We start from the raw sequence: 55,378 nt of genomic DNA, 5'->3' as shown, positions 1-55,378 counted from the left end.
CTGGCCACCCGCCAACAGCTGGAGCTGGAAAACCGCGCTCTGCGGCAGGAACTGCTGCTGAAAAACAGCGATATTCTTCTTCTTGGCCAATTCAAGCAGGAAAACGCCCGCTTGCGCGAGCTGCTGGGTTCTCCGCTGCGCCAGGACGAACACAAGATGGTCACCCAGGTGATCTCCACCGGTTCCGATCCTTACAGCGATCAGGTGGTGATCGACAAAGGGTCGGACAACGGCGTCTATGAAGGCCAGCCGGTGATCAGCGACAAGGGTGTGGTCGGTCAGGTGGTGGCGGTGGCGAAAGTCACCAGCCGCGTGCTGCTGATCTGCGACGCCTCGCATGCGCTGCCGATCCAAGTGCTGCGCAACGATATTCGGGTGATCGCCGCGGGCAGCGGCTGCGCCGACGATCTGCAACTGGAGCATCTGCCGAACAACACCGACATCCGCGTTGGCGACGTGCTGGTCACCTCCGGCCTTGGCGGCCGCTTCCCGGAAGGGTATCCAGTGGCGGTGGTCTCCTCGGTCAAGGTCGACAACCAGCGCGCTTACACCGTGATTCAGGCGCGGCCGACCGCCGGTCTGCAGCGCTTGCGCTACCTGTTGCTGCTGTGGGGCGCCGATCGCAACGGCGACATGCCGCTGCCGCCGGACGAAGTGCACCGCGTGGCCAATGAACGCCTGATGCAGATGATGCCGCAGGTGCTGCCGCCTGCCGGCTCCGTCGGGCCGCAACTGCCGGCTCCGGCCACCGGCGTGGCGCCGCAAACCGTCGCTCCAGCGTCTGCTCAGCCCCAGGTTAAGCCTGCCGCGGCGGGAGTGGTGCAATGAACAGCTATCGCAGCCACGGGCGTTGGATAATCTGGCTGTCGTTCCTGGTGGCGTTGGTGCTGCAAATCATGCCGTGGCCGGAGCAGATCTACATGTTCCGGCCTTCCTGGCTGGTGCTAATCCTGATCTACTGGGTGATGGCCTTGCCGCATCGGGTCAACGTCGGTACCGGCTTCGTGCTGGGGCTGATCATGGATCTGATCCTCGGCTCCACGCTGGGCGTGCGCGCGCTGGCGCTGGGCATCATCGCTTATCTGGTGGCGTTCAAATTCCAACTGTTCCGCAATATGGCGCTGTGGCAACAGGCGCTGATCGTCGTGCTGCTGTCGCTGTCGATGGACGTGGTGGTGTTCTGGGCTGAGTTTTTAGTGATCAACGTCTCTTTCCGCCCAGAGGTGTTCTGGAGTAGTGTGGTAAACGGCATTTTGTGGCCGTGGTTATTCCTGTTGATGCGTAAAATCCGCCGTCAGTTCGCCGTACAGTAAGGATATATCAATGACTTCGCTTTATCTGGCCTCCGGCTCCCCACGTCGACGTGAACTGCTGACCCTGCTGGGCGTGTCGTTCGACATTCTGCTGACGCATACCGAAGAGCAGCGCCGGGAAGGCGAAGCCGCGGAAGCCTATGTGCGCCGCCTGGCTCAGGACAAAGCCAAAGCGGGCGTAGCGCTGGCGCAGGAGGATCGGCCGGTGCTGGGCGCCGACACCATCGTGGTGCTCAACGGCCGGGTGCTGGAGAAGCCGCGCGACGAAGCCCATGCGGCCGAAATGCTGGCGGCCCTGTCCGGCAAGCAGCATCAGGTGATGACGGCGGTGGCGATCGCCGATCGCCACGACGTGCGTTGCCAACTGGTGGTGACCGACGTGACGTTCCGCAGCCTGTCACAACAGGATATCCGCGACTATATTGCTACGGGCGAACCGATGGATAAGGCGGGCGCCTATGGAATTCAAGGAAAGGGTGGTTGTTTCGTCAGAACGATAACCGGGAGTTATCACGCGGTGGTCGGTCTGCCGCTGGTCGAAACACATGAGCTGCTCAGTAATTTTGTCGCATTACGTGATGTAAGAACCGGTTGATGGGCGCTGCCATTATCGACCGGCTCTGAGGAGAAGGCATGACAGCTGAGCTACTGGTTAATATCACACCGTCTGAAACGCGGGTCGCCTATATCGATGGCGGCATTCTGCAAGAGATCCATATCGAACGCGAATCCAAACGCGGCATCGTCGGCAATATCTATAAAGGACGCGTCAGCCGCGTTCTGCCGGGCATGCAGGCGGCGTTCGTCGACATCGGCCTGGACAAGGCCGCCTTCCTGCACGCCTCCGACATCATGCCGCATACCGAATGCGTCGCCGGCGACGAGCGGAAAAACTTCCACGTGCGCGACATCGCCGAGCTGGTGCGACAGGGGCAAGATCTGATGGTGCAGGTGGTGAAAGATCCGCTTGGCACCAAGGGCGCGCGCCTGACCACCGACATCACGCTGCCTTCGCGCTATCTGGTCTTCATGCCGGGCGCGGCGCACGTCGGCGTTTCGCAGCGCATTGAAAGCGAAGCCGAGCGCGAGCGCCTGAAATCCATCGTTGCGCCGCACTGCGACGAGCTGGGCGGCTTTATCATCCGCACCGCGGCGGAAGGTATCGGCGAGGAAGAGCTGGCGCAGGACGCCGCGTTCCTCAAACGCCTGTGGACGAAGGTGATGGAGCGCAAGAAGCGCAACCAGACCAAATACAAGCTGTACGGCGAGCTGGCGCTGGCGCAGCGCATCTTGCGTGATTTCGCCGGTGCGGCGCTGGATCGCATCCGCGTCGATTCGCGACTGACCCACGATCTGCTGGTGGAGTTTACCGGCGAGTACATCCCGGACATTACCAACAAGCTCGAGCTCTATACCGGTAGCCAGCCGATTTTCGATCTGTATGATGTGGAAAACGAGATCCAGCGCGCGCTGGAACGCAAGGTGGAGCTGAAGTCCGGCGGCTATCTGATCATCGATCAAACCGAGGCGATGACCACGGTCGACATCAACACCGGCGCCTTCGTCGGCCACCGCAACCTCGACGAAACCATCTTCAATACCAACATCGAGGCGACGCAGGCCATCGCGCGCCAGCTGCGGCTGCGCAACCTGGGCGGCATCATCATCATCGACTTTATCGATATGAACAACGAAGAGCATCGCCGCCGGGTGCTGCACTCGCTGGAGCAGGCGTTGAGTAAAGATCGGGTAAAAACCACGATCAACGGCTTCTCTCAGCTAGGCTTAGTTGAAATGACGCGTAAACGAACGCGTGAAAGCATTGAACATGTGCTCTGCCACGATTGTCCTACTTGCAATGGGCGCGGCACCGTGAAAACGGTGGAAACCGTGTGCTACGAGATCTTGCGCGAGATTGTGCGCGTGCACCATGCTTACGATTCCGATCGCTTCCTGGTGTACGCTTCGGCGGCGGTCGGCGAAGCGCTGAAGAGCGAAGAGTCGCATGCGCTGGCCGAAGTGGAGATCTTCGTCGGCAAACAGGTGAAGGTGCAGATCGAACCGTTGTACAGCCAGGAGCAGTTCGACGTCGTCATGATGTAGCCCGCCCGACATCGGTAAGGGCCCGGCACGCCGGGCCCGTCAGTGCATAGATATTCCCGTTGCCAGGCAGCGGAGCAAGGAGAACTGCGTGAGGCGACTGCCTGGGATTCTGTTAGCAACAGGCGCCACCCTAATTGTGATTGTGGCGCTGCTGATCAGCGGGCTGCGCCTGATGCTGCCGAAGCTGAACGACTACCGTCCCCAACTGCTGGCGCAGGTGGAGAAGCTGTCCGGCGTGCCCGTGCGAATGGACTTCGTGCAGGGCAGTTGGGAAACGTTTGGCCCACAGCTTGAAATGCGCAACCTGAGCGCCACGCTGCCCAAAAGCGATGTGCATATCGAACGCGTGACGCTGGCGCTGGACGTGTGGCAATCGCTGCTGCACTGGCGCTGGCAGTTCCGCGATCTGACCTTCTATCAATTCCGCCTCGATCTGAACGCCACGCTGGGCGGAGACCGGCAGGGCGACGGCCTTGAGCCGGGTAAAATCAGCGATCTGATGCTGCGCCAGCTCGACCACTTCGATTTACGCGACAGTCGTATCTCGTTCCTGACGCCCGCCGGCGCGCGCGCCGAATTCGACATTCCTCAGCTGACCTGGCTCAACGGCCGCGATCGCCACCGCGCCGAGGGGCAGATCAGCCTGTCGACGCTGAACGGCCAACACGGCGTGGTGCAGCTGCGCATGGACCTGCGCGATAATCAGGGCCTGCTGGACACCGGCACGGTCTACCTGCAGGCCGATAACATCGACATGAAGCCCTGGTTTACCCGCTGGCTGCGCGCCAACACCGGGCTGGAAAGCGCCGACTTCAGCCTGGCGGCCTGGCTGCAGGTGCAAAACGGCGAGATTGCCGGCGGCCATGCGTTGCTCAAGCAGGGGGCGGCCAACTGGGATACTGGCACCGCGCAGCACCGGCTGGACGTGGACAATCTGGCGCTGTCGCTACGCCGCCAGGGCACCGGTTGGCAGCTCGATGTGCCGCAGCTGCGGTTGAGCACTGACGGTCAGGCCTGGCCGCAGGGCGCGCTTTCCGCGCTGTGGTTGCCGGAAAACACCAAATTCATGGGGCCGGCGCAGAATGAAGAGCTGCGGGTGCGCGCGACCCACCTTCAGCTGGAGCGTCTGTCGGCGCTGCTGCCGACCTTCTCGTTCCTCAGCCCGGACGTGCTCGATCGCTGGAACGATCTGCAGCCGCAGGGGACGATGGAAGCCTTGGCGCTGGACATTCCGCTGAAGCAGCCGGAAAAGAGCCGTTTTCAGGCGCTGTGGCGTGATGTCAGCTGGCAGCATTGGGAACTGCTGCCCGGCGTCAACCACTTCTCCGGCGCGTTGAGCGGCGGGGTGGAGAACGGCCGCCTGACGCTGGGGCTGGCAGGCAGCACCTTGCCTTACGGCGATATGTTCCGTGCGCCGCTTGAAGTCAGCAGCGCGCGCGGCGCACTGACCTGGCGTTACAACGATCAAGGCTGGGAGTTGGCGAGCCAGGGGCTGGACGTCAAGGCGAAGTCGCTGTGGGTCAATGGCGATTTCCGCTATCAGCAGCCGGCCAAGGGCGATCCGTGGCTGAACATCCTGGCGGGCATCCGCCTGTATGACGGCGCCGACGCCTGGCGCTATTTCCCGGAACCGCTGATGGGCAAGCATCTGGTGGACTACCTGAGCGGCGCCATTCAGGGCGGCCAGGTGGATAACGCCACGCTGATTTATTCCGGCGATCCGCAGCACTTCCCGTACCGTAAAAACGAAGGGCAGTTCGAAGTCTTCGTACCGCTGCGTCATGCCACCTTCCAGTTCCAACCGGGCTGGCCGGCGCTGACCGATTTGGCGATCGATCTCGATTTCGCCAACGAAGGATTGTGGATGCATGCGCCGCAAACCCGGTTGGGCAAGGTGGCGGGCAAAAATATCAGCGCGGTGATACCGGATTACCTGAAAGAGCGGCTGCTGATCGACGCCGAAGTCGCGGGTGCGGGCAGCGACGTGCATGACTACTTCATGCAGACGCCGCTGCACGATTCGCTCGGGGCGGCGCTGGATCAGCTGCAGATTGGCGGTGATGTCAGTGGGCGCTTACATCTCGATATCCCGCTGGACGGCGAGCAGGTCAGAGCCACCGGCGAAGTGGCGCTGAACAACAACTCGTTGCTGATCAAGCCGCTGGACAGCGAACTGCAAAAGCTCAGCGGCAAGTTCCGCTTCGACAACGGCAACCTGCAGAGCGACCCGCTGTCGGCCACCTGGTTCGGGCAGCCGGTGGCGGTCAACTTCACCACCCAGGAAGGCGAGCGTGACTACAAGGTCAACGTCGGCCTGAAGGGCGACTGGCAGCCGGGCAAGTTCCCCGGCCTGCCGAAAGAGGCCGCCGATGCGCTCAGCGGCAGTGCGCCCTGGCAGAGCCAGGTGGCCATCACGCTGCCGCATCAGGGCTCGGCCAGCTACGATATCGGCCTTGACGCAGACTTGAAAAAAGTGAGCAGTCACTTACCTTCGCCGCTGGATAAGGCGCCGGGTGAAGCGTTGCCGGTGAACGTCAAGGTCAAAGGCGGTCTTAACGGCTTCATGTTGGCCGGCAGTGCGGGCAAGCAGAACCGCTTCAACAGCGAATGGAACTTCGACAAAAAACAGGTGAATCTGGCGCGCGCCGCCTGGCAAACCAACGGTGGCGGCACGCCGCCGCTGCCGGCCGGCAAGTCGATGACGCTGAACCTGCCGGCGCTGGACGGCGAGCAATGGCTGGCGCTGTTGGCGCCGGCGCTGAAACAGGGCGGCGGCAGCGGTCAGGTGGGCGGTTTCAGCTTCCCCACCACCGTGGCGCTGACCACGCCGCAGCTGCTGTTGGGCGGCCAGGCCTGGCATAAGCTGACGCTGTCGGCCGAAAAACAGCTGGGTGCCACCGTGGTGAGCGCCAAGAGCGATGAAGTGGACGGCAGCCTGCGGGTGGCCGATCGCGGGCCGTGGCGCGCCGATATCAACTACCTGTATTACAACCCGCAGTTCGCCGAGACGAAAAACGCGGCGGGCACGCCGACGCCGCCGGCGGAGAAAGTTTCCTTCCGCGACTGGCCTTCGCTGATGCTGCGCTGCAAGTCGTGCTGGGTGCTGGGGCAGAACCTCGGCAGGGTCGAGGCGGATTTGAGCAATCGGGGGGACACCCTGACGCTGGATCACGGCTTGATCGACACCGGCAAAGGGCGCATGAGCGCCACCGGCCTGTGGAAGCAGAACGCGCAGGAAGAACGCAGCTCGTTGAAAGGCAAGCTGCTCGGCGGCAAGATCGATGAAACCGCCGCCTTCTTCGGCATCACTATCCCGCTGAAAGGTGCGCCTTACGACGTGGACTTCGATCTGTATTGGCACGGCGCGCCGTGGCAGCCGCAGGTCAATACGCTGAGCGGCGCGCTGCAGGTCAAGATGGGCAAGGGCGAGATCGACAGCATGGGCGGCGGCCGTGCCGGTCAGCTGCTGCGGCTGGTCAGCTTCGACGCCCTGCTGCGCAAGCTGCAGTTCGATTTCAGCGATACCTTCGGCAAAGGTTTCTACTTTGATTCCATCCGCAGCACCGCCTGGCTGAAAGATGGCATAATGCATACTGATAATCTATTGATCGATGGCCTGGCGGCGGATATCGCCATGAGTGGCCAGATCGATCTGGCGCGCCGCCGCATCGATATGGAGGCGGTGGTGGCGCCGGCGATTTCGGCGACCGTCGGCGTGGCCACGGCGTTTGTCGTCAACCCGATCGTCGGCGCGGCGGTATTTGCCGCCTCGCAGGTGCTGGGGCCGCTGTGGAGCAAGATTTCGCTGATTCGTTACCATATCAGCGGCGATCTCGATCAGCCGAAGATCAATGAGGTACTTCGTAAGGCAAAGGAGGATAAGGCGTCATGAGGAATGCTAACGTTGCGTTGTTGCAGTTGTGCAGTGGCGATCAGGTGCGCGATAACCTGGCCCAGATTGAACAGCAGATCAAGCAGCTCAATGCCGGGGTAAAACTGGTCATGACGCCGGAGAACGCGCTGCTGTTCGCCAACTCTGCGGCCTACCGCCAGCAGGCGGAAAAACAGGGCGATGGCCCGCTGCAGAACGCGGTGCGCGAGCTGGCGCGCCGCTATGGCGTGTGGTTGCTGGTGGGCTCGATGCCCTTGATCAGCCGCGAAAATCCGGAGCTTATCACCACCAGCAGCCTGTTGTTCGACGAGCAGGGCGAGATCCGCGCCCGCTACGACAAGCTGCACATGTTCGATGTGGACATCAACGATGCGCACGGCCATTACCGCGAGTCGGATACCTACCAGCACGGGCAGCACCTGACGGTGGTGGATACGCCGGTCGGGCGTTTGGGCATGACCATATGCTACGATCTGCGCTTCCCCGCGCTATTCCAGGCGCTGCGGGCGCAGGGCGCCGAACTGATTTCGGTGCCGGCGGCCTTTACCCGGGTCACCGGTGAGGCACATTGGGAAATCCTGCTGCGCGCCCGGGCGATCGAAAACCAGTGCATGATCCTGGCGCCGGCGCAGGTGGGGCGCCACGGGCCGACCCGCCGCACCTGGGGCCACTCGCTGGCTGTCGACGGCTGGGGCAAGGTGTTGGCCGAGAACGCGGACGCTGTGGCGGCACTGAAGGTGCGCGTGGACACCGCAAGCCTGCAGCCCTTGCGGCAACAGATGCCGGTATTGCAGCACAACCGATTCCAGACGTCGCTGACGGCGCCGTCTGACAAGCTATCCTCCAATCAAGAGTGAAACCATTATGAGTCTGACGTTTGTCAGTGAGCAGTTACTCGCTACCAACAAGCTGAGTCATCAAGACCTGTACCAGGTACTGGGTCAACTGGCAGAACGCCGTATCGACTATGCCGATCTCTATTTCCAGTCCAGCTATCACGAAGCCTGGGTGATCGAGGACGGCATCATCAAGGATGGCTCTTACAATATCGACCAGGGCGTCGGCGTGCGCGCCGTTAGCGGCGAGAAGACCGGCTTCGCCTATGCCGATCAGATCACCCTGAATGCGCTGCAGCAGAGCGCCCAGGCGGCGCGCAGCATCGTGCGTGAGCAGGGCGACGGGCGGGCGCACACCCTGGGCGAGATCGGTTACCGGGCGCTGTATCCGCTGCTTGATCCGCTGCAAAGCCTGCCGCGCGAAGAGAAAATCGCCCTGCTGCACCGCGTCGACAAGGTGGCGCGCGCCGCCGATGCGCGAGTGCAGGAAGTGAACGCCAGCATCACCGGCGTTTACGAGCAGGTGTTAGTCGCCGCCACCGACGGTACGCTGGCGGCGGACGTTCGCCCGCTGGTGCGCCTTTCCGTCAGCGTGCTGGTGGAGCAGGACGGCAAGCGTGAGCGCGGCTCCAGCGGCGGCGGCGGCCGTTTCGGTTACGACTATTTCCTGGAAAGCGTCGACGGCGACGTGCGTGCCGATGTCTATGCCCAGGAAGCGGTGCGCATGGCGCTGGTCAATCTCGGTGCGGTAGCGGCGCCGGCCGGCAATATGCCGGTGGTGCTGGGTGCCGGCTGGCCGGGCGTACTGCTGCACGAGGCGGTGGGCCATGGCCTGGAAGGCGACTTCAACCGGCGCGGCACCTCGGTGTTCAGCGGCCATATGGGCGAGCTGGTGGCTTCCGAGCTGTGCACCGTGGTGGATGATGGCACCCTGCAAGGGCGCCGCGGCTCGCTGGCGATCGACGACGAAGGCGTGCCGGGCCAGTACAACGTGCTGATCGAAAACGGCGTGCTGAAAGGCTACATGCAGGACAAGCTCAACGCGCGGCTGATGGGCGTCGCGCCGACCGGCAACGGCCGCCGCGAGTCCTATGCACATCTGCCGATGCCGCGCATGACCAACACCTACATGCTGGCGGGCCAATCGACGCCGGAAGAGATCATCGCCAGCGTTGAGTACGGCCTATACGCGCCGAACTTTGGCGGCGGCCAGGTGGACATCACTTCCGGCAAGTTCGTGTTCTCCACCACCGAAGCCTACCTGATCGAGAAGGGCCGCATCACCAAACCGGTGAAAGGGGCGACGCTGATCGGCTCCGGCATCGAGGCGATGCAGCAGATCTCGATGGTCGGCAACGATCTGGCGCTTGATAAAGGCGTGGGCGTGTGTGGCAAGGAAGGCCAGAGCGTGCCGGTGGGCGTTGGCCAGCCGACGCTGAAACTGGATACGCTGACCGTCGGCGGCACGGCGTAATCTTTCCTCAAGGGGCCATGCACCGGCCCCTTGTTCATTCCCCATTTTGAGTTTTTTCTCGCCCGCGCAAAGAGTGCTGTGCGGCGATGATGCCGAGAAAGATGACGATGGCGTGCTTTGGTGTGTCTACCCAGCATTGGTTGCTGTTGCTGGGCGTTTTGTCCCTGACGGGCTGTGCCCGTTCCGATGCGCTGTGGGGCGTGGTCGATAAGCTCTGCATGGCCAACTATCAGCAAAAGCGCGATCCGGCTCCGTGTGAGCAGATTTATATGCCGCAGGGGAAAGCGCAGGGTTTCAGCGTGCTGCAAAACCCGCGTTATCCCTACCACTTCATTCTGGTGCCGACGGCGCCGCTTTCCGGTATTGAAAGCCCGCTGCTGCTGGCCGGGGAACGGACGGACTATTTTGGCTATGCATGGCTGATGCGTTACCGGCTGGCCGCCGAGTATGGCGGGCCGGTGCCGGACGACAGGCTGGGCATGGCGATCAACTCCGCTTATGGCCGCAGCCAGAACCAATTGCATATTCATCTGACCTGCCTGCGCGAAGATGTACGGCGCCAATTGCAGGCGGAACGCCCCTATATTCAGGAACAATGGCGGCCTTTGCCGGATAAACTGTTGCGCCACACCTACTATGCCCGCCGCGTGATGCAACCGACCGCGATGGGCATCTACCCGATTAAGGATCTTGCGGATTATTTTCATCTGTCGCCGCAGCAGCTGGCGGAGTATGGCGTGGCCATCGTTCCGACCACGTTTGCCGGCCAACGGGGGTTTATCTTGCTGGCCTCGAAGCGTGGCTGGGACGTTGGCAACCGCGCCTCGGTAGAATCGCTGCTGGATAAAACATGCGCGATTTTGCCGCGTTAATCTCAAGCATTTCTCGCTACACGATACTGATTAGCCGGCCTGTGCAGGTGTATCAGTCATTACCTCTGCAGTTCCCCCTTTCGCCAGTCATGCTTGGCAATGAGAGCCAGGGATTTGGTATAATTTAGTTACATTTTTCTTGAGTAAGGGTATTGTTTGGAGTACTTTAAATGGCCGGAACTGATGGTCATGAATAAGCATTTTGATGGTGTTAATTTAATCGATATAATCACCGATAGCTTCAATGAATATTGGATGGTTACAAATTCAATCTGTCCGATAGTTCATTGATTTACGAGTCTTTCACTGTTTTTATATTGATTTCATTCAGCCTGTGAGTGGCTGATGATTTTAATTTAAAAATACCGTAAGGTGCCGGTTAATAAATAAACTGTGGTTTCATTTGACTGTATTGTTGCAGGTATTCATTTATCCATTGATGAAAGTTATCAAAATTACTTTAATATGGAGGTTGTATGAAAAGGGTTTCCAAGTTGTTAATCGCATTTTCCGTGGCAGGGGCCTTAGTGGGATGTGCGCGCACAGCGCCGGTTGATAATGTTCATTCGACAGTTAGTGCCGGGCATAGTGAAGCTCAAGTCAGAAGCGCAATCCTTAAGGCGGGCGCCCAGCGCCAATGGATCATGAATGATGCAGGGCCGAGTGTCATCAAGGCGCGTCAGCAAAACCGCAATCACAGTGCAGAGGTGCGTATTACCTACTCGGCAACGGCTTATTCTATCGATTATGACAGCAGCCAGAATTTGCTTGCTTCTCAAGGTAAGATTCATAAAAACTATAATCGTTGGGTACGCAATCTGGATAAAGATATTCAGGTTAACCTCGCCACGAATGCAGTGCAGTAATATCTTTTTAGTCGGGCCAAGTATGGCCCGATAAATATTTTTAGCACAGGACGCTTATCATCGTTATGTATGAACAAGACACCTTTAATGCGCTTGATGCCATAACTGAAGCGCAACGCATTGCTTTTGCTCCCATGCTGTTTCAAACGGCGCTTTGTTTGCGCAATGGGGGGGTGTTGGCCTATCTGGATAAGCAAGGTGAACAAGGCGCGTTTCTGGATGAAATCGTTGCTAATAGCAGTCTGAATGATTATGCCACCAGCGTGCTGTTGGATATGGGGTTGAGTGGTCGCATCATTACCTGCCGCGACGAGCGCTACCGCCTCACAAAAGTGGGGCACTTCCTGCTGCATGACACGATGACCCGTGTGAATATGGATTTCACACAGGATGTCTGTTATCAGGGGTTGTTCTTTCTGACGCAAGCGCTAAAGGAGTCCAAACCTGCGGGTCTCCAGGTGTTCAGTGACACGGAAACTATCTATCCTGTGCTGTCCCAGTTACCATCTCCAGCTCGTGAAAGTTGGTTTGCATTCGATCATTACTACTCTGATGCGGCCTTTCATGCTGCGTTGCCGCATATTTTCGCCGGCCAACCTCTAAGCCTGTACGATGTCGGAGGAAATACGGGAAAATGGGCGCTGCGTTGCTGCCAATACGATGACGATGTCACGATTACGATACTGGATTTACCGCAACAAATTGCACTTGCCCGCCAAAATGTCGAAAATGCCGGTTTTTCTCACCGCATTGGCTTTCATGCGGTTGATATGCTCAAAGATGCCACATTGCCTGGCGAAGCGGATATCTGGTGGATGAGCCAGTTCCTCGACTGCTTCGCTCCGCAGCAGATAATTGGCATGTTGGAGCGTATCGCCAAGGTGATGAAACCTGGTGCTCGGTTGTGTGTTATGGAGCTGTTCTGGGATGCGCAAAAATTTGAGGCGGCCTCATTCAGCCTGAACGCCACGTCGCTTTATTTTACCTGCATGGCTAACGGCAATAGCCGTTTTTACAGCGTAGAGAAATTTTATCGCTACTTGGAAACGGCAGGATTTGAGGTTGAAAAGCGCGTCGATCATCTCGGTGTTGGTCATACCTTACTCATATGCAAGAAAATTTGACTTAAAAAGAGGCGTCAATTTGGCGCATTGTGCCAGAGATTACGGATACACCACGGATTTGCGTTAATGAAATTTGCCTTGAACATAGTCGACTGGCAGGCTCGAGCACCGGGTCTGAGCGCAGCGACCCAGTGGCTTGCATGGGCGCGCCAACCTGATGCCATTGATCCGAGCGCGCCTCAGGCGTTGCCTGATGAATTGCCGATGATGGTCGCCCGTCGCTTGAGCTCCGGCAGTAAGCTGGCGGTTGATTGCGGGCTCTCTTTGCTGCGTCGTCATGCCGTTGACGCCGTGCTTTATACCAGCCGTCACGGGGAACTGGAGCGTAACTACCGTATCCTTCATGCATTGGCGACCGGCCAGGCTGTTTCACCGACGGACTTTACCATGTCGGTTCATAACTCCGCGGTTGGAAATCTGACGATCGTTGCCAAGCAACCGATCGTATCCTCTTCGCTTTCCGCCGGCATGGATACGTTCCAGCAAGGGCTTTGTGAAGTGGTTTGCTTGCTGCAGGCCGGCCATCAACGTGTATTGATGGTGGATTTTGATGGTGTGATCCCAGCGTTTTACCATCCGGGGCTTCCTGCGCAAATGCCCACCTGGGCGTATGCCGTGGCGCTGTTGTTTGAGCCGGGGGATATGCTGCAATGCTCCACGGAGAGTGATTATGCAGGCAATGAAGTGTCTTTGCCGCAAAGCTTGCAGTTCTTAAGGCACTATCTCGCGCAGACGCCCCACTTTACGATTGACGGAGAACGGCTGCAGTGGCGTTGGAGTCTCATGAAATGAACGCTGTAACCGGATTAAACCGTATCTGGCGCTTGGTCATGACCGGGTTTTGCTTCGCATTATTTGGGCTCGGTGGGCTGCTGCTTTCCCTGACCTGGTTTAATTTGCTCTTGCTTGTTATACGTGATGACAATAAGCGCTGCCGCATAGCGCGGCGCAGTATTTCAGCCAGTTTTCGATTGTTCTTAACGGTAGCGAGGAGCATTGGCGTATTGGATTACCGTATCCATGGCGCCGATTGCCTGCGTAATGAACGCGGCTGTCTGGTGGTGGCGAATCATCCTACGTTGATTGATTATGTGCTGCTGGCTTCCGTGATGCCGGAAACGGATTGCCTGGTGAAAAGCGCATTACTGAGAAATCCGTTTGTCAGCGGGGTGATTCGTGCAGCGGATTATCTGGTTAACAGTCAGGCTGAGACTTTATTGCCACAGTGTCAGGAAAGATTGGGGCGCGGAGACACCATTTTAATTTTTCCTGAGGGCACGCGTACCGAGCCGGGGAAAAAGATGTCTCTGCAGCGCGGGGCGGCCAATATTGCCGTCCGCTGCCGCCGCGATCTGCGTATTGTGGCGATTTGCTGCAGTGAGCATTTATTGGATAAACAGAGCAAATGGTACGATGTCCCCCTTACAAAGCCGCTCTTTGAGATCAAAGTACGCGGTCGAGTGCCGATCGATCATTTTTATGATGGCAAAACACCAGAGCCGGCATTGGCGGCCAGGCAGCTGAACCGGCACCTTTCGCAACAATTACAATTCGTTGAAACACCTTTTTCGGGACTTAATGATGCAAGCGCTTTACCTAGAAATTAAAAATCTCATTATTGATACGTTGAATTTGGAGGAGCTGACGGCGGATGATATTGAAACGCAGGCGGCTCTGTTCGGGGAAGGATTAGGTCTGGACTCAATCGATGCGCTTGAACTCGGGCTGGCGGTAAAAAATAAGTACGGCATCGTGCTTTCCGCCGAAAGTGAAGAAATGCGCCAGCACTTTTACTCTGTAGCAACGCTGGCTTCTTTTATTCATTCGCAACGAGCCTGAGAAAGAGTCCGCCATGACAGAACAACACGCTATTTATGAAGAAGTCTCCGCGCTTCTGATCAAACTCTTTGAAATTGATCCCGCGTCGATTACGCCTGAAGCCCGCTTGTATGAAGATCTTGAGCTCGACAGCATCGATGCGGTCGACATGATTGTGCAATTGCAAAAGAAAACCGGCAGGAAGATCAAACCGGAAGAGTTTAAAGCTGTGCGAACCGTTCAAGATGTCGTCGAAGCGGTAGAACGTTTGCTGCGAGAAGTCTGATCCATCGTGCAAGGGAAAAGGTTGTCGGTACTTCAGGTCATGATGGCGCTAATCGTGTTAGCTTGGCCGTTTTTGGTTTGGTTTGGCCTGCTGCATGGAGGCCTGCATTGGCTGCTGCCATCGATGGCGCTGATGCTGTTTCTACGCTTACGTCAGCTGCGGCGAAAAGCCGGGCCGATGCATCGCATTATGCAGAGTGTGGCATTGGCGGGGATTGCGTTATGCGTTACCAGCGCGCTGTTACGCGCTCATCAGCTGCTGCTGTGGTGGCCGGTCATTGTCAATGTGGTGATGCTGTTTGGCTTTGGCGGTTCGCTGCGGAGTGATATGCCGTTGGTCGAGCGTTTGGCTCGGCTGCGCGATCCGCAGTTGCCCCCTGAAGGCGTTCGTTATACGCGTCGTGTTACCCAGGTCTGGTGCATCTTCTTCGTGTTCAACGGCTCCATGGCCTTCTTAACCGCCTTGCATGGAGATATGGCGCTTTGGACAATGTGGAACGGCATGATTGCTTATCTGCTGATAGGCGCGCTGATGGCCGGCGAATGGTTGGTGCGTCGTCGCATAATACGGCGAGATGTGCGATGACTCCCCCTCTTTCACTGTCGCAATGGTTAAGTGCATCGCGCCCCGATGAGACGCCCATTGCTTGGCTTGGCGAACAGACCTGGACACTCGGTCAATTGCGCTATGACGTATCGATATTGCTCGATCGCTTGCGTCAGCAAGAAGCCGAACGCTGGGCGCTGTGCTTTGAAAACAGCTACCTGTTAATTGTGGCGTTGTTGGCTGTCTTGTACGCCGGCAAAACACCGGTGATCCCAGGGCATCGCCGGGTCTCACTGCTTGAAGAGCAACAGTCGCTGTTTAACGGCGTGTTAAGTGATGCCGAACTGTGCTGGAGTGGGGCGCTGCTCGTTGTGGAATCAGCCCAAAAACCGGCGCCGACGAAGATCTGTCTGCCGGCGCTCACCGATGACGCCAGCATCGAACTGTTTACTTCCGGATCCACCGGGCAACCCAAAAGAGTCGTTAAGCGGATCGCGGTTCTGGATGATGAAGCCAGGCTATTAGCGACCCGCTTTTCTGGGCAGTTGGACGGTTGTCGTGTGGTGGCATCGGTGGCTCCCCTGCATCTCTATGGCCTCACGTTTAGCATTTTCTTGCCTATGTCGCAGGGATTGCCTCTGCATGCGGCAATGCTTCATTACGTCGAACAGTTGGTTGCTTTTGATCGTTCATATCGCTATCTGTTTGTCAGCAGTCCTGCTTTCCTCAAACGACTCGATCCCCGGTTGGCTGCGCCATCGGTCAGCATGATTTTCTCCGCAGGCGGCATGTTGCCATGGAAAGACGTTATGGCGACGCAAGCGTGGCTCGGCGTCTGGCCGGATGAAATTTACGGCAGTACTGAAACCGGCATTCTTGCCTGGCGCTACCGCGAACAAGATGACATTCCGTGGCAACTTTTTCCGGGGGTGACGCTCACGGCAGAGGGCGATGCCTTCCGCGCCGTATCACCGTTGATTGCGCAACCTGACGGGCAATTATTGGATGATGAGCTGCAGTTTATCCAGCATGGTCGTTTCCGTTTGCATGGGCGCCGTGGACGAGTGGTGAAAATTGAAGAGAAACGCATCTCACTGAGTGAAGTAGAACGTCGGCTGATAGCGCTGGACGGCATTCAGGATGCGGCGGCGGTGCCGATTTTTCGTCGAGGACGCCAAGGTATCGGTGCATTGCTGGTATTAGATCGTGAGCGGCAGGATGCCTGGCGAGAAAAGCATGGCAACGCGTTGGAGTTGTCGTGGCGTCGTGCACTGTTGCCGTGGCTTGAGCCGGTGGCTATTCCTCGTTATTGGCGGGTGGTTGATGAAATCCCGGTAAACAGCATGAATAAGCGCGTTGATACGCAATTACAGGAGTTTTTCAATGACGCCCCATAAAATCGAATGCTACCAGCCGCAGCCTGGTCAAGCCGAGATCACCTTTTCTCTTGAGCCGGAAATGTTCTGGTTCAAAGGGCATTTCGCCGTGCAGCCGCTGTTACCGGGCGTAGCGCAACTCGACTGGGTCATGCATTTTTCCGCGATGCTGCTCGCGCCGGGTTTTCACTTCCACAGTATTCAGAACGTCAAATTTCAGGCGCCGTTGTTGCCGAAAAATCGAGTAACGCTGAGGCTCAATTGGCATGAGGAGCGTAGCAGCCTTACTTTCGCTTACCTGCGGCATGATGGCGCAACCCTTCATACCGCCAGCAGCGGGAAAATCCGGTTATGTCGTTGAGTTATTTGCCCTGCGTCGTGATCCCCTGCTACAACCACGGCGCGATGATGGCGCGCGTACTATCGCGTCTTGAGCCCTTGGCCTTGCCCTGCATTATCGTCGATGACGGCAGCGATGCCACTACGCGGCGTGAGCTTGATGCTCTGGCTGAGCAATACGAACGTGTGATTTTGGTTCGTCAGGATGTCAACGCGGGTAAGGGCGTGGCCGTTATTCGCGGTTTGGAGGCGGCAGCATGCGCTGGTTTTACCCATGCGGTGCAGGTCGATGCCGATGGGCAACATGCGATTGAAGACATCCCTGCACTGTTAGCGCTCAGCGAACGGTATCCGGAAGCGCTGATTTCCGGGTTGCCGATATACGATGATTCCGTGCCGCGATCGCGCCTCTACGGACGTTGGGTGACGCATGTTTGGGTATGGATTGAAACGCTTTCTCTGCAGTTGAAAGACAGTATGTGCGGCTTTCGCGTTTACCCGTTAGCCCCGACTTTGCGGCTCGCCGGGCGCGTTTCACTGGGGAGGCGGATGGATTTCGATACGGAGGTGATGGTGCGCCTTTATTGGCAGGGTAACACCAGCTATTTCGTCCCGACGCGAGTGACTTATCCCCTGGACGGGGTATCGCATTTCGATACGTTGAAGGACAACGTTCGTATCTCGATAATGCACGCCCGGTTATTTTTCGGCATGTTGCCGCGTATTCCTTCTCTGCTGTGTCGCAGCACAAATGCGCATTGGGCGAAACAAGCGGAAGTGAAAGGAATGTGGGGCATGCGCTTCATGTTAGCGGTGTGGCGGTTGCTCGGTCGCCGCGCATTTTCGCTTTTGCTGTGGCCGGTAGTTGGCGTCTACTGGCTGAGCGCGGCGGCGCCGAGACGGGCATCCCGGCAGTGGATTGCGCGCGTACGTCAGCAGCTTGTTTTGCGGCGGCAGGCAATTCCCCCGCATCTGAATAGCTACCGCCACTTTTTGCGATTTGGGCACGCCATGTTGGATAAGGTCGCCGGTTGGCGGGGAGAGCTGAAATTGGGGCGAGATATCGTTTTTGCTCCGGGGGCGGAAGAGGCACTCAACAGCGGCAGTACGCAGGGCAAGCTGTTATTGGCTTCACACCTGGGGGATGTGGAGGCGTGTCGGGCGCTGGCGCAGCGGCAAGGTGGGAAAGTGGTGAACGCCCTGGTCTTCAGCGAAAACGCCCAACGCTTTAAACAGGTGATGGAAGAAATGGCACCGCAGGCGGGAATAAACCTGCTCCCGGTGAATGACATTGGCCCTGAAACGGCAATGTTGCTGAAGGATAAATTGGATCGCGGCGAGTGGGTGGCTATCGTTGGCGATCGCATTGCGGTAAATCCGCAGCGCGGTGGCGATTGGCGCGTCAGCTGGAGTTCGTTTATGGGGCAGCCGGCGCCTTTCCCGCAAGGGCCGTTTATTCTAGCCGCATTGCTGCGTTGCCCAGTGTTGTTGATTTTTGCTTTGCAACGGGAGGGAAAACTGCACATACATTGTGAGGCTTTCGCCGATCCGCTGCCATTACCGCGCGCTGAACGTCAACAGGCCCTTCAGGTGGCTATAGACCGCTATGCTGCCCGTCTTGAATATTTCGCGCTGATGTCCCCGTTGGACTGGTTTAACTTTTTCGATTTTTGGCGGCTGCCTGACACCGCCGATAAGGAGTAATGGGTGCTGAATGACCCTCGCTTTACGGCTGACGTTGAACTTACCATCCCGTTTCATGATGTCGACATGATGGGAGTGGTGTGGCACGGCAACTATTTTCGTTATTTTGAGATCGCCCGTGAGGCGCTGCTGAACCAGTTTGATTACGGTTACCGGCAAATGCAGGCGTCCGGGTATGTTTGGCCGGTTGTCGATACTCGGGTGAAATACCGCGATGTGCTGACATTTGAGCAGCGCATCCGCGTTCGCGCGCAGTTGGAAGAGTATGAAAACCGTTTGCGCATCGCTTACCAGATATTCGATGTCTTGACTGCGAAACGGACCACAACGGGTTACACCATTCAGGTTGCGGTAGAAGAGAAAAGCCGTGAAATGTGCTTCGTGAGTCCAGATATTTTGTTTGAACGCATGGGGGTGGCGCCATGAGACTTTTGTCTTTATGCCTGCTTTTGCTGGCGCCGTGGGTGCATGCCGTCACGCTGGATGAGCTTCAGCAACGTTTTACCGGGCAGCCGGTGATCCGGGCTCATTTCGCACAGACGCGTACGATTAAGGACATGCCTCAACCGCTTCGCTCACAGGGAGAAATGCTGCTTGCCCGCGATCAAGGGTTGTTGTGGGATCAAAAGAGTCCTTTCCCCATGCTGCTGATGCTAAACGATTTTCGTATGGTTCAACAGGTGAATGACCAGCCTCAACAGACGATTACCGCCGAAAATAATCCGCAGATGTTCCAGTTTAACCATCTGTTGCGCGGACTCTTTCAGGCCGATCGCAAGGCGCTGGAAAAGAATTTCCGCGTGGATTTTCAGGACAAGGGGGAGGGGCGTTGGGCTCTTCGCCTGACGCCGACAACCACGCCATTGGATAAAATTTTCTCCTCAATCGATTTGTCTGGTGAAACTTATCTGGAGTTTATTCAGCTCAATGATAAACAAGGCGATCGTACGGAAATCATACTTTCTCAACACCGACTGACCCCTGCGACGCTGACTGATGACGAACGCCAACGCTTTGCCGCCGACTAATTCCCGCCGCCACGCCCTGTTATGGGGATTGGTATGTTTGATGCTGCTTGCTGTGTTGTTGGCGCTGCTGCCGGGCGCACGTTTGAACAGCAGCGTGTTGGCGATGCTGCCCAAGCAGGCGCTGGGTTCCGCGCCGCTCGCGCTAAATGAAGGCTTTATGCAGCGCCTGGATAAACAGGTGGTGTGGTTGGTCAGCCCCGGTAAACAGCCAGATCCGCGAGTAGCAGAAACGTGGTTGGCGCAACTTCAACAGTCACCCACGTTGTCTGAAGTAAAAGGAAAGATGAACGTCGAAAGCCAGAAAGCCTGGGGAGCCTTTTTCTGGCAGCACCGTAACGGGCTTATCGATAGCGCCACCCGTATGCGTTTGCAAAATGGCGGTGAAGCGCAAGCGCAATGGGTTCTGTCACAGCTTTATTCCGCTTTTTCCGGCGTTAGCGGCAAAGAATTGCAGAACGATCCATTGATGCTGATGCGTGGCTCTCAGTTGGCGCTTGCGCAAAACGGCCAGCGACTGCGGCTGATGGATGGCTGGCTTGTCACTCAGGACGAGCAGCAAAACTACTGGTATTTGTTACATGGGGAGCTGGCGGGTGACTCCTTCGATATGCAACAGACCCATCGCTTGGTGGCGGAGCTCGCAGTACAGGAAGCGTCACTAAAGGCGCGCTATCCGCAGGCACAACTGCTTTCTCGGGGGACGGTGTTCTACAGCGATTACGCCAGCCAGCAAGCGAAGCGGGATATCTCCACCCTCGGCGTTGCCACGATCCTGGGCGTGATTTTGTTAATTATCGTGGTCTTTCGTTCATTGCGACCGTTGCTGTTGTGTCTGCTTTCTCTCAGCGTCGGGGCATTGGCGGGGACGGTGGCAACGTTGGTGCTGTATGGCGAACTGCATCTGATGACGCTGGTGATGAGCATGAGCATCATCGGGATTTCTGCCGATTATACGCTCTACTATCTGACAGAACGCATGGTGCATGGCGCAGTCATGTCGCCCTGGCAAAGCCTGACGAAGGTTGGCAAAGCGCTTTTGTTGGCATTGTTGACCACGGTGGCGGCCTATCTAATCATGATGTTGGCTCCTTTCCCTGGGATTCGCCAGATGGCCGTATTTGCCGCCACCGGACTTAGCGCATCGTGTCTGACCGTATTTTTCTGGCATCCCTGGTTGTGCCGCAGTCTGCCGGTGCGGCCGGTTCCGGCGATGGGGCTGATGTTGCGTTGGTTGGCGGCATGGAGACGCAATAAAGCGTTGCGTATAGGGTTGCCGACCGCCTTGGCATTGCTGTCATTGGCTGGGATTGCCACATTGCGCGTGAATGATGATATTTCCCAACTGCAGGCGTTGCCGTCTTCACTCCTGGCGCAGGAGAACCAGATTAGCCGATTGACCGGGCAAAGCGTCGATCAGAAATGGTTCGTGGTCTATGGCAATACCCCAGAACAGACGCTGCAGCGGTTGGAAACTTTCCTGCCTCATCTGGAGCGTGCTCAACGCGAGGGAATGATTAGCCAGTTCCGCGTGATCCCCCTTAATTCGCTGGCGCGCCAACAGCAGGATTTACATCTGCTGCGTGAAGCGGCACCAACCGTGATCCGCGCGCTAAAAAATGCGGGGCTTGATATCGCCCACCCCGATCTGAACGCGATGCCGGTTTCCGTGGCCACATGGCTTGAAAGTAGTGCCAGTGAAGGTTGGCGTTTGTTGTGGTTGACTCTGCCCAACGGCCAGAGTGGGGCGCTGGTTCCCGTCGATGGCGTAACGTCAGACAACCAATTGGGAGAGCTGGCGGACAAGCAGGCCGGTGTGGCATGGGTGGACCGCAAACAGTCGTTTGATTCGCTCTTCGCGCTCTACCGCGCCGTATTAACGGGGTTGTTAGGTATCGCGTTGGTTGTGATCGCCTGTGGCGCGATGGTTCGCCAAGGGTGGCGTAAAGGGCTTGTCAGTCTGATACCGTCCGTGTTGTCGCTGGGGTGCGGATTGGCTGTGCTCTCGTTTTGCGGGTATAGCGTGAACCTATTCTCGCTGTTGGCATTAGTGCTGGTGCTGGGCATTGGCATCAATTACACACTGTTTTTCAGTAATCCTCAGGGTACGCCGCTGACTTCGCTGCTGGCCATTACGCTGGCTATGGTGACGACCTTGCTAACGCTTGGCATGTTGTTGTTCAGTGACACGCAGGCAATCAGCTGTTTCGGCATTGTTTTGGTCAGCGGAATTTTCGTCGCCTGGCTACTTTCACCACTGGCGATGCCAAATAAGAAAAGAGAAAAAAGATGATGGTACGTAATTTCTGGCGATTCGCCGCGTTGCTTGTTGTGATGGGGATAGCCGGCTGCAGCCATTCGGTTGCTCCGGGGAATGACGCGTTTCCACAGGCCTGGTTAGAGCCGGGCACCCGTGTGGTGTTGCCCGCGCCTAGTTTGTCACCGGCAATCGACAAGCAGCAACTGTTGACCGGTACTTTCAACGGCAAAAGCCAGTCGCTGTTGGTCATGTTGCATGCTGATGCGCATAAAATCACCCTCGCCGGACTTTCCTCTGTGGGAATTCGACTGTTTAAGCTCACCTATGATGAGAATGGGTTACACGCCGAGCAATCTATCATCGTTCCTCAATTACCTCCGGCGAGCCAGGTGTTGGCTGATGTCATGCTCAGTCTTTGGCCGCTTGAGACTTGGCGAGAGCGGCTGCCGAACGGCTGGACGATCGTCGATAAGGGTAATCAGCGCGAGCTGCGTAACGCCAGCGGCAAGCTGGTGACCGAGATCGTCTATCTTCAGCGTAATGGCCTGCGAGAGCCGATTAGCATTCAACAACATGCTTTTAAATACCAAATCACCATTCAATACCTGGGTGGCTAACATGATTTACATCTCTGCCGTCGGTATGATTAATGCGCTTGGGAATACTTTGGATGAGATAGCAGCAAACCTCGCTCGCGGCTCTGCGCCGGGTATGCGTCCGAGATTGGGATGGCTACAGGGGTACCCAGAAGCCGTGCTGGGCGGCGTTGAGGGAGAGTTACCCGTTATCCCTGCGTCGTTTTCCGCTCATCGTTCCCGTAATAATCAACTGTTGCTGGCCGCTCTGGAGCAGATCCAGCCCCAGGTTGATGAAGCCGTCGCCAGGTTTGGTCGCGATCGGATCGCCGTCGTGATGGGCACCAGCACCTCCGGGTTAAACGAAGGCGATGAGCATGTACAGTTGACGCTCAACGGCGAAGTTAGCCCACGTTGGCAATATCCTCAGCAGGAGCTCGGCGATCCGTCGCGATTTCTCAGCCGCTGGTTACGGGTCGATGGCCCGGCATTTACGCTTTCGACCGCTTGTTCCTCCAGCGCCCGAGCCATTATCAGCGGGCGGCGGCTGATAGAAGCGGGACTTGCCGACGTCGCCATTGTTGGCGGTGCCGATACGTTGAGCAGAATGCCGATCAACGGTTTTCACAGCCTTGAGTCGCTGTCGCCTCAGCTTTGCCAGCCGTTCGCCCAAAACCGTTGCGGCATCACTATCGGTGAAGGCGCTGCACTCATGGTGCTGACCCGCGAGCCTCAGCCTCTGGTTCTGTTGGGGGCGGGGGAATCCAGCGACGCTTGGCATATATCAGCACCGCATCCTCAGGGCGAGGGGGCCATTCGCGCCATTGAACAAGCCTTGGCAGAAGCGGATATCGAGGCGAAACAGGTGGGTTACATTAATCTGCATGGCACCGCGACACGGCTTAACGACCAAATCGAATCCCGCGTGGTGCATTCGCTGTTTGGTGAACAGGTACCCTGCAGTTCGACCAAGCATTTAACCGGCCACACTCTGGGGGCTGCGGGGATCACGGAGGCGGTTATCAGCGCGCTGATTTTACTGCGCAATTTACCTTTGCCCGCCCAAGACTTCAGCGCTTCGCCAGCGGACCCCGCGCTCCCCGCTTGCGGCATCATGCATACCAGTCAACCGTTGGCTCGACCGATAATCCTCTCTAATTCTTTCGCCTTTGGCGGAAATAACGCCAGCATTCTATTGGGGAAAGATGTATGAACGAATATTTGCCGCCGTCGGAGTATCTGCCTCATGCTGAGCCGATGATGTTACTGGATGAGGTCGTCAACGTGACGGAAAACGATGTTCACTGCCAGGTCAGTGTGCATCTTGACGGGGTGTTGGGACCCTTTATCGATGCTCAGGGCAATCTGCCGGGATGGTTTGCGCTGGAGTTGATGGCGCAAACGGTGGGGGTTTGGTCCGGCTGGCATCGCCGTCAAACGGGGTTGCATGAAATTTCATTGGGTATGGTGCTTGGCGCCCGTGAGTTAACCTGTGCGGCCGGGCATCTACCCGGCAATGCGACGTTGAATGTTCAAGCCAGGTTGCTGATGCAGGACGAACGTTTCGGCAGCTTTGACTGCACCATTACCGTAGGGCAAGAGTGCCTGGCATCTGGCCGTGTGAATACTTTCCAACCCACGTCAGAAGAGTTGACATCGCTTTTTAATCAGGGAGAGACCGCATGAGTCGTTCAGTTCTGGTCACCGGGGCTAGTAAGGGTATTGGGGGCGCGATTGCTCGTCAGCTCGCCGCCGATGGTTTTATCGTCGGCGTCCATTATCACCGAGATCAGGCCGGCGCCCAGGAAACCCTCGCAGCCATTGAGCAGTCTGGGGGGCAAGGTCGCCTGCTGAACTTTGACGTAAGTGAACGTGACCAGTGCCGTGAGGTGTTGGAAAAGGATATGGCTGCCCACGGCGCCTGGTACGGTGTGGTCTGCAATGCAGGCATCGCCCGGGATGGTGCGTTCCCCGCGCTTAGCGAGAACGATTGGGACAGCGTGATCCACACCAATCTCGATGGTTTTTATAACGTCATTCATCCCTGCATCATGCCGATGATCGGCGCGCGCCGAGGTGGCCGAATCATTACGTTGTCGTCGGTATCGGGAATGATGGGCAATCGCGGTCAGGTCAATTATAGCGCCGCTAAAGCGGGGATCATTGGCGCCACCAAAGCATTGGCCATTGAGCTTGCGAAGCGCAAAATCACCGTGAACTGCATTGCTCCGGGCTTGATCGACACGGGGATGATCGAAATGGAAGATGCCGCATTGAAAGAAGCGATGGCGATCATTCCAATGAAGCGCATGGGCCAGACGGATGAAGTCGCAGGCCTGGCGAGCTATTTAATGTCCGATATTGCGGGCTACGTCACCCGCCAGGTCATTTCCATCAACGGAGGAATGCTATGACTTGTCGTGTCGTCATCACCGGTATGGGCGGCGTAACCGCCTTTGGGGAACGGTGGCAGGATGTTTCCTTGCGTCTGTTGGCATATGAAAATGCGGTGCGGACAATGCCCGAGTGGCAGGTTTATGATGGATTGCATACCTTACTGGGCGCTCCAATCGATGATTTCGTCCTGCCTGAGCATTACACCCGAAAGCGCATTCGCGCAATGGGGCGAGTCTCGCTCCTTTCCACTCGCGCTACAGAACTGGCATTGGAACAAGCGGGGCTGATTGGCGATCCGGTACTGACTAACGGCCAAACCGGCATCGCCTACGGCTCTTCGACGGGAAGCACAGGCCCCGTGAGCGAATTCGCCACTATGCTCACTGAAAAACATACCAACAACATCACCGGTACCACCTATGTGCAGATGATGCCACATACCACAGCGGTTAATACCGGTCTGTTTTTCGGCCTGCGCGGCCGAGTGATCCCGACCTCCAGCGCATGCACCTCCGGGAGCCAGGCGATTGGCTATGCCTGGGAGGCTATTCGTCACGGTTATCAGAGGGTTATGGTTGCGGGTGGCGCAGAAGAGCTTTGCCCTTCGGAGGCCGCGGTGTTCGATACACTATTCGCTACGAGCCAGCGTAACGATAGCCCTAAAAGCACACCGTCCCCTTTCGATCGACAGCGTGATGGCCTGGTGATTGGCGAAGGTGCCGGGACCTTGGTCCTGGAAGAGTTGGAACATGCAAAAGCGCGCGGCGCCGCTATCTACGGTGAGATTGTAGGTTTTGCCACCAATTGCGATGCGGCGCATATCACTCAACCGCAGCGTGAAACGATGCAAATATGCATGGAGCAGGCGTTGAAGATAGCTGGCTTGAATGTGCGGGACATCGGCTATATCTCCGCTCATGGCACCGCCACTGACCGAGGGGATATCGCTGAAAGCCAGGCTACGGCAGCTATTTTCGGCGGCCAAACGCCGATTTCATCGCTGAAAAGCTATTTTGGCCATACGCTGGGAGCTTGCGGTGCGCTGGAAGCCTGGATGAGTTTGCAAATGATGCGCGAAGGCTGGTTTGCGCCAACGCTTAACCTTCATCAGCCGGATGAGCAGTGTGGTGAGCTGGATTATATTATGGGGGAAAGCCGGCGCATCGATTGTGAATACTTACAGAGCAATAACTTCGCGTTTGGCGGCATCAATACATCCATCATTATCAAACGTTGGGTTTAAGTCGACACGGCGGGAGCAATAAAATTGGTTCCCGCCATTCCAACCATCATAGGTTTACCTGAACCGCGCATCCCGCGCAAACAGGAAAGCGGCCTCCCGCAGGCGAGCGTCGGCTTCCGCCTGAGCCCCCTGATAGCGCAAGATCATGATCAGCGTAGCGTAGACGTTGGCATCGATGCGGCGCTGCAGATAGGCGTTGGCCCACTGCCGATAGCCGGTCAACAGGGCATCATCACGCGTTTGGTTATAGACCAGCAGCGCGTGAGATTGCTTGTCGAAGGTTTTGCGCTCCCGGTAGATCCAGGCGGCCGGCGGCGGCATCTGCTCGATGCTGTCGATGGTGGCCAGCATGGTGCGCTCCGATTGGGTGAGCGCCATGCGCCCTTGCCAGGCGAAGACCGCCATTGCCAACACGCCGACTGCCGCCATCGCCACCGGCAGGCTCAGGGCTTTAGCGAACGGCAGCGGGCGCGGCTCGCCGGTTTGGCCGTCCAGCAGCGCCAGCAACAGCAGAAACACCAGCCAGTGCGGTGTAGACAGATAGAAAGGGTATTCCAACTGGGTGTGCATCAGCATCGGCAGCAGCACCAGGAACAGGCCGACGCGGGCACCGGCCGGTTGCTCGCGATCCCGTTGCCAGGCGCGTTTCAGCAGCAGCGCGCCGGCGACGAGGACGATAACGATACCCGCCAGCGCTGGCAGGCCGCCCTCAACCCACCACAGCAGGATTTCATTGTGCGGATGCCCGGCGACTTCCAGCACTTCTCGCCAGGGCATTGCCTGTAGGCGGAAGTGCGCGAAGCTGTATTCAAAGCCGCCGTAGCCCCAGCCCAGCAGCGGTTTGGCCAGGATCATGCTCAGGGTATCTTGCAGCATTGTCAGACGTGAATAATTGGAGCCTTCGCGTGCGATAAGACCTGAGTGGCCATCCAGGCCAAAGCCGGTGAACAGTACCATCAGGCCAAGGGCGATACCCAGCAACAGCGCGCCGACGGCCCAGCGGCTTGCGGCCGGGCGCTGGCGGGCAAAGCGCCACAGCAGCAGCGCCGCCGCCAGGGTGCCACCCAGCCAGGCGGCGCGCGACTGGATCAGCACCAGCAGAGCGGAGAAAGCGACCAGCAGCACGAGCAGCGGGAGTTGCCGCCGCTGTGTCGGCGCAGAGAGGGGGGCAAGCAGCAGCCAGAGCGCCAAAGCCAGCCCGGTGGCGATAAAGCTGCCGAGCACGTTCGGTTGCTGAAAGACGCCGTAGACCCGGCTGCCGTTAGGAGATACCCAGGCCAGAGCAGGGGCGAACAGCTGTAGCGCCGCCAACAGCGCCTGAACGCCGACGGCGAACAGCAGGCCGAACAGCAACAGGTCGCGCTGCCGGGCGGTGAGGCGCAGCTGCAGGCAAGCGACATAGAACAGCCAGCCACCGAGCAAACCGGCGCAGCGCCACAGGGCATCTTCGCGCCACTCGGGGCGGGTATACAGCAGCGGCAACGCCAGCACGGCGATGCCGAGCAGCAACAGCCGTGCGGTGGGGGTAAGTGAAAGACGGGCACGGCCAACACAAACGGTGGCGGTCACGAGCAGCGTGGTCAGCGCCATAGCGCTCCAGGCCAGAATATTTTGCGGCAGCGCCAGGCCGCCGCCGCCCATGTTGGGATGATAGACCGGCAGAATCACCGCCATCCAAATCAGCAGCAGGGGCAGCACGGCAATGGTCGCTGCGTTAGCGGGAGATTTATCGGCCATGGTTAACCTGCCAAGGCCTGATAGCGTTTATTGAAAGCATATTTTAATTATTCCCTATCCTTTACTTTGGTGTTTAAATTCGCTGAATCTTCAATGATTAAAATATTTTATGGGAATTGAAAAGGCTTCATGTTGAAGCGATAAATAATTTTTCCCTGTGAGCGTGGTGCGAATCATATAAAAAGGTAAGCCGTATTTCAGTTGCCTGCAAAGGGTGCCTTATTTGTTTGAAAAAAGCAGGGTTGTCATTTTCTCAAATTCATCTTGCTCCAGTCAATTTTTAATATTTTGTTTTATTTTTGTATTTAAATCAATTCGTTGAAGTTTTATTGTGCGTAATGAAACGCCGTGTTTGCGACAGCGAGCTTCTGGGTCGGCAGGCGATGTAGCCAATGAGGTAAGCATTTTCTTGTTAAATCGTTGTTGCCAATGGTGGTGCGGTAGGTGTGGTTTTATTTATCGCCGTTCATTATTTTATTTCATATTTTCTTTATCACGTCTTTTTTTATTTTTATTAAGACTCTTCTTGTTCTTATGATTTTTTTTAAGTTTTTTTAAAGTAAATTTTTTTAAGATTGTTCTGTGCCTATGGAAATAACGGAGCGATGGTCTGCCTATCCCTGTTGCCGTGATGCCAGACGGACTAACGCGCTTGTAAAAGCGCGTTAGTTCATGCTGCACCGCTCTCACTCCACTTCGCCAATCCGCTCCAGCGCATCTACCACCAGATCCCAGAATTTATCCTGATCCAGTTTGACCGCGACCTGGGTGTGGCAGTCCGGCGGCGGCGGCGCGCGGAAGTCCGCGACCGTCATGCCCAGCGTCAGGGTGCCGGTCAGTTCGATATCCACCGGCGCTTTGCGTACCGTCATCACGCTCGGATCGATTACGTAGGCGACGGCGCAAGGATCGTGTACCGGTGGGGCGCTGAAGCCCTGCGCCTGCTGGTACATACGGCCAAAGAATGCCAGCAGTTCGCCGACGAAGGTGGCCGGCCGGGTGCCGAGGGCGGCGATGCGCTCGCAGACTGCCGGCGTGGCCAAAGCCTGGTGAGTGAGATCCAGCCCGACCATGGTCAGCGGCCATTTTTCGTTAAACACGATGTGCGCCGCCTCGGGATCGATTTTGATATTGAACTCCGCTACCGCGCTCCAGTTGCCCACATGATAGCCGCCGCCCATCAGCACCACTTCCTTGACCCGTTCGGCAATGCGCGGCTCTTTACGCACCGCCATGGCGATATTGGTCAGGCCGCCGGTCGGCACCAGCGTCACGCTGCCGGGTGGATGGGCCATCACGGTCTCGATGATCAGATCTACCGCATGGCGCGAGTCCAGCTGCAGGTGGGGTTCCGGCAGCACCGGGCCATCGAGGCCGGAATCGCCGTGAATGTCGGGCGCCACTTCGATATTGCGCACCAGCGGACGCGGGCAGCCGGCGGCGAAGGGTACGCCGGTGATATTGGCGATGCGCGCCACCGCCAGCGCGTTGCGCGTCACTTTGTCCAACGTCTGGTTACCCACCACGGTGGTGACCGCCAGCAGGTCGATCTGCGGATTGCCCCAGGCCAGCAACAGGGCGATGGCGTCGTCATGCCCCGGGTCACAGTCCAGTATGATTTTTTTCATGGTTATTCCTGATGCAGGGAGAGGTTCCCGCAGCATAACGCAGCGCGGCGGCGTGGGATAATGCCGATGGTGCTTTTGTTAACGGCATCAAAGCCTTGCCACTTTTACGATGTAATGAAACGTAAATCCTGCTCGCCGGGCTTTACCCTGGAGTTTGCTCCAGGGTTTACAGTGAGCTTCAGCGTTAATGCACAGAGGAGAGGTGGGATGAGCTTACTGAAAAGGTTGTTGGGGCAGGGCGGTATTAACGGCGGTCATCAGCGCGCGGGTCACCGCGGCGGGCATCATGGCAACCGCTATAACCAGCATGGCGAGCCGGGGCCGCAGTGCCCGAAATGCCAGGCGGTGAATAAATCGGACGCACGTTATTGCCATCGCTGCGGCCAGCCGTTTGCCGCGCTGAGCGCCACCTGCGGCCAGTGCGCCGCGCCGCTGCCGCCGGGCAGCCGCTTTTGCTCGCAGTGTGGCGGCGGTGTGCCATGAACCGGGGCGGTTGGACACTCGCGCTGCTGCTGGGCACCATGGCGCTATGGACGCTGCTGGCCTGGGGCGTGGCCGGCGTGCTGACCTGGCTCCCGGCGCTGGCGGACGCAGCTGGCAGTGCATCGTTGCCGGTGAGCGGTGTGCTGAGTTTGGTACCGCAGACGGTGCTGGATGCCTGGCTGCCGTGGCTGAAACAGCTGGGCAGCGGTCTGGCGAGCTATTTTCCTCTGCTGCTGAACTGGGCGGGCTACGCCGTCTGGCTGCTGTGGGGCCTCGGCATGCTGGCTCTGATACTGCTGGGCGCGCTGGCGCACCGCTATTTGAGCGCCGCTCAGCGATAACCCTGATAGACCGCCGCCACGCGTTCGAAATAGTCGGTTAGGTAGTTGATGCATACCTGCACCTTAAGCGGCAGTTTGTCCTTCTCGGTATAGAGCGCATAGATCGGCCGCGGATCCGAATGATAGCTTTTGAACAGGATCTCGATCTCGCCGCGGTTGATCTCTTCGATCACCCACATCAGCGGGGCGTAGGCGATGCCGGCGCCGTTTTTCAGCCAACGGATCATGGTGGAAGAGTCGTTGGTGACGAAGCGCCCCTGCGGTGAAATGCGCGTGGTGATGCCCTCCGGCGACATCAGTTCAAATTCGCTGTCGGGCCGCACGCTGTACTCCAGCCAGGAAAAGTTGACCATGTCGCTCGGCTTCTGCGGCGTGCCGTGCTGGCTGAGGTAGCTTTTGGCGGCGCACACCACCATCGGCATCTGCCCCAGGCGGCGGGAGAACAGGCTGGAGTCCTGCAGCGCGCCGGTGCGGATCACCAGATCCAATCCGTCGGTGATCAGATCCGGCGCCGGAATGCCGGTCACCAGGTTGACCGTCAGGCCCGGGTACTCTTTCATCATCTCGGCGGTCATGTTCGCCAGCACGTTTTGCGCCATGGTGGATGAGCTGCCGATGCGCAGCGTGCCGGCGGGGGTATTGTTAAACGCATACAGTTGCTCATGCACTTCGCTGACTTCGTGCAGCATGCGCCGGCAGCCCTGATAGTAGATTTTGCCGGCCTCGGTCAGGCCGATGCTGCGCGTGCTGCGGTTCAACAGCTTGACCTGCAGCTCATTTTCCAGTTTCGAGACGGTTTGGCTGATCGATGAAACGCTCATGTCGAGTTGGCGCGCGGCCGCGGTAAACGACCCGAACTCAACCACTTTGGCGAATACCGACATCCGTTTTAATCTTTCCATTATTCACTCTGGCTTAAAAGTGATTTAGATCACAGATTGTTGATGCCTTGATAGTAAGCAGGCTAATATAACGTGGTCGGGTGAATAGACCTTACCAACGTGCGAGAGCGATCGGCGACGTAATCCTGCCGCTCCTCCGGCACCCTCGCAATCCCTGTCGTGGACGTCTGCCCCAAAGTTTAACCTTTTTTCGGGTTCGTGACCTGGACAAGCTGTCTGGTCAAGATTTGTGGCGCGCGCACGCTAAAATGTAAAGAGAATGTGAATGGCGAGATGTGTCTTTCCCCGGCGCAGTGAACAATAAGGAAAAATTGATGAGTTTGCTTCCGGTTATGGTCATCTTCGGACTGTCGTTTCCGCCGGTGTTTTTCGAGCTGCTGGTGTCGCTGGCGCTGTTTTTTCTCTTGCGCCGCCTGCTGCAGCCGACGGGGATTTACGATTTTGTCTGGCATCCGGCGCTGTTTAATACCGCGCTGTATTGCTGCTTGTTTTATCTGATTTCATGTCTTTTTGTTTGAGGTCGCTGTGAAAAATTTTTCGATAAAAATAACCCGAATCGCGATCACTTTGATTCTTGTGCTGCTGGGCATCGTTGCGGTGTTCAAGGCCTGGGTGTTCTACACCGAGTCGCCGTGGACGCGTGACGCCAAGTTCACCGCCGACGTGGTGGCGATCGCGCCGGACGTCAGTGGCCTGCTGACCGACGTGCCGGTGGTGGACAACCAACTGGTGAAGAAAGGGCAGGTGCTGTTCGTGGTCGATCGGCCGCGCTATGAGCAGGCGCTGGCGGAGGCCGGTGCCGACGTCGCCTACTATCAAACGCTGGCGGCGGAAAAACGGCGTGAGGCCGGCCGCCGCGTGAAGTTGGGCGTGCAGGCGATGTCGCAGGAAGAAATCGACCAGTCGAACAACTCGCTGCAGACCGTGCAGCACCAGCTGGCGAAGGCCGTGGCGGCGCGTGAGCTGGCGCAGCTGGATCTGGAGCGCACCACGGTGCGTGCCCCGGCCGATGGCTGGATCACCAACCTCAACGTCCACGCCGGCGAATACATCACCCGCGGCTCGGTGGCGGTGGCGCTGGTGAAGAAAGACTCCTTCTACATCCTGGCCTATCTGGAAGAAACCAAGCTGACCGGCCTGAATAAGGGCGACCGCGCGGAGATCACCCCGCTCGGCAGCAATCGCATCATGCATGGCACCGTCGACAGCGTGGCGGCGGCGGTAAACAACAGCAGCAGCACGGTTAACAACAAAGGATTGGCCTCGATCGACAGCAACCTGGAGTGGGTGCGCCTGGCGCAGCGCGTGCCGGTGAAGATCCTGCTGGACGCCAAGGACCAACAGCATCCGTACCCGGCCGGTACCACCGCCACCGTGGTGATCGTCGGCAAGAACGATCGCAATGCCGACAGCGGCTCGCCTTTTGTGCGCCTGATGCACCGGCTGCGTGAGTTCGGCTAATGAGTAGCCCAACCTTTATCCGGCTGAGATTTGCCTTCAAACTCAGCTTCGCGATTGTGTTTGCGCTGTTCGTCGGCTTCCATCTCAACCTGGAAACTCCGCGCTGGTCGGCGATGACCGCCGCCATCGTCGCCGCCGGCCCGGCTTTTGCCGCCGGCGGTGAACCCTTCTCCGGCGCCATCCGCCACCGCGGTTGGCTGCGCATCATCGGCACCTTTATCGGGTGCTTCGTCGGCCTGCTCATTATCATCACCACCGCCCGCGCGCCGGTGGTGATGCTGCTGCTGTGCTGCATCTGGGCCGGTTTCTGCACCTGGCTCTCTTCGCTGATCAAGGTGGAGAACTCCTATGCCTGGGGGCTGGCCGGGTATACCGCGCTGATCATCATCGTGACGGTTGCCACCAGCGAGTCTCATCTGCTGGAAGCGCCGCAGTTCGCCATCGAGCGTTGCAGCGAGATCGTGCTGGGCATCGTCAGCGCCGTGTTGGCGGATCTGCTGTTCTCGCCGCGTTCGATCAAGCAGGACATCGATCGGGCGGTGGATCAGTTGCTGGTGGATCAATACCGGCTGATGCAGATGTGCATCAGCAACGCCGACAAAGAGGATATTGACCGCGCCTGGAGCAATCTGGTCAAGAGCACTACGGCGCTGGATGGCATGCGCAACAACCTGATGATGGAGTCCTCGCGCTGGCAGAAGGTCAACCGCCGGGTAAAAGCGCTGCATACCCTGTCGCTGACGCTGATCACCCAGGCCTGCGAAACCTATTTGATCCTGCTGAATCACCCGGATGCGCTGCAAGCGAGCCTGCGGGAGCAACTGATGGTGCCGGCGGAAAACCCGCAGGAGATCCACAAGCGCATGAAGCTGTTGCGCCAGGTGCTGACCACGCATCGCTCCGAGGAAACGCTGCCGACCCTCACCGGCTGGGTCGGCGCGGCGACGCGCTACCTGCTGCTGTCGAAGGGCGTACACACCAACGGCAGCATCAGCGCGGTGGAAGAGGGCGTGTTGAGCACTGAAACCGTGGTCAAGCCGACCTCGGCGGAAGGGCATCACGCGATGATCAACGGCCTGCGCACCTTTGTGGCGACGGCGTTCGGCAGCCTGCTGTGGCTGTGGACCGGCTGGACGTCCGGCAGCGGTTTTATGGTGATCATCGCGGTGATCACCTCGCTGGCGATGCGCACCCCGGCGCCGCGCATGGTGGCGATGGATTTCGTGCTGGGCATGCTGGCGGCGATCCCGGTCGGTTCCCTGTTCTTCATGGTGATCCTGCCGGCGACGCAGCAGAGCATTTTGCTGCTGTGTCTCAGCCTCGGCCTGCTGGCGTTTTTCATCGGCATCGAGGTGCAGAAGCGGCGGCTCGGTTCGCTGGGGCTGTTGGCGGGGACGATCAACATTCTGGTGCTGAGCAATCCGATGGAGTTCAACGTCACCCAGTTTCTCGACGGGGCGCTCGGTCAGTTCCTCGGCAGCTGCGTCGGGCTGATGGTGCTGCTGCTGATCCGCGACAATTCGCGCGAGCGCACCGGCCGCACGTTGCTCAACCAGTTCGTCAGCAGCGCGGTGTCGGCGCTGACCACCAAGGCGGCGCGCCGTCGGCAAAACCACCTGCCTGCGCTGTATCAGCAGCTTAACCAGCTGCTGATGATGTTTCCGAACGACATCGCCAAGTATCGCCTGGCGCTGAACCTGATCATCGCCCACCAGCGCATGCAGCGGGCGGAAATTCCGGTCAGCGAAGAGCTGTCGGCCTTCCACCGCCAGATCCGCAGCACCGCCGATCGGGTGGTTTCCGCCAAGAACGACGTCAAGCGTGCCTATTACTATGATCGCTTGCTGGGTGAGATGAATGAGTACCAGCAGAAGCTGGTGGACAATCAGGCGCCGCTCAGCGTCACCGGGCCGGTGAAACGCCTGGCCGACATGCTGCATCGCTATCGCCACGCCTTGATCGATTGATGCGTTCCCGTCTGTTGCGCCGCGTTGCGCAGCGCCTTCCCCGACTATACTGAAAGCAGCGCCTGGTACGGCGGGCCGTCTCATAAGAGGCGGCCCGTTTTCAGAGAGACTCCGAGTGCCAGAACGGCTGGAAAGTGGCATCATTGTCATGAATGGATGAAACTCTCGCCGCCGCGAAAACGTGACGTGCCGGTCATATTAGTTTCATCCAGGTCGACTATATACCTAACTAGCCTGGGGGAGCTGCGGCGCCTTCGGCGGCATAATTTCAGGGAATGCCATGAACAAGCGGATTCTGTTGGCGATTGTCATCGCCGTGGTCATCGCCGTCTTCAGCGCGCTGCGCGGCAACGAGCACCGGGCGATCGGCGGCAACCCGGCGGTGGTGCAGGCGCCGGCGGGGCAGCAGCAGAGCATCGATCGGCTTACGCAGCAGCAAACGGTGGTGAGTTACCTGCAGCAGCATCAGCGGCTGCCGGACTATTACGTCACCAAGAAGCAGGCGCGCGAGCAGGGTTGGGACCCGCGTTCAGGCAACCTCTGTGCGGTATTGCCGGGCAAGGCGATTGGCGGCGATCGATTCTCTAACCGTGAAGGGCAACTGCCGAGTGCCGGCGGCCGAGTCTGGCGCGAAGCGGACATCAATTACCAGTGTGGCCGGCGCGGCGCCGATCGCCTGCTGTATTCGAGCGACGGTCTGATCTTCGTCACGCGCGACCATTACAAAAACTTCATTCGTGTGGAGTGAGTTTGATGGCAAAAGTAGAGTTTGATTTTGAACAGATCCAGGATGTGCCGACCTTCTACCGCGATTTCGCGCACAAGTTTGCGCTGGACGAGGGGTTCGGCGCCAACCTCGACGCGCTGTGGGACGTGGTGACCGGCGATATCGGCCTGCCGGTGGAAATCGAGTTCACTCACCTGAATGCCCGCAGCAAGCGTCGTTTCGGCGCGATCATTCTGCTGTTTGAAGAGGCGGAAGAAGAGCTGGAAGGCAGCCTGCGTTTCAATATCCGCGAAAGCAGCGGCGAACCGGCCCATCACCGGGGATGAAACGGCTTCATCCCGGGATGGCGGCGGCGCTTAGTCGGCCGCTTCGGCCAGCTCGCGCAGGTATTGGAAGATCTGGCGGTAAGCCTTAGGCGGCTTGTTGGCGGCCTTCTCTTTCTGCGCGTTGCGCACCAGTGAACGCAGCTGTTGGCGATCGGCGGCCGGATACAGATCCAGGATCGATGGAATCACGTCATCGCCTTCTTCGACCAGACGGTCGCGCAGCGCTTCCAGTTTATGGAACAGCGAAACCTGCTGGTTATGGCGGTTTTTCAGCTTGTCGAGCGCGGTCTGGATCGGCTCGATATCGCGGGCGCGCAGCATCTTGCCGATCAGCTGCAGCTGACGGCGACGGCCCTCTTTCTTGATCTTCTGCGCCAGCTCGATGGCGGCGCGCAGATCTTCGTCCAACGGAATGCGGTCCAGCGCGTTTTTGCCCAGATCGACCATTTCGGCCCCCAGGTCTTTCAGCGCTTCGGCATCACGTTTAATCTCACTTTTACTGACCCAGATAATCTCGTCATCGTCCTCGTTTTCATTCTCCGGGACATCGTCGAGCCAGTCTTCAGGCTGTTTGTTCATGGTAGGCTCCGTTAAAAAGAGGCTAATCCTAACAGGTTGCCGGCTTTATGCGAAATTCAACGCGGTTCCTGTTAGACTCAACGGCAGAGATCTCAGGATTTTTGCGCGCCGCCCCGCGTGCACAACTACGCCGCTCCGGCACTTTTCTCAACGATTTTCTGATTAATTATGGCAGATTGATGAAAGTAGTCACCCAAGTTGCAGAACAGCGCAAGGCGCTGGAACAGGCCGTTTCTCAGGCGCTGGAGCTGGCCCGCGCCGGTTCCGACGCGGCGGAAGTCGCGGTCACCAAATCGACCGGCATCAGCGTCAGCACCCGCTTCGGCGAGGTGGAAAACGTCGAGTTCAACAGCGATGGCGCGCTGGGCATCACCGTGTATCACCGTCAGCGCAAAGGCAGCGCCTCTTCCACCGATCTCAGCCCGGACGCCATCGCCCGCACCGTGCAGGCGGCGCTGGACATCGCGCGCTACACCTCAGAAGATCCCTGCGCCGGCCCGGCGGAGAAAGATCTGCTGGCGTTCGAGGCGCCGGATCTCGATCTGTTCCACCCGACCGAGCTGGACGCCGAGCGCGGCATCGAGCTGGCGGCGCGCGCCGAGCAGGCTTCGCTGGCGGCGGACAAGCGCATTACCAACACCGAAGGCGGCAGCTTCAACAGCCATTATGGCATCAAGGTGTTCGGCAACAGTCACGGCATGCTGCAAAGCTACTGTTCCAGCCGCCACTCGCTGTCCAGCTGCGTCATTGCGGAGCAGGACGGTGACATGGAGCGGGATTACGCTTACACCATCGGCCGTGCGATGGGCGATCTGCAAAGCCCTGAGTGGGTGGGGCAGGAGTGCGCCCGCCGCACGCTGGCGCGTCTCGCGCCGCGCAAACTGTCGACCATGAAGGCGCCGGTGCTGTTCGCCTCTGAGGTCGCCACCGGGCTGTTCGGCCATCTGGTGGGCGCCATCAGCGGCAGCAGCGTTTACCGCAAATCCACTTTCCTGCTGGACTCGCTCGGCAAGCAGATTCTGCCGGAGTGGCTGACCGTCGAAGAGCATCCGCACCTGCTGAAAGGGCTGGCATCGACGCCGTTCGACAGCGAGGGCGTGCGCACCCAGCGGCGCGATATCGTCAAGGATGGCGTGCTGCAAACCTGGCTGATGACCAGCTACTCGGCGCGCAAGCTGGGCCTGCACAGCACCGGCCATGCCGGCGGCATCCATAACTGGCGCATTGCCGGGCAGGGCGCGGACTTCGCCGGCATGTTGAAACAGCTTGGCACCGGCCTGGTGGTCACCGAGCTGATGGGCCAGGGCGTCAGCGGCGTCACCGGCGATTACTCGCGCGGCGCCGCCGGTTTCTGGGTGGAAAACGGCGAGATCCAATATCCGGTCAGCGAGATCACCATCGCCGGCAACCTGAAAGACATGCTGCGCAACATCGTCAGCGTCGGCAGCGATATCGAAACCCGCAGCAACATCCAGTGCGGGTCGGTGCTGCTGCCAGAAATGAAGATCGCCGGCCAGTGATCCCCTGCGCGGCCGGCGCCCGCCGGTCGCGCGTTATCCCGTCTTAACCTTGCTTACAAATCTCCGGTTTCGGTTTTGCCCGGCCTTGCCTATGGTAACGGTGGGTTAATTAAAACAATAACTGGAAGGTGAGCAAACATGCAGAATACCCTGAAAGCGCTGGCGGCGTTGACGCTGCTGGCAGCCAGTTCGCTGGCGGCCGCCGCCGATCTGGGCGACGATATGGACACTCTGGCGGAAAACTACAAAACGGTGCTGAATACCGATTCGGCCGCTACCCTTACACAGAGCCTGCAAAACATGCGCGCCGCCGCGCAGGATGCCAAGCAGGGCACCCCGCCGAAGCTGGAAGACAAAGCCGCCGACAGCCCGGAGATGAAAGATTTCCGCAGCGGGTTGGATACCCTGATCGGCCAGATCGATCAGGCGCTGGCGCTGGCCAACCAAGGCAAAGTCGCCGAAGCGAAGCAGCTGGCGCAGGGCTTCAAACAAACCCGCGACGCCAACCACAAGAAATTCCGCTAATCCGTCAACCGTCGCGCCCGTCTTCCGTCAGATAGGAGGAGGGCGCCTGCCCCAGCACGCGGCGAAACATGGTTGAAAACGCCGCGCTGCTGTCATATCCCATCTCCATCGCCACCTGCGTTACGCTGCGCCCTTCGGCCAGCAGCGCCAACGCCAGCACCACGCAGGCGCGCTGGCGCCATTGTGAAAACGGCAGGCCGGTCTGCGCGCGAAAGAAGCGGCTGAAGGTGCGAATACTCATGTACAGCCGAGGGGCCCATCGCTGCGCGGAGTCATGGGCGTCGGGGTGCTGCAAAAAGGCGTGGCACAGTTCGCCCAGCCGAGGATCGGCGGGCAGCGGGATGTGCAACGGCAAGGGTTGCAACCGGGCCAGCTCATGCAGCAGCAGCGTTGCCAGCGCTCCGTCGCGCCCCTCTTGTTCATACTCCAGCGGCATATCCACCGCCGCCATCAACAGCTGGCGCATCAGCGGCGTGACGCTGACCACCTGGCATACCTGCGGCCGTTCGGCGGGCAACGCGCCGGGTTCGAGGTACAGGCTGCGGGTGGTGACGCCGACCATTCTCACCGCGTGTGGCATCTGCGGCGGCAGCCAGACCGCATGCTGCGGCGGGACGACCCAATTGCCTTGCTGGGTGAAAACGTGCATGACGCCGGTGGCGCCGTACAGCAACTGCGCGCGCCGGTGGCTGTGCATCGGCAGCAGGTGGCCCGGTGGATAATCGGTGCCGATGGCGATCACCGCGCGCGTTACGTGGTCGATGTCATCAATGCGGACGTTGCGCATGTGTTCCCTTTGGCGGGCAGATTGGCCGAAACGCAATGATAGTTGGCCTTTCATATAAAGCAAGCCAACGGCCGCCGCCCTACTATCGGGGCAGAAAAATAATGCTTGTTCGGGGCACCGCTATTTTATCGGTCATGAAGCCCGTGCGAGTTTTCACACCAGGATGGGACGAAGGTTTTCGTTCTCGCAATACAAGAAGTTAATAAGGAATAAAGCGTCTTTTTATTCCAACACCTGAAGCAATAGTTCTTAGCGCAGTTCAATGACTATAAGGTGATATTTCATGTATAAGTTCGGTGTGGTTGGCGGCGGAGCCGCCGGGATCGCTTTTGCGTATAACTTTATAAAAAATAAGTCGGTTAATCATTGCAAAAGGCCGCTTTCCCTGACGGTGTTCGATAAACAGGGCTTCAAGGGCGGTATGGCATACAGCAGCGATTTTGACAGTCATATATTAAATATGACGCCGGAAAACATGTCGGCGGATATTTTCGACGATACGCACTTCGTTGATTGGATCGCCATGCATTTCCCGCAGTTTTGCCTGGATCGTTATCCGCCGCGCTGGCTGTATCGGGAATATCTCGATTTTATTCGCGACATGACGATTTATATGGCGGCGGACAGTAACGTAGCGCTGAATTTCGTGACCGCCGAAGTGAATGCCATCGCGCCGCTAGAAGCCGGCTACCGGCTGACCACCACCTGTGGCGGCGCCGAACAGATGAATGCGCTGGTGCTGTGTTCGGGGCACAACCCGCCGGAATGTCTCTATCCGGTGGATGGCGTGATCGCTTATCAGGCCCACCAGGATCTGCCGCCGATCAACCCTTACTCGACCATCGGCGTGATCGGCTGCAGCCTGACGGCGATTGATGCCATCGTTGAGCTGATGGAACGCCTGGGGGCGACCGACATCTGCGCCCTGTCGCGCTCGGGCCTGTTCCCCAGCGTGCAGCCGGCGCTGATGCGTCCGCCGCCGGAGGCGTTTGTTGAGGCGCTGCGGCGCTTTGTCGCCGGCAGCGATTTTATTGACGCGCAACAGCTGGTGCATGCGATCAATGCTGCGCTGGCGCGCCACTATCCAGGGCCGGAGCGGCTGACGGTGTTCTCGGCGCTGGGGGAAAGACGCGATTGCTACCGCGATCTGGCGGACAGCCTCGATCGCGCGCGTTTTGCCCGGGAGCATATCTGCAGCTATCTGGCGGCGATCCACCCGGCGGTGTGCGCCGCCTGGGTCAAGATGGATGCCAACAACCGGCAGGTTTTCATGCGTTTTTACAACTCCTCCTGGATGCGCAATCGGCACGCCATGCCGATCAAGAACGCCCACAAGATCGTGGCGGCGCTGGAGAGCCAGCGCTTGCGCGCCTGCGGCGGCCTGGCGGATATCAGTAAGGGGACGGACGGGTTTATCCTTCGTTGCCATGAGACGCGGGTGCACGCGCAGTATCTGTTCAACTGCACCACGCCTTCTTATCAACTGCCGCCCAACCGCCTGAGCCATCAACTGCTGCAAGACGGACTGGTGCAGGAGAACCTGTTCGGCGGCGTGAAGTGCAACCCGCACACGCTGAAAATCGCCGACCGACGCGGCCGTGAACAGCACCTCTACTCGCTCGGCGCGCCCGCCAAGGGCGACCTGTTTTACACCTCGGCGATGGAGTCCATTACGCGGGATATCAGCAAGATCGTGTTTAACAACCCTATTTTCAACGCAAAGAAGGCTGAAGTATGAAAAACGTAGCGCTCTTTGTCGGCAACGACATTTTCTCCTGGCTGGTGTGCCAGGATCTGATCGCCGCCCTGAAAGGCGAGTGTGCCTTTACGGTGTATTTCCCCTTGGCGAAAAGCGCCGGGCGCACGCAGGAGCCGGCGGTTCGCCGCCTGGGGCTGTATGAGCGCGAAGTGCTGAACGATTTCGTGTTTCCGTTCGTGGGCCGCAACGCCGCCGCCTGCGCGGGCGTCTATCAGCCGCCGGCCCTGTTCCTGGCCGCCGCCGGGGTCAAAGCGCATCGCGTTCTCGACATCAATGACGCTGCGTTTATCAGCAGCCTGGGGCATATGGATGGGGTGATCTCCCTGCGCTGTTATCAGAAATTTTCCGCCGACTATGTGCGCGCCTTCAGCCGACGCGGCAAGCTGCTGTGGAACCTGCATCCGGGGGATTTGCCGCGCTATCGCGGGGTGATGACGTTGTTCCGCGCGATGATGAACGGTGACAGAGACTGTGCGGTAACGCTGCATGAAATGGATGAGCACTGGGACGCCGGCCCGGTGCTCGCCCGCCTGCCCGCCGAGCTGCGTCACGATCTGTCGTTCCTGGAAAACATGATGCTGTTGGGCGTGCAAAGCGGCACCTTCCTGGCGCGTCAGCTGATGCGGGCGGAGCGCAGCGAAGCGATAGCGGCGGAAAAGCAGGGCGATTCGCGCTACTGGGGCTTCCCGGACGCGCAGACGCTGGCGCAGGCAGAACAGGCGGGCATTGAGCTGGTGGACCATGACGCCGTGCGCGAGCAGTATCTGGCGCTGTTCGTCGGCGATCGCTTCCACCCGCTGGCGGGGCAGTTCTGCGCCGGGTTCGACGACTTCGTGCGGGCGCACGGCCATGATTGAAACCTTGATTGTACTGGGTGCCGGTTTTCTGACCGGCATCACCACCATTCTGTTCGGCTTCGGCGGCGGCTTTGTGGTGGTGCCTTTCGTCTATCACTTGATCTCCGCGTCGGGCGAGCAGCCCGGCCAGGCGATGCATATCGCGGTGGCGACCTCGACGGCGGTGATGATCCTCAACGCGAGTTACGCCACGCTGACCAACTGGCGCAGCGGCAACCTGCTGCGCGAAACCATCGTGCCGCTGATCTTTTTCATCGGCATCGGCGCGGCGCTGGGCGCGTTCGCCTCTTCGCTGCTGGCGGACGGCGTGATCCGCGGGCTGTTTGTGGTCTATATGGCAGTGACCATCGCCGACTGTCTGTTCCGCCGGGGTTTCCTGGTCAAACCGGCGCGCGCCGAATTGTCCCCCGTTACGCTGTGGGGCGGCGGGCCGCTGATCGGCGGCATCGCGACCCTGCTGGGGGTGGGCGGCAGCGTGATGACCGTGCCGCTGCTGCGTCGTCATGGCTATGACATGAAATATTGCGTCAGCGCCGCCAACCCGCTGTCGATCCCGGTGGCGGTGATCGGGGCGCTGATGTATATCGTGTTGGGGTGGCGCGAGATGAGCGGGCCGCAGTATCTGGGCTACGTCAATCTGAACATTCTGGGGTTGCTGGTGGTCGCGGGGATTGCGGGGATCGTGTTTGCAAGGCGCTGTTTGCCTAAGGTGAGCGATGCGCTGCATGCCAAAATCTACGTGCTGCTGCTGATCGCCGTGCTGATCGCTATCTGCGTCTGAGACAGAAAGGGCGGCCGGATGCCGCCCTGAGAACCGCTTAACGGTGGTATTCGCCCGCCGCTTCCGGCTGGTACAGCAATTCCAGCACTTCAATCCGCGCTTCTTCACCGTTCGGCAATTGCCAGGAGATCTGCTTGCCGACGTGCATGCCGAGCAGCGCTGCGCCCAGCGGCGCCATCACCGACAGCTGATCGTGGCTGTCTTTCAGCGATGCCGGGTAAACCAGCGTGCGCACGTGCTCTTCATCGGTGTGCAGATCGCGAAAACGCACGCGGCTGTTCATGGTCACCACGTTGGCCGGCATTTTCTCCGGCGGCAGGATTTCCGCGCGATCCAACTCGTCGTTCAGCGCGGCGGCGACGTCGGTGTTGGCAAAGGCCGGTTGTTCCAATAGCGCATCCAGGCGTTCCGCATCCAGCTCATTAATAGTAATGATGGGTTTGGTCATTCCACTCTCCAGTCAAATCAAAGGGTGCCAGTCTGTGCACCCATAAATTCGGAAAAACAACACAAAGCAACACCCCCGCGCCAGAGGAGCGGGGGTGTGGGTAATGTCGATTTGTCCCATTGATAGTAGGCGGTTGGGACGAGAAAAGAAAGAGATCCCGATCACGAAGGCTTTTATCATCAATCGTGGCAAAAAAAACGGTTAGTCCGGTTATCTATTTGTTATCTCATTGGCTTTTTCACCGCAGCGCCGTTTTGCGAAATGGATCCCCGTACGTCATTCGATTTCCACTTCGAACTGGAAAAAACCGGTCTACACAGAAAATCCTACCGGGGGTAGGGTAAAGACATCACAGAAAGCGGGTTATTCAGGTGATGCGCTTTACGGCTTACTGATTAATGTGGGATCTAGGGGTACTGAAAAGTGAATGATGGATCTGCTTCGATAAAAGAAATTGAACAATCCGATGTCAGCGAAGCCGGAGCGATCACCGCTCGGGTGTTGGCGGATATTACCGCGATGCTGAATGCTGAAAATATTTATACCAATGCGGTGCAGCAACAGATGCTGGAATCGCATATTCGCGCCATGGTGCTGCGTTCAATAACCGGTGAGCCGTTGCCGGAGGTGGATAAATCGTTGTTCGACGAAATCTCCGCCGAATCCATGCAAATGGCGGAGCGCGTGGTGAATCAGTTTGGCACATTGCCTATCGAAGAAGCCTATTTGCTGTCAGTGCACTTCGAAGTGGCGAAAGATAATAACGCATAGCGGTTAACGCATCGATTTCAATCAGGAGAATATACCATGGGTCAAATTACCGTAGTGATCGGCGATCGTCTGGGTAAAGGGCAAAAAGTCGGCCAAGGCGTTGAAAATGCAGGAGGAAAAGCGGTGGTTATCCCCGGCGTTGCGGCGGACATGAAGCTGGGCGACGTCATGAAAGCGGAAAACGCGCAGCTGGGCATCTCTTTTTGCGGCAGCGGCGGCGCCGGCGCGATTACCGCGCAAACCAAACATGGCTACAAGGCCAAATACGGCATGCGTTCGGTGGAAGAGGGCGTGACGGCAATTAACGAAGGCTGCAACGTGCTGGGCTTCGGCTTTATGGATAAAGAAGAGCTGGGCCAGAAACTGGTGGAAGCCTACGTCAAAAAACATGGCAATCCATAATGAAAGAGCAATATACCACATCGGTAAAGGTGGAGGGTAAAGGCGACAGCAAAGCGAAAGCTTTTGCTTCCGCCTTGGCTAATGTGCAGGGCGCGGTATTAAAGTCCACCAACAATATTCTGCTGCGTATCGAGCCGCAGGACATCAGCGTGGTGAAAGCGGAAGAGAAAATAACTAAAGAGAAATTTCTTTTCTTCTTTTTACCGCGTGAAAGAAAGCGCTATGCCGTTTCTCTGGAAATAACCGTGAACGTAACCATTATCAATACCGAGAAGGTTGTCTTCGTCACGAAATAAAAACGTTAGCATAAATGAAAGGGTATACTGATGTTTTTAATCATCTTATTTAAATCGATTATTATCGGTGGGCTGGTGGGGGTCGGCGTAGGGGCCGGCGCCGCACGCATGTTCCACGCACCGACAACACAGGGCATGGGGGCATTTCGTACCTTGGGCGAGCTGAATTCCTGCGAGGGCGATCCGGCTTCCCACTTCTCATTCGGTCTGGGCTTCTTCTTCAACGCCTGGGCATCTTCCGTGGCGGCGGGTTCCTTCACGCAGGACGTCGACCACCGCATCATCCCGCACTGGGGCGCGGCGGCCCTGATGGTCAAGAACCGCAATCTGGCGCAAACGCTGCACGATCCGAAAAAAATGGCTATTGCCTGCGGCATCATCGGCATGCTGGTGGTGGCGTTCCTCAATACCACCGCTTCCGCCGTGCCTGCCGCGCTGCAGGTCACCGCGATCAAGGTGCTGGTGCCGGCGGCCAACCTGCTGGTGAACACCGTGATGCCGGTGATCTTCTGGCTGGCGGCGATCGACGCCGGGCGCCGTTCCGGCTTCTGGGGCACCATTTTCGGCGGCCTGGCGCAGCTGATCATGGGCAACGCCGTACCGGGCCTGGTGCTGGGTATTCTGATCGGCAAAGGCGTGGAAGAGAGCGGCTGGAACAAGATCACCAAGATCATGATGGCGGTGATCGTGCTGCTGTTCGTGCTGAGCGGCTTCTTCCGCGGCTTCGACATGAAAGTTCTCGAGTCCTTCAGTCTCGGCGTGCCGGGCTGGCTGGACGCCATTCACAATACCCTGAGCGGTAAATAAGGAGCGGGATGATGGAAGAGCAAACCCAAAAAGGCTTCTGGTACGCCGACTGGTCATTCCCGATTTTTGTTGGTCTGCTGTCCTCCGGCGTGTTCGCCGGGACGCACATGTACTACCTGTACGGCATCGGCGCCTTTAACGAAGTGGCCTTCGTTTCCATGCTGCGAGCGGGGATGGATACCGGCGTGTACGGCGCGGTGGCGGCGTTCGGCGCCAGCTTCCTGTTCGCGCGCATCATCGAAGGCTCGCTGGTGGGCATCCTGGACATCGGTGGCGCGATCCAGACCGGCGTCGGGCTGGGCGTACCGGCGCTGCTTTTGGGGGCCGGCATCGTGTTCCCGGTCGCCAACTTCGCCGCTTCGCTGGCCACCGGCCTGATCATCGGCCTGGCGATCGGTTACGTGATCATCCTGGCGCGCAAATTCACCATCAATCAGAGCAACTCCACCTACGGGGCGGACGTGATGATGGGGGCGGGCAACTCGTCGGGCCGCTTCCTCGGACCGTTGATCATCCTGTCGGCGATGACCGCCTCGATCCCGATCGGCATCGGTTCGCTGCTCGGCGCGCTGCTGTTCTATATCTGGGGTAAACCGATCACCGGCGGAGCGATCCTCGGCGCGATGATCCTGGGGGCGATCTTCCCGGTAGCCATTTCTTAAGAGGCCTGCGCCAGGCGCCGCCCGATGCTGCGGTGGCGCCCGGGCTAACAGGAGCAATGCGGTATGTATGACTTAGTAATCAGAGGCGCCAGACTGGCGGACGACACGCTGATCGATCTGGCGGTGAAAGACGGCAAAATAGCCTCGGTGGGGCGGTTGGCGGCGGACGTCAGCGCCGTTCGCCAACTGGATCTGGCGGGCAACTGCCGCCTGAGCGCCGGTTGGATCGATGCGCACGTGCACTGCTATCCCGAATCGCCGATTTACCATGACGAGCCGGATCGGGTCGGTGTCGCCAGCGGCGTCACCAGCGTGGTCGATGCCGGCAGCACCGGCGCCGACGATATCGACGCCTTTTATCAGCTGACGCGCAGCGCCAAAACCAACGTGTTCGCCTTCCTCAACATCTCGCGCATTGGCCTGCTGCGGCAGAACGAGCTGGCGGAGTTGACTGACATCGACAAGCGCGAGGCCGGCCAGGCCATCGCCAACCATCCCGGCTTCATCATCGGCATCAAGGCGCGCATGAGCAGCAGCGTGGTGGGCAAGAACGGCACCCGGCCGCTGGTGTTGGCCAAAGAGATCCAACGAGAAAACCGCCAGCTGCCGCTGATGGTGCATATCGGCAACAACCCGCCGAATCTGGACGAGATCGCCGATCTGTTGACCCGTGGCGACATCATCACCCACTGCTACAACGGCAAACCGAACCGCATTCTGACGCCGGCGGGGACGCTGCGCGAGTCGATCCAGCGCGCGCTGCGGCGCGGCGTGTTGCTCGACGTGGGGCACGGCACCGCCAGCTTCAGCTTCGAGGTGGCGCGCCAGGCGATCACGCTGGGCATTTTGCCGCATACCATCAGCTCCGATATTTACTGCCGCAACCGCATGAACGGGCCGGTGCACAGCCTGGCGACGGTGATGTCCAAATTCTTCAGCGTCGGCCTGACGCTGTCGCAGGTGATCGCCTGCGTCACGGAGAACGCCGCGTCGGCGCTGCAACTCAGCGGTAAAGGGCGGCTGGAGCCGGGCTATGACGCCGATTTCACGCTGTTTGAACTGCGCCGCGAACCGCAGGTGTTTGCCGACGCCGAAGGGCAAACTGCCGAGGGCGAACAGCTGTTGGTGCCGCTGGCCGCGGTGGTGGCCGGGGAAATCCTATTAACCGAACAAGGGGAGGCAGCCCATGTCTTCGATTTATGAAAAATACGGTTTGAAGCAGGTGATCAACACCTCCGGCCGCATGACTATTCTCGGCGTTTCCACGCCGCGCCAGGACGTGATCGACGCCGTTGACTACGGTCTGAATCACTATTTCGAAATCAAGGATCTGGTCAACAAGACCGGCGCCTATATCGCCGACCTGCTCAACGTGGAGGACGCGGTGATCGTTTCCTGCGCCTCGGCGGGCATTGCCCAGTCGGTGGCGGCAGTGATCGTCAAAGATAACGCCAATCTGCTGGTGAACCTGCACTCGGCGCCGATCGCCGTGCCGCGCGAGATCGTGTTGCCGCGCGGGCACAACGTCAACTTCGGCGCACCGGTGGACACCATGGTGGCGCTGGGCGGCGGCAAGGTGGTGGAGGCGGGCTACGCCAACGAATGTTCGCCGGAGCAGATTGAAGCCTGCATCACGCCGCAGACGGCGGCGATCCTGTACGTCAAATCGCACCACTGCGTGCAGAAAAGCATTTTGTCCGTCGAACAGGCGGCAGTAGTGGCGCGCAAGCATAACCTGCCGCTGATCGTCGACGCCGCGGCGGAAGAAGATCTGATGTGTTACTACCAGATGGGGGCCGATCTGGTGATCTACAGCGGCGCCAAAGCCATCGAAGGGCCGACCAGCGGCCTGGTTATCGGCAAGAAACAGTACGTCGAGTGGGTGAAGCTGCAGTCCGGCGGTATCGGTCGGGCGATGAAGGTCGGCAAAGAGGGCATCCTCGGCCTGACGCAGGCGATTGAAAGCTATCTGACGCTTGAGAAAACCACCGGGCAACAGATGGTGGAGCGGATGACGCCGTTCCTCGACAGCCTCAACACCCTGACCGGCGTCAGCGCCAAGACCGTCTGGGACAGCGCCGGCCGTGATATCGCCCGCGCCGAGATCGCCTTCGACGAGGCGGTGCTGGGGCGGTCGACCTATGACATCGTCCAGGCGCTGAAAACCGGCGACATCGCCATCTACTTCCGCGGCTACAAGGCCAACGAGGGCAAGATTGAGGTCGACGTGCGCAGCGTCGACGAGCAACAGCTGATGACCGTTTTTAGCTGTATCAAAAACCTGTTTACGGAGAAACAAGCATGAAGCTACAGCCTAACTACTATCGCGACCGCGTCTGCCTGAACGTGCTGGCCGGCTCCAAAGCCAACGCGCAGGACATCTACGCCGCGGCGGAAGGCCATGTGCTGGTGGGCGTGCTCTCCAAGAACTACCCGGACGTCGACAGCGCGGTGACCGATATGCTGCGCTATGCGCGCCTGATTGAAAACGCGCTCTCGGTCGGCCTGGGCGCCGGCGATCCGAAGCAGTCGGCGATGGTCAGCCTGATCGCTCAGCAGGTGCAGCCGCAGCACGTTAACCAGGTGTTTACCGGCGTCGGCGCCAGCCGCGCGCTGCTGGGCCAGAACGACAGCGTGGTCAACGGCCTGGTGTCGCCAACCGGCCGCGTCGGCTGGGTGAAGATCTCTACCGGCCCATTGAGCGCCGCAGCGCCGGACGGCATCGTGCCGGTGGAAACCGCCATCGCCTTGTTGAAGGACATGGGCGGCAGCTCCATCAAGTATTTCCCGATGGGCGGTCTGAAGTGCAAGGACGAATACCAGTACGTAGCCAAGGCCTGCGCCGAGCATGACTTTATGCTGGAGCCGACCGGCGGCATCGATCTGGAGAACTACGAGCCGATCGTCGAGATCGCCCTGGCGGCCGGCGTGAAACGCGTGATCCCGCATATCTACAGCTCGATCATTGACGCCGCCAGCGGCGACACGCGTCCGCAGGACGTGAAAACCCTGCTGGCGATGACCAAAAAGCTGGTGGGCTGAACGCGCAATGGGATGAGGTAAACGCTGGGAGGCGAAGGTTTTCCCGTGGCGCGGCATGCCGCGCCGCCGTTACCTATAGTCTATAGCTTTCAAGTTGCAGCTAGGCGGCAAGCGTAGGAGCCCCAGGAGCTTACTTAAGTAAGTGACTGGGGTGAAAAATCTGCCGGGAGCAGATTTAAACGCTGCTTGCAGCGGCCCCGAAGGGGTGAGGCCCATGGATGGGCCGAGTAACTGCGTAGCCAACAACGCTGCGGCTTGAAAGATGACGGATATATACTGAGGATTACTATGCGAAACTGGCAGGTTCCAACCCGACGCACCGCGTTGTTCCTGGCGCTGCTGGCCGTGACCGGCCCGGCGCTGCATGCTGAGGATGCAATGAATTCCACGTCATCTCATTTCGCCTATATCGGCACCTACAATCCCAACGGCGAAGGCGTTTACCGGGTGCAGGTCGATCCGGCCAGCGGAGCGCTGAGCCACACTACGCTGGTCAGCAAAGTGCCGAATCCGGCGCAGCTGACGCTGGGCGCCGATGGCAAGACGCTGTATGTCGCCAGCGAAGTGGCCGATTTCAACGGCGGCAAACACGGCGGCATCACCGCTTACCGGGTCAATCCGGCCGACGGCGGCCTGACGCAGCTCAACCAGGTGGATTCGCAGGGGGCGGGGCCGGTGTATCTCTCATCGACGCCGGACGGGCGCCATCTGCTGGTGGCGAACTACGTCAGCGGCAGCGTGGCGGCTTTCCCGATCGAAGCGGACGGCAGCCTGGGCGCCGCCAGCTCGGTGCAGCAACAGCAGGGCCCGGCGGGCGCGGCCAAACCGGCGGCGGCGGTGAACGGCAGCTTCGCCATCAGCGATCACAACGGCCCGCATGCCCATATGATCGCCAGCGATCCGAGCGGCAAGTTCGTGTTCTCCACCGATCTGGGGTTGGATCGCATCTACCAATGGCGCTTTGACGCCGTGAGCGGCCGGCTGACGCCGAACGATCCGCCGTGGATCGCCGCCTCTTCCGCCGGCGCGGGGCCGCGTCACTTTGTGTTCCATCCGGACGGCGAAACCGTGCTGCTGGTGAACGAAGAGGCCTCGACGTTGACCAGCTACCGTTTTGATCGCCAAAAAGGTACTCTGAAACAACTGCATGCGGTTTCCGCGCTGCCCGCCGACTATCAGGGGACCAGCTTCGCTGCGGGGCTGGCGCTCAGCAAGAACGGCGACACGTTGTACGTCGCTAACCGGCTGCATAACAGCATTGCCCAGTTCAGCGTGGGCGCCGGCGGTGAGTTGAGGCCGGTGGCGGAAACCTGGACGCGTGGCGATTACCCGCGTTCGCTGGCGCTGAGCCCGGATGGCCGCTATCTGTATGCGTTGAACCAGCGCAGCGATAACGTCACCCGCTTCAGCGTAAACCCGACGGACGGCAAACTCAGCTTTGTGGGCGGCTATCTGCCGATCGGCAGCCCCTCGCAAATGGCGTTCCTGCCGCCGCCGAAGTAACCCGTGGCCCGCCCGGTTCACCGGGCGGGTTGCCTGATTGACGGACACAGAATGGTGCGATTTCCTTACCCGCGTTTGGCTTACTTGTTCGATGCTTTGCAAACCGAGACTTTGCCGCAGGATGAGCTGGCGAAGCGTTTCGCCGTGTCCACCCGCACGGTGCGGGCGGACATCACTGCGCTGAACGAGATTCTGGACAAATACGGCGCGCGTTTCGTGCATAACCGCGGGGCCGGCTATCGCCTGCAGGTCGATAACGCCGCGTTGTTCAGCGCCCTGCAGCATCAGGAGCGCCGCAAGCACGCCACCCCGCGCAGCGCGCAGGAGCGAGTGCATTATCTGCTGGTGCGTTTTTTGACCTCAGCCTTCTCCCTCAAACTGGAAGATCTGGCCGACGAGTGGTTCGTCAGTCGCGGTACGTTGCAAAACGACATGGCTGAGGTGAGAGAGCGCCTGGCGCACTATCAATTGACGATCGAAACCAAACCGCGCTACGGCATGAAGCTGTTCGGCGCGGAGATGGCGATCCGCGCCTGCCTCACCGATTTGCTGTTCCAGCTGCAGCTGGCCGACGCCGAGAACCCGCTGCTCAACAACGAGATCCTGCTTCAGCCGCAGGTAGCGGCATTCGCCGGATTGCTGCACCCGCTGCTGTCGCAATATGCCATTCGCCTGACCGACGAGGGCGAACAGTACCTGATCTTCTACTGCGCGGTGGCGCTGCGGCGCATCAACGACGGCTATCCGCTGCCGGACTTCGAGGTGGAAGACGGCGACGACGCGGTACGTCAGGTGTCGACCCGCCTGGCGACGGAGCTGCGTTCGGCCTCCGGCAAAGAGATCTCGATGGCCGAAGAGGCCTATCTGCGGGTCAATATTGCCGCGCGGCGCGTGCAGGACGTGCAGCCGACCGAGATCAACGCCGACGATGAAGAAGCGCTGGTGGACTACATCCTGTCCTACATCAACGCACACTATAACTACAACCTGCAGGGCGACGAGCAGCTGCGGGCCGATCTGCTCACCCATATCAAGACCATGATTACGCGGGTGAAATACCAGATCAATATCCCCAATCCGCTGCTGGCCAACATCAAGCAGCACTATCCGATGGCTTACGACGTGACCCTGGCGGCGGTCTCCAGCTGGGGCAAATACACCCCCTATACCCTGAGCGAGAACGAAATCGGCTATCTGGTGCTGCACATCGGCGTGGGGCTGGAGCGGCATTACAACATCGGTTATGAACGCCACCCGCAGGTGATGCTGGTGTGCGATACCGGCAACTCGACGGTGCGCATGATCCAGGCGCAGATTGCGCGCAAGTATCCGCAGCTGGTGATGACGCGCATCGTCTCGCTGCGCGATTACGAGATGCTTGCGCATATCGACGAAGACTTCGTGATTTCCAACGCCCGCATCGGCGAAAAGAACAAGCCGGTGGTGGTGATGTCGCCGTTCCCGACCGATTACCAGCTGGAGCAACTGGGCAAGCTGGTGCTGGTGGATCGCACCAGACCGTACATGCTGGAGAAGTTCTTCGACGCCGAGCATTTCATGGTGCTCAACGAGCCGTTGACGCAGGCGGAGCTGTTCAGCCGGGTGTGCGGCCAGCTGGAGCGGGAAGGGTACGTCGGCGCGGACTTCTATCCGTCGCTGGTCGAACGCGAGGCGATCGTTTCCACGCTGCTGGGCGAGGGCATCGCGCTGCCGCACTCGCTGGGGCTGCTGGCCAAAAAGACCGTGGTGGTGACGCTGTTGGCGCCGCAGGGCGTCGCCTGGGGAGAAGGCGAGGTCGCGCACGTGATTTTCCTGCTGGCGATCAGCAAGAGCGACTATGAAGAGGCGATGGCGATCTACGAGCTGTTCGTCACCTTCGTGCGTGAACGCTCAATGAGCCGCCTGTTGGGCAGCGACAGCTTCGACAGCTTTAAAGCGGTGGCGCTGGACTGCCTGAGCCGGAGTTGAGGGGGAGAGGATATGGGGGATTGGGCGCAAAGGCGCGCCCTCAGCGGCTAATCTTCATCAAACCCGGAGTTGAACAGCTCGACCACCGCCGCCAGCGCGTTGACTTCGTCGGGGCCGGTCGCTTCGACTTCGATATGCCGGCCCTGGGCGGAATCCAGCATCAGCAGCGCGATGACGCTGCTGGCTTCGGCTTCGGTGCCGCTTTCGTTGCGCAGCATCACTTCGGCGTCGAAGCTTTGCACCAGCTCGAACAGTTTCATCGCCGGGCGCGCGTGCATGCCCAGCTTGTTTTTGATTTCAACCGTCTGTTTGACCGTCATTGTTTGCGCTTTTCCAGCGTGCGATGGCGCGACTGCACGTTCTTGCCGCGCGAGCGGAAGTAATCGGCCAGCTGTTCCGCCACGTACACCGAGCGGTGTTTACCGCCGGTACAGCCGATGGCGACCGTCAGGTAGCTGCGGTTGTTGGTTTCCAGCATCGGCAGCCATTGCTCCAGGTAGCTGCGGGTCTGGTAGATGAAGTTGTGCACTTCGGTATGGCGATCGAGGAACGACGCGACCGGCTTGTCCAGACCGGTCATCGGCCGCAGCTTCGGATCCCAGTGCGGGTTCGGCAGGAAGCGCACGTCGAACACGTAGTCGGCATCGATCGGGATGCCGTGCTTGAAGCCGAAGGATTCGAACACCATGGTCAGTTCGCGCTCGCGCTTGCCCAGCAGGCGGGTGCGCAGCATTTCGGCCAGCTCGTGCACCGACATTTCCGAGGTGTCGATAATCAGATCAGCCCGCGAGCGCAGCGGTTCGAGCAGATCGCTCTCTTCGTCGATGGCGCTTTCCAGCGACAGGTTTTTGCTGGAGAGCGGGTGCAGGCGGCGGGTGTCGCTGTAACGGCGGATCAGCGTATTGCGATCGGCGTCGAGGAACAGTAGCTGCGGCGAGAAGCTGTCCGGCAGCTGAGTCATCGCATATTCGAACACTTCCGGCGATTCCGGCATGTTGCGCACGTCGATGCTGACCGCCGCGGAGATATTGCGTTCCGCCAGCGTGTTGGCGAGCTGCGGCAGCAGCACCACCGGCAGGTTGTCAACGCAGTAAAAACCCATGTCTTCCAGCGCCCGCAAGGCGACGGATTTTCCGGAACCGGAACGGCCGCTGACAATCATCAGCACCATGTGGCAACTCCCCTGGCATCGCGGCGGCGTTCATCGCCACCGGTGGAAACTTTGTTATTCCGGCCGCAGCCGGATCCATCATCGTGAAACAGTATCGTTATCCGGGCTGGAAGTCACGCCGGCCGGGCATCACTCGGTGATGATTTGGTAAAGCTCTTCGTCGCTCTGCGCGGCGCGCAGGCGGCGGCATACGGTTTTGTCGGCCAGGCGTTTGGCGACCAGCGACAGGGTATGCAAATGGGTTTTGCACTGATCGGCAGGCACCAGCAGCGCGAACAGCAGGTCGACCGGCTGGTTGTCGATAGCGTCGAAAGCGATGGGTTGGTCGAGACGGATAAACACGCCAACGGCCCGCAGTGTGTCCTCTTCCAGTTTGCCGTGGGGAATGGCGATACCGTTGCCGATACCGGTGCTGCCCATGCGTTCCCGGGTGAGAACCGCGTCAAACACCACCTGCGAAGGCAGATTGAGCTGTTTGGCGGCCAGTTCGCTGATAATTTCCAAAGCCCGCTTCTTGCTGGTGCAGTGTACCGAGCTTTTGGTGCACTCGATGTTTAACACCGAGCTTAATTGCATATATTCGTTGTTCATCTCATCTTCACTTAAAACCGCGCCGCCGGGCGCACCCGGCAAGGCGGTTTTTCGTCGGTTTTAACCCTGATTACCGTTCGGCGCGTCACCTATGCGGGTCACGCGCCGAAGGGCGAGGCTGCGACAGATGCAACCTCATGGAATGGGTTAGGGTGTCAGTGTTGCTTCAATTTGTCTTTATGTTTGTTCAATTGACGTGCCAATTTGTCGATCAGCGTATCAATTGCGGCATACATATTCTCGTCTTCCGAGGTGGCGTGCAACTCGCCTCCATTCACGTGCACCGTTGCTTCCGCAATTTGCTGCACTTTTTCCACACTTAATACAACATACACCTGATTGATGCGATCAAAATACTGTTCGAGTTTGGCGAACTTGTTGTTCACGAACTCGCGCAACGGATCGGTGATTTCGATGTGGTGTCCGGTAATGTTGAGCTGCATAGTGTCTTCCTTCTCAATAGAGGTCAAACCAACTGTTTACGCTGGTTCGACGGCGGGATGGACAAAGACTCTCGGTACTTGGCGACGGTGCGCCGCGCCACGATGATCCCCTGATCGGAGAGCAAGGTGGCCAGCTTGCTGTCGCTGAGTGGTTTGGCGGGGTTTTCCGCCGCAATCAATTTCTTCACCAACGCGCGGATCGCCGTCGAGGAGGCTTCGCCGCCGCTGTCGGTATTCACGTGGCTGGAGAAGAAATATTTCAATTCGAAAATGCCGCGCGGGCTGTGCAAAAACTTCTGCGTGGTGACGCGCGAGATCGTCGATTCATGCATCTCCACGGCCTGGGCGATATCCGCCAGCACCATGGGTTTCATAAACTCTTCGCCTTGCTCGAAGAACGCCTGCTGTTGGCTGACGATGCAGCGGGTGACCTTCAGCAGCGTCTCGTTGCGGCTTTCCAGGCTTTTAATCAACCACTTGGCTTCCTGCAGGTTGCTGCGGATGAACTGGCCGTCGGCTTCGCTGCGGGCGCTGTTGCCCAGCGCGGCGTACTGCTGATTGATCTTCAAACGCGGCACGCTGTCGCCGTTGAGCTCGACCGTCCACGTGTTCTGCGTCTTGCGCACCAGCACGTCCGGGATCACGTATTCCGATTCGCCGGTATTGATCGACTGCCCCGGACGCGGATCGAGCGACTGAATCAGCAGCATCGCTTCTTTCAGTGTATCTTCTTTTAGCCGGGTTGATCGCATCAGGCTGCGAAAGTCGTGGTTGGCCAACAGATCCAGATGCTCGCTGATGATCAGCCGCGCTTCGGCCAGATAAGGGGTGTCTTTGGCGTATTG

At 58.8% G+C, this 55,378-nt stretch carries 59 protein-coding genes (2 of these 59 cut by a window edge); 48 read left to right on the top strand and 11 right to left on the bottom strand.

Annotation, left to right across the window (positions count from 1 at the left end):
* The 26 genes from mreC to QDT79_RS01765 all read left to right on the top strand — a co-directional run.
* On the top strand, positions 1–828 hold the 3' portion of the coding sequence (gene mreC / locus QDT79_RS01890; protein ID WP_130017709.1) for a rod shape-determining protein MreC. It extends 198 nt beyond the left edge of the window; the window shows 828 of its 1,026 coding nt (coding positions 199–1,026); its start codon lies beyond the left edge, outside the window; its stop codon occupies positions 826–828.
* Positions 825–1,313 carry a rod shape-determining protein MreD gene (gene mreD / locus QDT79_RS01885; RefSeq protein WP_004936918.1) on the top strand — a complete coding sequence of 163 codons (489 nt, stop codon included), beginning with the start codon at positions 825–827 and terminating at the stop codon, positions 1,311–1,313. Before mreC ends, mreD begins: the two co-directional genes overlap by 4 nt.
* A 10-nt stretch (positions 1,314–1,323) precedes the next feature.
* Entirely contained in the window at positions 1,324–1,908 is a 585-nt protein-coding gene (locus QDT79_RS01880) for a Maf family protein (protein ID WP_048321988.1), read from the top strand.
* A gap of 38 nt (positions 1,909–1,946) precedes the next feature.
* Entirely contained in the window at positions 1,947–3,416 is a 1,470-nt protein-coding gene (gene rng, locus QDT79_RS01875; protein WP_063988560.1) for a ribonuclease G, read from the top strand.
* Between the two features lie 88 nt (positions 3,417–3,504).
* Positions 3,505–7,308 carry an AsmA2 domain-containing protein YhdP gene (gene yhdP, locus QDT79_RS01870; protein ID WP_197816931.1) on the top strand — a complete coding sequence of 1,268 codons (3,804 nt, stop codon included), beginning with the start codon at positions 3,505–3,507 and terminating at the stop codon, positions 7,306–7,308.
* A complete protein-coding gene (gene nit1, locus QDT79_RS01865; protein ID WP_047729770.1) occupies positions 7,305–8,165 on the top strand; it encodes a deaminated glutathione amidase in 861 nt (286 codons plus the stop codon). The genes yhdP and nit1 overlap by 4 nt, the downstream gene beginning before the upstream one ends.
* 7 nt (positions 8,166–8,172) lie before the next feature.
* The gene (tldD, locus tag QDT79_RS01860) at positions 8,173–9,618 is read left to right on the top strand and encodes a metalloprotease TldD (protein WP_130017711.1); all 1,446 of its coding nucleotides are present in this window, start codon (positions 8,173–8,175) and stop codon (positions 9,616–9,618) included.
* Positions 9,619–9,725: 107 nt separating this feature from the next.
* Entirely contained in the window at positions 9,726–10,490 is a 765-nt protein-coding gene (locus QDT79_RS01855) for a CDP-diacylglycerol pyrophosphatase (protein WP_373275476.1), read from the top strand.
* 476 nt (positions 10,491–10,966) lie between these two features.
* Positions 10,967–11,356 (top strand): hypothetical protein, encoded by a 390-nt coding sequence (locus QDT79_RS01850; protein WP_063988563.1) that lies wholly within the window; start codon positions 10,967–10,969, stop codon positions 11,354–11,356.
* 65 nt (positions 11,357–11,421) lie between these two features.
* On the top strand, positions 11,422–12,480 hold the full coding sequence (locus tag QDT79_RS01845) for a methyltransferase (protein WP_107227099.1): 1,059 nt from the start codon (positions 11,422–11,424) through the stop codon (positions 12,478–12,480).
* 66 nt (positions 12,481–12,546) lie between these two features.
* The gene (locus QDT79_RS01840; protein ID WP_063988565.1) at positions 12,547–13,272 is read left to right on the top strand and encodes a beta-ketoacyl synthase chain length factor; all 726 of its coding nucleotides are present in this window, start codon (positions 12,547–12,549) and stop codon (positions 13,270–13,272) included.
* The gene (locus QDT79_RS01835) at positions 13,248–14,087 is read left to right on the top strand and encodes a lysophospholipid acyltransferase family protein (protein ID WP_074181137.1); all 840 of its coding nucleotides are present in this window, start codon (positions 13,248–13,250) and stop codon (positions 14,085–14,087) included. Before QDT79_RS01840 ends, QDT79_RS01835 begins: the two co-directional genes overlap by 25 nt.
* Entirely contained in the window at positions 14,062–14,319 is a 258-nt protein-coding gene (locus tag QDT79_RS01830; protein WP_049204340.1) for a phosphopantetheine-binding protein, read from the top strand. The genes QDT79_RS01835 and QDT79_RS01830 overlap by 26 nt, the downstream gene beginning before the upstream one ends.
* Positions 14,320–14,332: 13 nt before the next feature.
* Positions 14,333–14,584, top strand: coding sequence for an acyl carrier protein (locus QDT79_RS01825; protein WP_063988567.1), 252 nt, complete (start codon positions 14,333–14,335; stop codon positions 14,582–14,584).
* Positions 14,585–14,590: 6 nt separating this feature from the next.
* The gene (locus QDT79_RS01820; RefSeq protein ID WP_063988568.1) at positions 14,591–15,169 is read left to right on the top strand and encodes a COG4648 family protein; all 579 of its coding nucleotides are present in this window, start codon (positions 14,591–14,593) and stop codon (positions 15,167–15,169) included.
* Positions 15,166–16,527 carry an AMP-binding protein gene (locus QDT79_RS01815; protein ID WP_308316150.1) on the top strand — a complete coding sequence of 454 codons (1,362 nt, stop codon included), beginning with the start codon at positions 15,166–15,168 and terminating at the stop codon, positions 16,525–16,527. Before QDT79_RS01820 ends, QDT79_RS01815 begins: the two co-directional genes overlap by 4 nt.
* Complete coding sequence (locus tag QDT79_RS01810) at positions 16,514–16,867, top strand: ApeI family dehydratase (RefSeq protein WP_308316149.1); 354 nt, start codon at positions 16,514–16,516, stop codon at positions 16,865–16,867. Before QDT79_RS01815 ends, QDT79_RS01810 begins: the two co-directional genes overlap by 14 nt.
* Positions 16,858–18,549: a glycosyltransferase family 2 protein gene (locus QDT79_RS01805; RefSeq protein ID WP_107227097.1), complete on the top strand. Its 1,692-nt coding sequence runs from the start codon at positions 16,858–16,860 to the stop codon at positions 18,547–18,549. The genes QDT79_RS01810 and QDT79_RS01805 overlap by 10 nt, the downstream gene beginning before the upstream one ends.
* 3 nt (positions 18,550–18,552) lie before the next feature.
* Positions 18,553–18,975, top strand: a complete 423-nt coding sequence (locus tag QDT79_RS01800; RefSeq protein ID WP_025304404.1) for an acyl-CoA thioesterase — start codon at positions 18,553–18,555, stop codon at positions 18,973–18,975.
* The gene (locus tag QDT79_RS01795; RefSeq protein WP_308316148.1) at positions 18,972–19,577 is read left to right on the top strand and encodes an outer membrane lipoprotein carrier protein LolA; all 606 of its coding nucleotides are present in this window, start codon (positions 18,972–18,974) and stop codon (positions 19,575–19,577) included. Before QDT79_RS01800 ends, QDT79_RS01795 begins: the two co-directional genes overlap by 4 nt.
* Positions 19,546–21,867 (top strand): MMPL family transporter, encoded by a 2,322-nt coding sequence (locus QDT79_RS01790; RefSeq protein WP_308316147.1) that lies wholly within the window; start codon positions 19,546–19,548, stop codon positions 21,865–21,867. The genes QDT79_RS01795 and QDT79_RS01790 overlap by 32 nt, the downstream gene beginning before the upstream one ends.
* Positions 21,864–22,451 carry a DUF3261 domain-containing protein gene (locus QDT79_RS01785; RefSeq protein WP_308316146.1) on the top strand — a complete coding sequence of 196 codons (588 nt, stop codon included), beginning with the start codon at positions 21,864–21,866 and terminating at the stop codon, positions 22,449–22,451. Before QDT79_RS01790 ends, QDT79_RS01785 begins: the two co-directional genes overlap by 4 nt.
* Before the next feature lies 1 nt (position 22,452).
* A complete protein-coding gene (locus QDT79_RS01780; protein WP_308316145.1) occupies positions 22,453–23,622 on the top strand; it encodes a beta-ketoacyl-[acyl-carrier-protein] synthase family protein in 1,170 nt (389 codons plus the stop codon).
* On the top strand, positions 23,619–24,095 hold the full coding sequence (locus QDT79_RS01775; protein WP_063988576.1) for a hotdog family protein: 477 nt from the start codon (positions 23,619–23,621) through the stop codon (positions 24,093–24,095). The genes QDT79_RS01780 and QDT79_RS01775 overlap by 4 nt, the downstream gene beginning before the upstream one ends.
* Positions 24,092–24,823, top strand: coding sequence for a 3-ketoacyl-ACP reductase FabG2 (locus tag QDT79_RS01770; RefSeq protein ID WP_130017716.1), 732 nt, complete (start codon positions 24,092–24,094; stop codon positions 24,821–24,823). The genes QDT79_RS01775 and QDT79_RS01770 overlap by 4 nt, the downstream gene beginning before the upstream one ends.
* Positions 24,820–26,049, top strand: a complete 1,230-nt coding sequence (locus QDT79_RS01765) for a beta-ketoacyl-ACP synthase (RefSeq protein ID WP_063988578.1) — start codon at positions 24,820–24,822, stop codon at positions 26,047–26,049. Before QDT79_RS01770 ends, QDT79_RS01765 begins: the two co-directional genes overlap by 4 nt.
* 54 nt (positions 26,050–26,103) lie before the next feature.
* On the opposite strand, the gene QDT79_RS01760 is transcribed toward QDT79_RS01765, so the two are convergent.
* Both QDT79_RS01760 and uriH read right to left on the bottom strand, forming a co-directional pair.
* Positions 26,104–27,786 carry a PglL family O-oligosaccharyltransferase gene (locus QDT79_RS01760; protein ID WP_308316144.1) on the bottom strand — a complete coding sequence of 561 codons (1,683 nt, stop codon included), beginning with the start codon at positions 27,784–27,786 and terminating at the stop codon, positions 26,104–26,106.
* A 686-nt stretch (positions 27,787–28,472) separates the two neighbouring features.
* The gene (uriH, locus tag QDT79_RS01755) at positions 28,473–29,414 is read right to left on the bottom strand and encodes a uridine-preferring nucleoside hydrolase UriH (protein WP_063988580.1); all 942 of its coding nucleotides are present in this window, start codon (positions 29,412–29,414) and stop codon (positions 28,473–28,475) included.
* 207 nt (positions 29,415–29,621) lie between these two features.
* Here uriH and QDT79_RS01750 point away from each other — a divergent pair, with 207 nt between their 5' ends.
* Both QDT79_RS01750 and QDT79_RS01745 read left to right on the top strand, forming a co-directional pair.
* Positions 29,622–29,897, top strand: coding sequence for a zinc ribbon domain-containing protein (locus QDT79_RS01750; RefSeq protein ID WP_063988581.1), 276 nt, complete (start codon positions 29,622–29,624; stop codon positions 29,895–29,897).
* Positions 29,894–30,238: a hypothetical protein gene (locus tag QDT79_RS01745; protein ID WP_107227092.1), complete on the top strand. Its 345-nt coding sequence runs from the start codon at positions 29,894–29,896 to the stop codon at positions 30,236–30,238. The genes QDT79_RS01750 and QDT79_RS01745 overlap by 4 nt, the downstream gene beginning before the upstream one ends.
* Here QDT79_RS01745 and aaeR read toward each other — a convergent pair.
* Complete coding sequence (gene aaeR / locus QDT79_RS01740; RefSeq protein ID WP_063988583.1) at positions 30,229–31,140, bottom strand: HTH-type transcriptional activator AaeR; 912 nt, start codon at positions 31,138–31,140, stop codon at positions 30,229–30,231. The two genes, QDT79_RS01745 and aaeR, sit on opposite strands and share 10 nt — an antisense overlap.
* Before the next feature lie 314 nt (positions 31,141–31,454).
* On the opposite strand from aaeR, the gene aaeX reads away from it, so the two are divergent.
* The 5 genes from aaeX to QDT79_RS01715 all read left to right on the top strand — a co-directional run bounded on the left by aaeX (position 31,455) and on the right by QDT79_RS01715 (position 35,621).
* Positions 31,455–31,658, top strand: a complete 204-nt coding sequence (gene aaeX / locus QDT79_RS01735) for a p-hydroxybenzoic acid efflux pump operon protein AaeX (RefSeq protein ID WP_004936952.1) — start codon at positions 31,455–31,457, stop codon at positions 31,656–31,658.
* A gap of 7 nt (positions 31,659–31,665) precedes the next feature.
* Positions 31,666–32,601 (top strand): p-hydroxybenzoic acid efflux pump subunit AaeA, encoded by a 936-nt coding sequence (gene aaeA, locus QDT79_RS01730; protein ID WP_063988584.1) that lies wholly within the window; start codon positions 31,666–31,668, stop codon positions 32,599–32,601.
* Complete coding sequence (aaeB, locus tag QDT79_RS01725; RefSeq protein ID WP_063988585.1) at positions 32,601–34,568, top strand: p-hydroxybenzoic acid efflux pump subunit AaeB; 1,968 nt, start codon at positions 32,601–32,603, stop codon at positions 34,566–34,568. The genes aaeA and aaeB overlap by 1 nt, the downstream gene beginning before the upstream one ends.
* 280 nt (positions 34,569–34,848) lie before the next feature.
* Entirely contained in the window at positions 34,849–35,316 is a 468-nt protein-coding gene (locus QDT79_RS01720) for a ribonuclease (protein ID WP_063988586.1), read from the top strand.
* Between the two features lie 5 nt (positions 35,317–35,321).
* The gene (locus QDT79_RS01715; protein ID WP_004936963.1) at positions 35,322–35,621 is read left to right on the top strand and encodes a barstar family protein; all 300 of its coding nucleotides are present in this window, start codon (positions 35,322–35,324) and stop codon (positions 35,619–35,621) included.
* Positions 35,622–35,651: 30 nt separating this feature from the next.
* Here QDT79_RS01715 and yjgA read toward each other — a convergent pair whose 3' ends face one another.
* Entirely contained in the window at positions 35,652–36,200 is a 549-nt protein-coding gene (gene yjgA / locus QDT79_RS01710; RefSeq protein WP_004936968.1) for a ribosome biogenesis factor YjgA, read from the bottom strand.
* A 179-nt stretch (positions 36,201–36,379) separates the two neighbouring features.
* Between yjgA and pmbA the strand changes: the two genes are divergently transcribed.
* Positions 36,380–37,720: a metalloprotease PmbA gene (gene pmbA, locus QDT79_RS01705; RefSeq protein WP_063988587.1), complete on the top strand. Its 1,341-nt coding sequence runs from the start codon at positions 36,380–36,382 to the stop codon at positions 37,718–37,720.
* A gap of 138 nt (positions 37,721–37,858) precedes the next feature.
* Positions 37,859–38,245 (top strand): cytochrome b562, encoded by a 387-nt coding sequence (gene cybC / locus QDT79_RS01700; RefSeq protein WP_060424637.1) that lies wholly within the window; start codon positions 37,859–37,861, stop codon positions 38,243–38,245.
* A gap of 4 nt (positions 38,246–38,249) precedes the next feature.
* Here the strand turns inward: cybC and QDT79_RS01695 are convergent, their stop codons facing one another.
* Positions 38,250–39,032, bottom strand: a complete 783-nt coding sequence (locus tag QDT79_RS01695; RefSeq protein ID WP_063988588.1) for an AraC family transcriptional regulator — start codon at positions 39,030–39,032, stop codon at positions 38,250–38,252.
* Between the two features lie 283 nt (positions 39,033–39,315).
* On the opposite strand from QDT79_RS01695, the gene QDT79_RS01690 reads away from it, so the two are divergent.
* The 3 genes from QDT79_RS01690 to QDT79_RS01680 are packed head-to-tail and all read left to right on the top strand — an operon-like array spanning position 39,316 to position 42,429.
* Positions 39,316–40,770 (top strand): FAD/NAD(P)-binding protein, encoded by a 1,455-nt coding sequence (locus QDT79_RS01690; RefSeq protein ID WP_308316143.1) that lies wholly within the window; start codon positions 39,316–39,318, stop codon positions 40,768–40,770.
* Positions 40,767–41,648 (top strand): formyltransferase family protein, encoded by an 882-nt coding sequence (locus QDT79_RS01685; protein ID WP_308316142.1) that lies wholly within the window; start codon positions 40,767–40,769, stop codon positions 41,646–41,648. The genes QDT79_RS01690 and QDT79_RS01685 overlap by 4 nt, the downstream gene beginning before the upstream one ends.
* Positions 41,641–42,429: a sulfite exporter TauE/SafE family protein gene (locus QDT79_RS01680; protein WP_063988591.1), complete on the top strand. Its 789-nt coding sequence runs from the start codon at positions 41,641–41,643 to the stop codon at positions 42,427–42,429. Before QDT79_RS01685 ends, QDT79_RS01680 begins: the two co-directional genes overlap by 8 nt.
* Before the next feature lie 37 nt (positions 42,430–42,466).
* Here QDT79_RS01680 and rnk read toward each other — a convergent pair whose 3' ends face one another.
* On the bottom strand, positions 42,467–42,877 hold the full coding sequence (rnk, locus tag QDT79_RS01675; RefSeq protein ID WP_004936993.1) for a nucleoside diphosphate kinase regulator: 411 nt from the start codon (positions 42,875–42,877) through the stop codon (positions 42,467–42,469).
* 444 nt (positions 42,878–43,321) lie between these two features.
* On the opposite strand from rnk, the gene QDT79_RS01670 reads away from it, so the two are divergent.
* The 10 genes from QDT79_RS01670 to QDT79_RS01625 all read left to right on the top strand — a co-directional run bounded on the left by QDT79_RS01670 (position 43,322) and on the right by QDT79_RS01625 (position 52,328).
* Positions 43,322–43,648: a glycine dehydrogenase gene (locus QDT79_RS01670; RefSeq protein WP_107227134.1), complete on the top strand. Its 327-nt coding sequence runs from the start codon at positions 43,322–43,324 to the stop codon at positions 43,646–43,648.
* Positions 43,649–43,684: 36 nt separating this feature from the next.
* Complete coding sequence (locus QDT79_RS01665; protein WP_063988593.1) at positions 43,685–44,050, top strand: glycine-rich SFCGS family protein; 366 nt, start codon at positions 43,685–43,687, stop codon at positions 44,048–44,050.
* Positions 44,050–44,346: a DUF4312 family protein gene (locus QDT79_RS01660; protein WP_063988594.1), complete on the top strand. Its 297-nt coding sequence runs from the start codon at positions 44,050–44,052 to the stop codon at positions 44,344–44,346. Before QDT79_RS01665 ends, QDT79_RS01660 begins: the two co-directional genes overlap by 1 nt.
* A 30-nt stretch (positions 44,347–44,376) precedes the next feature.
* Entirely contained in the window at positions 44,377–45,153 is a 777-nt protein-coding gene (locus QDT79_RS01655) for a DUF4311 domain-containing protein (protein WP_004937006.1), read from the top strand.
* A gap of 11 nt (positions 45,154–45,164) precedes the next feature.
* On the top strand, positions 45,165–45,815 hold the full coding sequence (locus tag QDT79_RS01650; RefSeq protein WP_004937013.1) for a DUF4310 family protein: 651 nt from the start codon (positions 45,165–45,167) through the stop codon (positions 45,813–45,815).
* Between the two features lie 63 nt (positions 45,816–45,878).
* Positions 45,879–47,018: an amidohydrolase/deacetylase family metallohydrolase gene (locus QDT79_RS01645; protein ID WP_197816936.1), complete on the top strand. Its 1,140-nt coding sequence runs from the start codon at positions 45,879–45,881 to the stop codon at positions 47,016–47,018.
* A complete protein-coding gene (locus QDT79_RS01640; protein WP_063988596.1) occupies positions 47,002–48,120 on the top strand; it encodes a DgaE family pyridoxal phosphate-dependent ammonia lyase in 1,119 nt (372 codons plus the stop codon). The genes QDT79_RS01645 and QDT79_RS01640 overlap by 17 nt, the downstream gene beginning before the upstream one ends.
* The gene (gene dagF, locus QDT79_RS01635) at positions 48,117–48,857 is read left to right on the top strand and encodes a 2-dehydro-3-deoxy-phosphogluconate aldolase (protein ID WP_033648993.1); all 741 of its coding nucleotides are present in this window, start codon (positions 48,117–48,119) and stop codon (positions 48,855–48,857) included. Before QDT79_RS01640 ends, dagF begins: the two co-directional genes overlap by 4 nt.
* Positions 48,858–49,145: 288 nt before the next feature.
* Positions 49,146–50,360: a lactonase family protein gene (locus QDT79_RS01630; RefSeq protein ID WP_063988597.1), complete on the top strand. Its 1,215-nt coding sequence runs from the start codon at positions 49,146–49,148 to the stop codon at positions 50,358–50,360.
* Between the two features lie 51 nt (positions 50,361–50,411).
* Positions 50,412–52,328, top strand: a complete 1,917-nt coding sequence (locus QDT79_RS01625) for a BglG family transcription antiterminator (RefSeq protein ID WP_308316141.1) — start codon at positions 50,412–50,414, stop codon at positions 52,326–52,328.
* Between the two features lie 47 nt (positions 52,329–52,375).
* On the opposite strand, the gene npr is transcribed toward QDT79_RS01625, so the two are convergent.
* From npr to rpoN, 5 genes are all read right to left on the bottom strand, one after another.
* On the bottom strand, positions 52,376–52,648 hold the full coding sequence (gene npr / locus QDT79_RS01620) for a PTS phosphocarrier protein NPr (protein WP_004937034.1): 273 nt from the start codon (positions 52,646–52,648) through the stop codon (positions 52,376–52,378).
* A complete protein-coding gene (rapZ, locus tag QDT79_RS01615) occupies positions 52,645–53,499 on the bottom strand; it encodes an RNase adapter RapZ (protein WP_015379177.1) in 855 nt (284 codons plus the stop codon). Before rapZ ends, npr begins: the two co-directional genes overlap by 4 nt.
* Positions 53,500–53,628: 129 nt before the next feature.
* On the bottom strand, positions 53,629–54,090 hold the full coding sequence (ptsN, locus tag QDT79_RS01610; RefSeq protein ID WP_016930212.1) for a PTS IIA-like nitrogen regulatory protein PtsN: 462 nt from the start codon (positions 54,088–54,090) through the stop codon (positions 53,629–53,631).
* A gap of 155 nt (positions 54,091–54,245) precedes the next feature.
* Positions 54,246–54,533, bottom strand: coding sequence for a ribosome hibernation promoting factor (hpf, locus tag QDT79_RS01605; RefSeq protein ID WP_004937038.1), 288 nt, complete (start codon positions 54,531–54,533; stop codon positions 54,246–54,248).
* A gap of 23 nt (positions 54,534–54,556) precedes the next feature.
* On the bottom strand, positions 54,557–55,378 hold the 3' portion of the coding sequence (gene rpoN / locus QDT79_RS01600) for an RNA polymerase factor sigma-54 (protein WP_107227087.1). It continues 612 nt past the right edge of the window; 822 of the gene's 1,434 nt are visible here — the last part of the coding sequence; its start codon lies beyond the right edge, outside the window; its stop codon occupies positions 54,557–54,559.

The organism is Serratia marcescens (genome assembly GCF_029846115.1).
Taxonomy (GTDB): domain Bacteria; phylum Pseudomonadota; class Gammaproteobacteria; order Enterobacterales; family Enterobacteriaceae; genus Serratia; species Serratia marcescens_L.
This window is presented reverse-complemented; position numbering and strand designations above follow the sequence as displayed.

Bases quoted from the DNA above. Each gene is read 5' to 3' on its own strand.
- tldD (WP_130017711.1), top strand. From the start codon at position 8,173: ATGAGTCTGACGTTTGTCAGTGAGCAGTTACTCGCTACCAACAAGCTG.
- QDT79_RS01770 (WP_130017716.1), top strand. From the start codon at position 24,092: ATGAGTCGTTCAGTTCTGGTCACCGGGGCTAGTAAGGGTATTGGGGGC.
- QDT79_RS01855 (WP_373275476.1), top strand. From the start codon at position 9,726: ATGGCGTGCTTTGGTGTGTCTACCCAGCATTGGTTGCTGTTGCTGGGC.
- cybC (WP_060424637.1), top strand. From the start codon at position 37,859: ATGCAGAATACCCTGAAAGCGCTGGCGGCGTTGACGCTGCTGGCAGCC.
- QDT79_RS01650 (WP_004937013.1), top strand. From the start codon at position 45,165: ATGGAAGAGCAAACCCAAAAAGGCTTCTGGTACGCCGACTGGTCATTC.
- QDT79_RS01850 (WP_063988563.1), top strand. From the start codon at position 10,967: ATGAAAAGGGTTTCCAAGTTGTTAATCGCATTTTCCGTGGCAGGGGCC.
- uriH (WP_063988580.1), bottom strand. From the start codon at position 29,414: ATGAAAAAAATCATACTGGACTGTGACCCGGGGCATGACGACGCCATC.
- QDT79_RS01785 (WP_308316146.1), top strand. From the start codon at position 21,864: ATGATGGTACGTAATTTCTGGCGATTCGCCGCGTTGCTTGTTGTGATG.
- QDT79_RS01655 (WP_004937006.1), top strand. From the start codon at position 44,377: ATGTTTTTAATCATCTTATTTAAATCGATTATTATCGGTGGGCTGGTG.
- rapZ (WP_015379177.1), bottom strand. From the start codon at position 53,499: ATGGTGCTGATGATTGTCAGCGGCCGTTCCGGTTCCGGAAAATCCGTC.
- QDT79_RS01880 (WP_048321988.1), top strand. From the start codon at position 1,324: ATGACTTCGCTTTATCTGGCCTCCGGCTCCCCACGTCGACGTGAACTG.
- QDT79_RS01715 (WP_004936963.1), top strand. From the start codon at position 35,322: ATGGCAAAAGTAGAGTTTGATTTTGAACAGATCCAGGATGTGCCGACC.
- QDT79_RS01795 (WP_308316148.1), top strand. From the start codon at position 18,972: ATGAGACTTTTGTCTTTATGCCTGCTTTTGCTGGCGCCGTGGGTGCAT.
- dagF (WP_033648993.1), top strand. From the start codon at position 48,117: ATGAAGCTACAGCCTAACTACTATCGCGACCGCGTCTGCCTGAACGTG.
- ptsN (WP_016930212.1), bottom strand. From the start codon at position 54,090: ATGAACAACGAATATATGCAATTAAGCTCGGTGTTAAACATCGAGTGC.
- QDT79_RS01630 (WP_063988597.1), top strand. From the start codon at position 49,146: ATGCGAAACTGGCAGGTTCCAACCCGACGCACCGCGTTGTTCCTGGCG.
- npr (WP_004937034.1), bottom strand. From the start codon at position 52,648: ATGACGGTCAAACAGACGGTTGAAATCAAAAACAAGCTGGGCATGCAC.
- mreD (WP_004936918.1), top strand. From the start codon at position 825: ATGAACAGCTATCGCAGCCACGGGCGTTGGATAATCTGGCTGTCGTTC.
- QDT79_RS01660 (WP_063988594.1), top strand. From the start codon at position 44,050: ATGAAAGAGCAATATACCACATCGGTAAAGGTGGAGGGTAAAGGCGAC.
- aaeB (WP_063988585.1), top strand. From the start codon at position 32,601: ATGAGTAGCCCAACCTTTATCCGGCTGAGATTTGCCTTCAAACTCAGC.
- aaeX (WP_004936952.1), top strand. From the start codon at position 31,455: ATGAGTTTGCTTCCGGTTATGGTCATCTTCGGACTGTCGTTTCCGCCG.
- QDT79_RS01780 (WP_308316145.1), top strand. From the start codon at position 22,453: ATGATTTACATCTCTGCCGTCGGTATGATTAATGCGCTTGGGAATACT.
- QDT79_RS01815 (WP_308316150.1), top strand. From the start codon at position 15,166: ATGACTCCCCCTCTTTCACTGTCGCAATGGTTAAGTGCATCGCGCCCC.
- QDT79_RS01760 (WP_308316144.1), bottom strand. From the start codon at position 27,786: ATGGCCGATAAATCTCCCGCTAACGCAGCGACCATTGCCGTGCTGCCC.
- QDT79_RS01790 (WP_308316147.1), top strand. From the start codon at position 19,546: ATGACGAACGCCAACGCTTTGCCGCCGACTAATTCCCGCCGCCACGCC.
- QDT79_RS01680 (WP_063988591.1), top strand. From the start codon at position 41,641: ATGATTGAAACCTTGATTGTACTGGGTGCCGGTTTTCTGACCGGCATC.
- QDT79_RS01665 (WP_063988593.1), top strand. From the start codon at position 43,685: ATGGGTCAAATTACCGTAGTGATCGGCGATCGTCTGGGTAAAGGGCAA.
- QDT79_RS01830 (WP_049204340.1), top strand. From the start codon at position 14,062: ATGCAAGCGCTTTACCTAGAAATTAAAAATCTCATTATTGATACGTTG.
- rng (WP_063988560.1), top strand. From the start codon at position 1,947: ATGACAGCTGAGCTACTGGTTAATATCACACCGTCTGAAACGCGGGTC.
- QDT79_RS01840 (WP_063988565.1), top strand. From the start codon at position 12,547: ATGAAATTTGCCTTGAACATAGTCGACTGGCAGGCTCGAGCACCGGGT.
- QDT79_RS01685 (WP_308316142.1), top strand. From the start codon at position 40,767: ATGAAAAACGTAGCGCTCTTTGTCGGCAACGACATTTTCTCCTGGCTG.
- QDT79_RS01805 (WP_107227097.1), top strand. From the start codon at position 16,858: ATGTCGTTGAGTTATTTGCCCTGCGTCGTGATCCCCTGCTACAACCAC.
- yjgA (WP_004936968.1), bottom strand. From the start codon at position 36,200: ATGAACAAACAGCCTGAAGACTGGCTCGACGATGTCCCGGAGAATGAA.
- QDT79_RS01745 (WP_107227092.1), top strand. From the start codon at position 29,894: ATGAACCGGGGCGGTTGGACACTCGCGCTGCTGCTGGGCACCATGGCG.
- QDT79_RS01640 (WP_063988596.1), top strand. From the start codon at position 47,002: ATGTCTTCGATTTATGAAAAATACGGTTTGAAGCAGGTGATCAACACC.
- QDT79_RS01845 (WP_107227099.1), top strand. From the start codon at position 11,422: ATGTATGAACAAGACACCTTTAATGCGCTTGATGCCATAACTGAAGCG.
- QDT79_RS01625 (WP_308316141.1), top strand. From the start codon at position 50,412: ATGGTGCGATTTCCTTACCCGCGTTTGGCTTACTTGTTCGATGCTTTG.
- QDT79_RS01775 (WP_063988576.1), top strand. From the start codon at position 23,619: ATGAACGAATATTTGCCGCCGTCGGAGTATCTGCCTCATGCTGAGCCG.
- QDT79_RS01750 (WP_063988581.1), top strand. From the start codon at position 29,622: ATGAGCTTACTGAAAAGGTTGTTGGGGCAGGGCGGTATTAACGGCGGT.
- QDT79_RS01645 (WP_197816936.1), top strand. From the start codon at position 45,879: ATGTATGACTTAGTAATCAGAGGCGCCAGACTGGCGGACGACACGCTG.
- rnk (WP_004936993.1), bottom strand. From the start codon at position 42,877: ATGACCAAACCCATCATTACTATTAATGAGCTGGATGCGGAACGCCTG.
- QDT79_RS01765 (WP_063988578.1), top strand. From the start codon at position 24,820: ATGACTTGTCGTGTCGTCATCACCGGTATGGGCGGCGTAACCGCCTTT.
- QDT79_RS01720 (WP_063988586.1), top strand. From the start codon at position 34,849: ATGAACAAGCGGATTCTGTTGGCGATTGTCATCGCCGTGGTCATCGCC.
- QDT79_RS01825 (WP_063988567.1), top strand. From the start codon at position 14,333: ATGACAGAACAACACGCTATTTATGAAGAAGTCTCCGCGCTTCTGATC.
- pmbA (WP_063988587.1), top strand. From the start codon at position 36,380: ATGAAAGTAGTCACCCAAGTTGCAGAACAGCGCAAGGCGCTGGAACAG.
- nit1 (WP_047729770.1), top strand. From the start codon at position 7,305: ATGAGGAATGCTAACGTTGCGTTGTTGCAGTTGTGCAGTGGCGATCAG.
- QDT79_RS01810 (WP_308316149.1), top strand. From the start codon at position 16,514: ATGACGCCCCATAAAATCGAATGCTACCAGCCGCAGCCTGGTCAAGCC.
- QDT79_RS01690 (WP_308316143.1), top strand. From the start codon at position 39,316: ATGTATAAGTTCGGTGTGGTTGGCGGCGGAGCCGCCGGGATCGCTTTT.
- hpf (WP_004937038.1), bottom strand. From the start codon at position 54,533: ATGCAGCTCAACATTACCGGACACCACATCGAAATCACCGATCCGTTG.
- aaeR (WP_063988583.1), bottom strand. From the start codon at position 31,140: ATGGAAAGATTAAAACGGATGTCGGTATTCGCCAAAGTGGTTGAGTTC.
- QDT79_RS01695 (WP_063988588.1), bottom strand. From the start codon at position 39,032: ATGCGCAACGTCCGCATTGATGACATCGACCACGTAACGCGCGCGGTG.